Genomic DNA, 57,671 nt, shown 5'->3' with positions numbered 1-57,671 from the left:
ACGTCGTTTGCGTTGTTCAGGTCATCCAGTGTTTCAAACAGCGGTGCAACCGGCATCGCATAACCGATACCGGCTTCTTTCAGCAGCAGATGCACGGCCAGCACGTCGGAAGGGGTTTTCGCCATCGAAATAACATAGGCGGCGATAGAGCCTTGTGGCGCTTCAGCCGCAACGCGACAGGTCTCCAGCACTTCACGCGTCTCATCGCTGGGTTCCCAGCTGCGTGGCAGCAACGGGCGTTTGGAGTTCAGTTCTCGGATCAGGAAGGCCTGTTTGTCTGCTTCGGACCAGCTTTCATAATCGCCGAGGCCCAGGTAACGGGTCACTTCAGCAATCGCCTCCGTGTGGCGGGTGCTCTCCTGACGCAGATCTATGCGCACCAGCGGCACGCCGAAGCATTTCACGCGGCGCAGCGTATCGAGCAACTGACCGTTGGCAATAATGCCCATGCCGCACTGTTGCAGTGACTGATAGATGGCATACAACGGGTCCCACAGCTGATCGTTGGAGACCAGCAGATCGGCCGGACGCGGCAGACGCTCACCTTTCAGGCGGCGTTCCAGGAATGACTGGGTAGACATTAACTGGCTGCGCAGGCGTTTCAGGATTACGCGATAAGGTTCCAGCGCTTCCGGATCGCCGCTGAGCTCGCGGATCTCTTCGCTGCACTCGGACATCGACAGCTCGGAGATCAGCACGCCGATATCACGCAGGAACAGGTCTGTGGCTTTCCAGCGGCTTAGCTGCATCACATGGCGGGTAATAGAGGCTGTGACGTTCGGGTTACCGTCGCGGTCGCCACCCATCCATGAGGTGAACTGAACCGGCACGAAATCGACCGGCAGCTTAATGCCAAAGGCCTCTTCGACCTGCTCATTCAGCTCACGCAGGAAAGCGGGAACGCCTTCCCACAGGCTATTTTCTACAACGGCAAAGCCCCATTTGGCTTCGTCGACGGGGGTCGGACGATATTTGCGGATCTCATCGGTGTGCCACGCCTGTGCCACCAGCTGACGCAGACGGCGCATAATCTGGTTACGCTCGTAGTCGGAGACGTCGCTGTGGTCGAGCTGTTTCAGACAGCTGTTCACTTCAACCAGCTTGTGAATCAGCGTACGACGGGTGATTTCGGTCGGGTGCGCAGTCAGCACCAGCTCCAGCGACAGCGACTCAATGGCCGCCAGAATGTCGGTTTCGCTGATATCTTTCTGCTGCTTCAGGGTATCAAAGGTCTTTTTCAGCAGTTCAGGATGGTTTTCACCTTCGCCGCTCTGCGAGATGGTCTGATACTGCTCCGCTACGTTGGTGAGGTTCAGAAACTGACTGAATGCGCGTGCAACCGGCAGAAGCTCCTCGTTGGAGAGGTTCTGCAGCGTATTGAGCAGCTCTTTACGATGAGTATCATTGCCTGCACGGGATGACTTGGAGAGCTTACGGATGGTTTCCACCTGGTCGAGGATGTTCTCTCCCAGTGCATCCTTAATCGTATCCCCGAGCAGTTTGCCGAGCATACTGACATTACTTCGCATTGCGGAATATTGTTCGTTCATTGGACCCTGACACCCTTATCGTCTTTAAAAACTTCTACACCCGACCTTTCAGGCAGCAAAAAATCAGCAACATCGTGTTCCCGATAATCTACAGGGAACCGCCTCCGTTGCCGCCTGTCCGCATTCTGAAACGTTCTGGATAATCACCCGGTGGGCATAACATCGTCTTTTATCTAGCCACGTAATGTTGCGTTCGTCAAATGCGTTAAAGTGTGCTGAAGATGGCGCTAACTAACGGAAATTCACAGAATTTATCGGGAAGGAAGCGGGATAAGTTATTCTTATTGTTAAATCCCGCAGAATGAGGGGGCATTTTGCTGTTAATACAGTGAAATGCCCCATTTACTGTCAATCAGTGACAAAAATGCTGCACAACCTGACTGATAAGTGCCCGCGTCGGCTTAATAAATGCCGTATCGATAAATTCATCTGGCTGGTGTGCCTGATTAATCGAACCCGGACCCAGGACCAGCGTCGGGCAGAGCTGCTGAATAAACGGCGCTTCGGTGCAGTAGTTCACTATCTCCGTTGGCGTACCCAGCAATTTCTCTACCACGCTCACCAGCTCATGATTAGCCGGACACTCATAGCCTGGAATCGGTGGATGCAGTTCGGCCACCGTGACACGGCCCGGCCAGCGGGCACTCACTGGTGCCAGCGCCTCGTTCAGTAACCCATCCAGATCGCTCAGCGACAGGCCCGGCAGCGGTCGGATATCCATATGCAGTTCACAGCAGGCGCAGATACGGTTAGCGGCGTCGCCGCCATGAATATGCCCGAAATTCATGGTGGGATAGGGGATGGCAAAGCCGTCATGGTGATAACGCTCCTGCAGCGTGTTGCGCAGTTGCATCAGGTGAGTGATCGACTCATGCATCAGTTCAATGGCGTTGACGCCACGCGCCGGATCGCTGGAATGGCCCGATTTTCCTTCAATACGAATCACATTCGACAGATGGCCTTTGTGCGCACGCACCGGTTTCAGCGAGGTCGGTTCACCGATGATGGCGCAGTCGGGACGCAATTGCGTTGATTCCGAGAAGTATTTGGCACCCGCCATGGTGGTCTCTTCATCGGCCGTGGCGAGGATATAGAGCGGCTTACTCAGCGTGCTGACATCCACATCGCGCAGCGTATCGAGAATAAAGGCGAAGAAGCCTTTCATGTCTGCCGTGCCCAGACCATAGAGCTTGTTGTCGTGCTCGGTCAGGGTAAAGGGATCGCGCGTCCAGCGGCCATCGTCAAAGGGAACGGTATCCGTATGACCCGCTAACAGCAGGCCGCCCGCTCCACTGCCGGTTCGCGCCAGCATGTTAAATTTATTGCGGGTGCCGGGCACCGGCTGCACTTCAACGCTGAAGCCAAGGTCGCGGAACCAGCCGGCCAGCAAATTGATTAAAGTTTCATTACTTTGATCCAGAGCGGCATCGGTTGCACTGATCGACGGTGTGGCGATTAACTGGCTGTACAGTTCAATAAAAGGCGGTAATTTTGTCTTCACTGTTGGCGGTCCTTGGGTTAGGATGTATCCATATTCATGCAGTAATAGTGAATAAAAATACATTAATGTCCTCTGCAAGGGAACCTTAAATCACTGCAGATGACAGGGTGGGTAACGGGGCAAGGCCGCGACCCGGAACGTGCGACTGTAAAAAGGGTTACAGCCTGATGTTGAATACGCTGATCGTTGGTGCCAGTGGTTACGCTGGTGTTGAGCTTGCCACCTTCCTGAATCGCCATCCACATATCAACATAACCGCTTTGGCGGTTTCGGCGCAAAGCCCTGATGCCGGCAAGCGCCTGTCCGATCTCCATCCGCAGCTGAAAGGCGTGGTGGATTTACCGCTGCAGCCGCTGAGCAGCGCGGCGGAGTGGGCAGACAAAGTGGATGTCGTGTTCCTGGCGACGGCCCACGAAGTCAGCCACGATCTGGCCCCGGAATTTCTCAAGGCTGGCTGTGTGGTATTCGACCTGTCGGGTGCGTTCCGCGTGAACGACGCTGATTTTTACACCCGTTTCTACGGTTTCACGCATCAGCATGGCGACTGGCTCGATAAAGCCGTTTACGGCCTGGCGGAATATCAGCATGAGAAAATTCAGCAGGCGCAGCTGGTGGCGGTACCCGGTTGCTACCCGACCGCTGCTCAGCTGGCTCTGAAACCTCTGGTGGATGCAGGACTGTTAAACGATGCGCAGTGGCCGGTTATCAACGCCACCAGCGGCGTGAGCGGTGCCGGACGTAAAGCCAATGTCGGCACCAGCTTCTGTGAAGTGAGCCTGCAGCCTTACGGGCTGTTCAATCATCGTCACCACCCGGAAATTGTCGCGCACCTCGGTACGCCAGTAATCTTCACTCCGCACCTGGGAAGCTTCCCGCGCGGTATCCTGGCCACCATCACCTGCCGTCTGAAAGCGGGTGTTAGCCGCGAAGATATCGCTGCCGTCTTCCATCGTGCCTATGACGACAAGCCGCTGGTACGCCTCTACGATAAGGGCGTACCGGCGCTGAAAGCCGTTGTCGGCCTGCCTTACTGCGATATCGGTTTTGAAGTGCAGGACGAGCATCTGATTGTTGTAGCAGCCGAAGATAATCTGCTGAAAGGGGCGGCATCGCAGGCAGTACAGTGCCTGAACATCCGGTTCGGCTTCCCTGAAACGCAGTCACTGATTTAACGGATAACTAAACCATGACCAATCCATTGATTATTAAGCTGGGCGGTGTGCTGTTAGACAGCGAAGAAGCGCTGTCGCGCTTGTTTGAAGCATTGCTTAACTATCGTAGCGCTCATCAGCGTCCGCTGATCATCGTCCACGGCGGCGGCTGCCTGGTCGATGAACTGATGAAAAAGCTGGCGCTGCCGGTGATGAAGAAAAATGGCCTGCGCGTCACCCCGGCCGATCAGATCGACATCATTACCGGTGCGCTGGCGGGAACCGCGAATAAAACGCTGCTGGCCTGGGCAAAAAAATCGGGTATCAACGCAGTGGGTCTCTGCCTGGGCGATGCAGGCATCGTCAATGTCGCCCCGTTTGATGAAGAACTCGGCCATGTTGGCCACGCAACGCCGGGCGATCCGGCGCTGCTGAACACCCTGCTGGCGGCCGGTTACATGCCAGTAGTCAGCTCGATTGGTATTACTGACAGCGGCGACCTGATGAACGTCAACGCGGATCAGGCAGCGACCGCACTGGCCTCGACGCTGGGCGCTGATCTGGTTCTGTTGTCAGACGTCAGTGGTATTCTCGACGGCAAAGGTCAGCGCATCGAAGAGATGACCGCCGATAAAGCCGAGCAGCTGATTACCCAGGGCATTATTACCGACGGCATGATTGTGAAAGTACACGCTGCGCTGGATGCAGCACGTACGCTGGGCCGCCCGGTGGATATTGCCAGCTGGCGTCACGCTGAGCGGCTGCCTGACCTGTTTAACGGCGTGTCGATTGGCACCCGGATTCTCGCTTAACGACTCTGATTCAAGGATTACGAAATGCAAACGCAAAACATCAAAAAAATCGTTCTGGCTTACTCCGGTGGTCTTGATACGTCAGCCATCATTCCATGGCTGAAAGAGAACTACGGCGGCTGTGAAGTGGTCGCTTTCGTGGCAGACATCGGTCAGGAGCGTGGCGATCTGGAAGGTGTGGAGAAGAAAGCGCTGCAGTCTGGCGCATCTGAATGTCACGTGGTTGACCTGCGTGAAGAGTTCATCAGCGACTACGTTTATCCGGTGCTGCAGACCGGTGCGCTGTATGAAGGCACCTATCTGCTGGGCACCTCAATGGCGCGTCCTATCATCGCTAAAGCCCAGGTTGAGCTGGCGCTGAAAGTGGGCGCGGATGCGCTGTGTCATGGCGCAACCGGTAAAGGGAATGACCAGGTGCGTTTCGAAACTACCTACACCGCACTGGCACCGCAGCTGAAAGTGGTGGCACCGTGGCGTGAATGGAACCTGCGTTCACGTGAAGCACTGCTGGACTACCTGAAAGAGCGCAACATTCCGACCACTGCGTCGCTGGAAAAAATCTACAGCCGCGACGAAAACGCCTGGCACATCTCCACCGAAGGCGGCGTGCTGGAAAGCCCGGCCAACGCACCGAACAAAGATTGCTGGGTCTGGACTGTCGATCCGCTGGAAGCACCTGACCAGCTGGAAGAAGTGACCGTGACCGTTGAGAAAGGTCGGGTTGTGGCGGTTAACGGTGAAAAAATGAGTCCGTTCCAGTGTCTGGAAAAACTCAACGTACTGGGCGCAAAACATGGCGTTGGCCGTATCGATATTGTTGAAAACCGTCTGGTGGGCATTAAATCCCGTGGCTGCTACGAAACCCCGGGCGGCACCATTATGGTGAATGCGCTGCGTGCGGTTGAACAGCTGGTGCTGGATCGCGATAGCTTCAAATGGCGTGAGCAGCTGGGCCACGAGATGTCTTATGTGGTTTATGACGGCCGCTGGTTCGCCCCGCTGCGTAAGTCGATTCAGGCTGCTGCCGAATCGCTGGCGGAAGAGGTTAACGGTGAAGTGGTGCTGCAGCTTTACAAAGGTCAGGCGACAGCCACCCAGAAGCGTTCCGCGAACAGCCTTTACTCAGAAGAGTTTGCTACCTTCGGTGAAGATGAAGTCTACGATCACCGTCACGCGGGCGGCTTTATCCGTCTGTTCTCGCTCTCTTCGCGTATCCGCGCCCTGAACGAGCAGAAGAAGTAATTTTCAGGCGGGGTGCGCCTCGCCTCACCATTTTAATTCAGAGGCGGCATTTATGCCGCCTCTTGTTTAACGATTCAGAGGAGTTTTCACATGGCACTTTGGGGTGGACGGTTTACTCAGGCAGCGGATCAACGTTTTAAACAGTTCAATGACTCGCTGCGCTTCGATTACCGCCTGGCAGAGCAGGACATCATTGGCTCTGTTGCCTGGTCCAAAGCGCTGGTGACGGTAAATGTCCTGACTCAGGATGAGCAGCAGCAGCTGGAAGCGGCCCTGAATACGTTACTGGATGAAGTCCGTGAGGATCCTGAGCAGATCCTGCAGAGCGACGCCGAAGATATCCACAGCTGGGTTGAAGGCAAGCTGATCGACAAAGTCGGTGCGCTGGGCAAAAAACTGCACACCGGTCGTAGCCGTAACGATCAGGTCGCGACCGATCTGAAACTGTGGTGCAAAGTGCAGATTGAGGCGTTGCTGGGTGCAACCCGCGAACTGCAGCAGGCGCTGGTGGTGACTGCTGAAGCCAATCAGGATGCCGTGATGCCAGGCTACACCCACCTGCAACGCGCGCAGCCGGTGACGTTTGCGCACTGGTGTCTGGCCTACGTTGAAATGCTGGCGCGTGACGAGAGCCGACTGCAGGATACCCTGAAGCGGCTTGATGTCAGCCCGCTGGGCTGTGGCGCTCTGGCTGGTACCGCTTACGAGATTGATCGTCAGCAGCTGGCTGGCTGGCTGGGTTTTGCTTCTGCCACGCGTAACAGTCTGGATACCGTATCAGACCGCGATCACGTGCTGGAGCTGCTCTCTGATGCGGCCATTGGCATGGTGCATCTGTCGCGCTTTGCCGAAGATATGATCTTCTTCAATACCGGCGAAGCGGGCTTTATTGAGCTGTCAGATAAAGTCACCTCTGGCTCCTCACTGATGCCGCAGAAGAAAAACCCGGATGCGCTGGAGCTGATTCGCGGCAAGTGTGGTCGGGTGCAGGGCGCACTGACCGGCATGATGATGACGCTGAAAGGTCTGCCGCTGGCCTACAACAAAGATATGCAGGAAGACAAAGAGGGGCTGTTTGACGCGCTCGACACCTGGCTCGACTGTCTGCATATGTCCGTACTGGTGCTGGATGGCCTGCAGGTTAAACGTCCGCGCTGCCAGGAAGCCGCTGAACAGGGTTACGCAAACTCCACCGAACTGGCTGACTATCTGGTCGCTAAAGGCGTGCCGTTCCGTGAAGCACACCATATCGTCGGAGAAGTGGTGGTGGCTGCCATCGGGCAGGGCGTGGCGCTGGAAGCGCTGTCGCTTGCGCAGTTGCAGCAGTTCAGTACGGTGATTGGCGAGGATGTTTATCCGATTCTGGCGCTGCAATCCTGTCTGGATAAGCGTAATGCGCAGGGCGGTGTTTCGCCGCAGCAGGTTGCCCGTGCCATTGATGACGCAAAGCAACGTCTGGCGTAAATAGCAGGTAAAAAAAAGCGGGCATAGTATATGCCCGCCAACCTCTAGCTTCAGAATTACTACTTTTTTATAGGCACATCATCAAAGCGCCTGCTCTCCCGGCCGACGCTCAGATTCTTTACGCTGACAGCAGGTAGTGTTGCAACTCCTCACTGCCGCCAATATGACGACCGCCCATGAAGATCTGCGGCACCGTCGCCCGGCCTGAAACGGCACGCAGACTCACGGTTGTCGCATCCTGTCCCAGCACAATCTCTTCGTACTGAATACCATGATCCATCAGCATCTGTTTTGCCTGAGTGCAGAAGGTGCAGCCAGGTTTAGTAAAGATGGAGACCGACTCCTGGGCTTTACACTCCGGCGCCAGATAGCGCAGCATGGTGTCGGCATCGGAGACCTCAAACGGGTCGCCAGGTTTGTTCGGCTCAACGAACATTTTCTCGACCACGCCGTTACGCACCAGCATCGAGTAGCGCCATGACCGCGGACCAAAACCGAGATCGGCCTTCTCAACCAGCATCTCCATGCCACGCGTGAACTCGCCGTTGCCATCAGGAATAAAAGTAATATTGTCTGCGCGCTGTTCGGCTTTCCAGGCGTTCATCACAAAGGTGTCATTCACCGAGACGCACAGAATGCTGTCCACGCCCTGTTGGGCAAACAGACCCGCTAATTCGTGGTAACGCGGCAGATGGCTGGAGGAGCAGGTCGGTGTAAATGCACCCGGCAGTGAAAAAACGATTACCGTTTTATCTTTAAACAGCGCTTCTGTGGTGACATCGACCCAGCGATCGCCCTGACGCGTGTGAAAAGTGACTGACGGAATCGCTTTACCTTCCTGACTTGCAAACATTTTTTGCTCCTGACCTGCCGTGTTCCATTTGATGCGCGCATTATTCCCAACCACCCTTGATAGGGCCAATCGTTCATTGCTATTCTATCTATCGCCACGGGCTATCGTGGTCTGGAGGGTAATAATGAATATTCGTGATCTTGAATATCTGGTTTCGCTTGCTGAACACCGTCATTTCCGCCGTGCCGCGGATGCGTGTCATGTCAGTCAGCCAACATTAAGCGGGCAGATCCGTAAGCTGGAAGATGAGCTGGGTGTGATGCTGCTGGAGCGCACCAGCCGTAAAGTGCTGTTCACACAGGCAGGTCTGCTGCTGGTGGATCAGGCGCGAACGGTGCTGCGTGAAGTGAAAGTGCTGAAAGAGATGGCCAGTCAGCAAGGGGAAGCGATGTCAGGTCCGCTGCATATCGGCCTCATCCCGACCACCGCGCCTTACTTATTGCCACAGATTATCCCGACGCTGCACCAGACATTCCCGAAGCTGGAGATGTACCTGCACGAAGCGCAGACGCAGCAACTGCTGTCTCAGCTCGACAGCGGCAAGCTGGACTGCGCGATTATCGCGCTGGTCAAAGAGAGTCAGGCCTTTATCGAAGTGCCGCTGTTTGATGAGCCGATGAAGCTGGCCGTCTATGCCGATCATCCGTGGTGCGATCGCGATCGCGTACCGATGTCCGATCTGGCTGGGGAGAAGTTGCTGATGCTGGAAGACGGGCACTGTCTGCGTGACCAGGCGATGGGTTTCTGTTTTGAGGCGGGTGCGGATGAAGATACCCACTTCCGCGCGACCAGTCTTGAGACGCTGCGTAATATGGTGGCGGCTGGCAGCGGCATTACGCTGTTACCAGCGCTGGCAGTCCCGCCGGAACGCATCCGCGATGGCGTCTGCTATCTTCCCTGCTACAAACCGGTGCCACAGCGTACGATTGCGCTGGTCTATCGTCCGGGGTCACCTCTGCGCAGCCGTTATGAACAACTGGCAGAGGCGATTAAAACCCACATGGCCCACTATTTCGACGCTACGTTAAAACAGGCGGTTTAAGCCGTTTAACGCGGCAACGCGATAAGCTTCAGCCATGGTCGGATAGTTAAAGGTGGTATTCACGAAGTACTCAATCGTGTTGCCACCATTTTTCTGCTCCATGATCGCCTGACCGATGTGAATAATCTCGGCAGCACGCTCACCAAAGCAGTGGATCCCCAGAATCTCTTTCGTTTCGCGATGAAACAGAATCTTCAGGCTGCCCACGTTCATGCCGACGATCTGCGCGCGCGCCAGATGTTTGAACTGCGCACGACCCACTTCGTAAGGCACCTTCATCGCCGTCAGCTGCTGCTCGGTTTTACCCACGGAGCTGATTTCCGGAATGGTGTAGATGCCGGTCGGGATATCTTCAATCAGGTGCGCGGACGCTTCTCCTCTGATAATCGCCTGCGCGGCAATACGGCCCTGATCGTAAGCAGCAGAGGCCAGGCTTGGATAGCCAATCACGTCACCCACGGCATAGATGTGCGGCTGAGCCGTCTGATACATGCTGTTCACTTTCAGCAGGCCACGACCATCCGCTTCCAGACCGACATTTTCCAGCGACAGTGAATCGGTGTTACCGGTACGGCCGTTGGCGTAAAGCAGGCAGTCTGCTTTCACTTTCTTGCCGGACTTCAGATGCATGATCACGCCATCTTCCACGCCTTCGATCTTCTCAAACTCTTCGTTGTGACGAATGACTACGCCGCTGTTCCAGAAGTGGTAAGAGAGAGAGTCCGACATCTCCTGATCAAGGAATGCCAGCAGACGATCGCGGGTGTTAATCAGATCAACTTTGACGTTCAGGCCACGAAAAATAGATGCATATTCACAGCCAATTACGCCCGCACCATAAATAATGACATGGCCCGGTTCGTGGTGCAGGTTGAGGATAGAGTCAGAGTCATAAACGCGGGGATGGGTAAAGTCGACATCGTCAGGATGATAAGGTCGTGAACCGCAGGCAATAACAAACTTCTCTGCCGTCAGCGTCTCACGCGTGCCATCGGGTTGCTCAATCTCAATGGTATTGGCATCTACAAAATGCGCATCACCCTGATAAAGCTCACAGCGGTTACGCTCGTAGAAGCCCTGACGCATGGCTGTCTGCTGGCTGATCACATTTTCAGTGTGATTGAGAATGTCGGCGAAAGAGGAGCGAAGCAGTCGGGTATGGTCGCTGTAGAGCGGGTTCTGGTTGAATTCAATAATGCGACTGACGGCGTGGCGAAGGGCTTTAGAAGGGATGGTGCCCCAGTGCGTACAACCGCCGCCGATGTTGTGGTAGCGTTCGATCACGGCGATGCGCGCTCCCTGTTTTACCAGCCCCATCGCCGCCCCTTCACCGCCGGGCCCTGAGCCAATCACAATGGCATCGTAATCGTAAGACTTTTGCATACCGATACGTCCTATTATTTATACATTTTTACAACGAGATTCTAACATCTCGTCGCGCACTTCTGAATTCTATCAGCGATTTTCATCACATTTTGACAAAGAGTGAGGTTCACAGGCGGTGACAAAGATTGCCAATCTGTACGCTGAAAATTTTGTTATAGTGCCCACTCAATACCGCTAAAGGCAGAGAGCATGGGCGTCAGAGCGCAACAAAAAGAACGTACACGACGTACACTGATTGAAGCAGCTTTCAGTCAGCTCAGCGCCGAACGCAGTTTTACCAGTCTGAGTTTGCGGGAAGTCGCCCGTGAAGCGGGAATAGCACCTACCTCTTTTTATCGTCATTTTAAGGATGTTGATGAGCTTGGTCTGACGATGGTGGATGAAAGCGGACTGATGCTGCGACAGCTGATGCGTCAGGCGCGCCAGCGTATCGCCAAAGGTGGCAGCATCATTAAAACGTCGGTGGCGACCTTTATGGAGTTCATCGGCAACAACCCCAACGCTTTTCGCCTGTTACTGCGTGAACGTTCCGGTACCTCTGCCGCTTTTCGTGCCGCCGTGGCGCGTGAAATTCAGCACTTCATCGCTGAACTGGCCGATTATCTTGAGGTCGAAAATCGCATGCCGCGTAGTTTTACCGAAGCGCAGGCTGAAGCGATGGTGACCATTGTTTTCAGCGCCGGTGCAGAAGCACTGGATGTTGATGCTGAGCAGCGACGTAAGCTTGAGGATCGGCTGGTGCTGCAGCTGCGTATGATCGCCAAAGGCGCTTATTACTGGTATCGCCGTGAGCAGGAACGACTGGCGGTTACCCTGGAAAAACCCGAAGAGCAATAAGTAAGGATCCGTCCATGACCCACCCAGGTATGCGCGATAAAAGCACTCTGGCACTGGCTTTTATTACCGGCTTAGCGATTAACGGCTCGTTTTCTGTGCTGTTCAGCGCTTTTGTTCCCTTTTCGATTTTTCCGCTGATTGCGCTGGGTCTGGCGGCCTGGTGTCTGCATCAGCGTTATCTCAACACCAACATGCCGGACGGCATGCCAGGTCTGGCGGCGGCGTTTTTCCTGCTGGGGATTCTGGTGTATAGCGCGCTGGTGCGGGCGGAATACCCGGACATTGGCTCCAACTTTGTTCCTACCGTTCTGATGGTGGCGCTGGTGTTCTGGATTGCGACGCGATTTAAGCGCAAGCGTAATCAGTAGGAATATCATCAGGAATATAAAAAAACGGGAACCTCAGGGTTCCCGTTTTTGTTACGCTTTACGCGTCAGCAGAACGCCGCATTCCATATGGTGGGTATAGGGGAACTGATCAAACAGCGCCAGCCGCGTTACCTCATGCGTTTCTGACAGCGTCTGCAGATTGTCGCTCAGGGTTTGCGGATTGCAGGAGATGTAAAGGATACGCGGATAGGCCTGCACCATTTTCACCGTCTCTTCATCCAGTCCGCTGCGGGGCGGATCGACAAAAATCGTCTCGCATTCGTAGCTTGTCAGGTCAATCCCTTCCAGACGATTAAAGCTGCGTACGCCATTCATCGCCTGCGTAAACTCTTCCGCTGCCATGCGAATGATCTGCACGTTATCAATCTGGTTGACGGCAATGTTGTATTGCGCCGAGGCAACAGAGGGTTTGGCGATTTCAGTCGCCAGCACGCGGCGGAAATTACGCGCCAGCGCCAGCGAGAAGTTACCATTGCCGCAATAAAGCTCCAGCAGATCACCCTGGGAATCCTGCGTCACATCCAGCGCCCACTCCAGCATCTGAATATTCATCGCCGCGTTAGGCTGGGTAAAACTGTTCTCGACCTGACGATAGATAATCTCACGACCCGCCACGGGCAGACATTCGTCTACATAGTCGCGATCCAGACAGACTTTGGTTTTGGTCGCACGGCCAATCAGCTGCACATGCAGCCCTTCCGCGCGCAGCTGGTCACGCAGCGCCACGGCTGCCTGCTGCCACTCATCATCCAGTTTGCGGTGATAGAGCAGCGAAATCACAATCTGATTGCTCAGGGTCGACAGATAGTCGATCTGGAACAGTTTATGACGCAGGGTACGGTTATCACGGATCGCGGCGATCATCTTTGGCATTAGCTGATTGATCAGCTGGCTGGCCGCCGGGAACTGATCAACACGGATCCGCTCGCGTGTCTGCTGATCAAAAATGATGTGGTAGATATCATCGCCGTCGTGCCACAGGCGGAATTCGGCGCGCATCCGATAGTGGCTGACCGGTGAACGGAACACCTCCACGTCGGGCGCAGCAAACGGCGTCATCATCGTCTCTAAACGACTGACTTTTTCCGCCAGCTGTGCGTCATAGTCTTCAATGGGGAGATGTTCGGGTGTCATGAGCAATCCTGATTAATAGCTTACCAGCGGGCGATTGTAGGCATTCACTTGCTGATGTCCAGTCCTGCAGCGAGAAGATATTTAGCAGTCTGGACTTCCGTATCTCCACTCCGTAGACTGCAAGCACCGGCCTCAAGCCTGAGTTACCAGGGAATCCAGTGTGAATCTGGAGCTGACGCGCAGCGGTAAGGAATGTCGTGATGTGTGCAAGTGCAGACACTGTCCTGCGGGATGGGAAGTCATCATCACTTATGGTTCCCAGCCCGAAGACCTGCCGGTGTAACGTCGCTACTCGTTCAATCATCGCGTTCTATTGATTGTCGGCCCGCGGCATCCTGCTTCGTCTTATGGATGCGATTAAAAATGACTAAAAAAACTGCATCGCTGTTCGCGCTGAGCGCAACGGCGATTTCCCTCTGGACGCAAAACGGTTTTGCGCAGGGAAATGATGATACGCAAATCGTTACCGCCAACCGTTTTGCTGAACCCGTTTCAGGTGTGCTGGCACCGACCACCGTCGTCACGCGAGATGAGATTGATCGCTGGCAGGCCAAAAGTCTGACGGATGTGATGCGCCGCCTGCCGGGTGTCGATGTCGCACAGAATGGCGGATTGGGGCAGCAGAGTTCACTGTTTATCCGGGGAACCGAGTCCCGACATGTGCTGATCCTGATTGATGGTATCCGGCTTAATCAGGCGGGTATCAGCGGTTCGTCTGACCTCAGCCAGATCCCTCTGTCGCTGGTGCAGCGCATCGAATATGTTCGCGGCGCGCGGTCTGCGGTTTACGGTTCTGATGCGATTGGCGGCGTGGTGAATATCATCACAGGTCGATCGCAACCGGGCACCACGCTGACGGCTGGCATGGGGTCAAATGGTTATCAGACATACGATGGTTCCACCCAGCAGAAACTGAGTGATGCGACAAAGCTGACCCTGGCTGGCAACTACACCTATACCAAAGGGTATGACGTGGTGGCGGGCTATCCCAATGACTATGGTCCGGCGCAGCACGATCGCGACGGCTTCATGAGCAAAACGTTGTATGGCAACCTTGAGCATCAGTTCAGCGATGAGCTCAGTGGTTTTGTGCGCGGCTACGGATTTGATAACCGCACCGCCTACGACGGTTCATATACCTACGATAATAATTCCAATATTATCGGGCTGGCGGATACCCGCCAGCTCTACAGCCAGACCTGGGACACCGGGTTACGCTTCAATCGTGACTTCTACTCTACCCAGCTCATCGCCAGTTATGGCCATACCAAAGACATCAACTATGATCCACGCAATGGCCGCTACGGTGCCGCGTCCACCTTTGATGATGTCACCCAGTACAATCTGCAGTGGGGCAACACCGTGCAGGTGGGGCAGGGCGCCGTCAGCGCCGGTGTCGACTGGCAGAAAGAGACGACCGAGCCGGGCACGAACTATCTGTCAGAGAGCTATGAGCAGCGTAACACCGGCCTCTACCTGACCGGCCAGCAGCAGGTTGGCAGCGTCACCCTTGAAGGTGCGATACGCGGTGACGACAACAATCAGTTCGGCTGGCATAACACCTGGCAGACGGCGGCGTCATGGGAGTTCATCTCTGGTTACCGCGCATTCGCCTCTTATGGCACTGCTTTTAAAGCACCGAATCTGTCGCAGGTTTACAGTCCGTTTTATGGTAATCGCGACCTCGACCCGGAAAAAAGTAAGCAGTGGGAAGGCGGTTTTGAAGGCCTGAGCGGGCCGGTAAACTGGCGCGTGTCGGGCTATCGCAATGACATTGATAACCTGATTGAAGGCGATCCGCAGACCTTCCGCTACTACAACATTGAGCAGGCGCGTATTAAAGGCGTTGAAGCCACCGCCGGATTTGATACCGGGCCGCTGACGCATCAGCTCTCTTATGATTATGTTGATGCGCGGGATGGCAGCACCGATCAGCCCCTCATTCGCCGGGCTAAGCAGCAGGTGAAGTATCAGCTCGACTGGACGCTGTATGAGTTTGACTGGTCCGTCACCTACCATTATCTGGGCGACCGTTATGATACCGACTTTAACAGCACGCCCAGCCGACGCGCGAAGTTAGGGGGAGTGAGCCTGTGGGATCTCGCCGTCTCATATCCGGTCACTTCACAACTCACGGTTCGTGGTAGAATTGCCAACCTGTTCGATAAAGATTACGAGACAGTGTATGGCTATCAGACTCCAGGACGAGAGTATTACCTCAGCGGCAGCTACAACTTCTGATTTGCGCCCTACCGTGCTGGTGTTTGATTCCGGCGTCGGTGGACTTTCTGTCTATGACGAGGTCCGTCAGCTATTGCCGGACCTGCATTATCTCTATGCCTTCGATAACGCGGGCTTCCCATACGGTGAGAAAAGCGAAACCTTCATCGTGGAGCGGGTAGTCGCTATCGTTGAGGCTATTACGCAGCGCTATCCTCTCTCATTGGTCATCATCGCCTGTAATACGGCCAGCACGGTTTCATTACCCGCTTTACGTGAACGCTTTGCGTTTCCTGTGGTGGGGGTGGTGCCGGCAATTAAACCGGCCGCGCGCCTGACGCGTAATGGCGTGGTGGGATTACTGGCAACGCGGGCTACGGTGCGCCGTCCTTATACTCATGAGCTGGTGTCGCAGTTTGCCGGCTCCTGCAACATTGAGATGCTGGGATCGGCCGAGCTGGTGGAGCTGGCAGAAGCGAAGTTGCACGGTGAGGAAGTTGCACTGGACGAGGTGCGCCGCATTGTCCAGCCGTGGCTGCGGATGGCTGAGCCACCGGATACGGTCGTCTTAGGCTGTACGCATTTTCCTTTACTGCGCGAAGAGCTGCAGCAGGTGTTGCCTGAAGGAACGCGTCTGATTGATTCCGGTGCGGCAATCGCCCGACGTACCGTCTGGCTGCTGGAGCATGAATCGCCAGAAGTGCACTCCTCTCAGCAGAATGTCGCATTCTGTACGGCGCTGGATGGCGAAGCGGTACAATTATCACCCGTTTTGCAGCGTTATGGCTTCCCGTTGCTCGAAAAACTGGCGCTTTAGCGGCTTTTAGCTGAAAAAATCAGCACTCGGAATTTTATTTGAAATTAGCACTTGTCAGCCTCCGAGAACTCCCTATAATGCGCCTCCACTGACACGGCACAACGGCTTACGAAGCGCCGGGTTGAGTAGGTTCGAAATCATACGAACCAGTGAGTTAAGCGAAAATAAATGCTTGACTGACAATGCGGAAAGCGTAATATACGCAGCCCGCGCCGCTGTAAATCGCGGCATGCTCTTTAACAATTTATCAGACAATCTGTGTGGGCACTCGCAGGATTGATATCAGCGTCTCAGGACGCAAAAAATATCAAAGCCTCACGAGTGAACACATAATGAAATTCATTATGACGTTTTACAGATGAGCACCGCTTAACTTGTTTAAGCAAATCAAACTTAAATTGAAGAGTTTGATCATGGCTCAGATTGAACGCTGGCGGCAGGCCTAACACATGCAAGTCGGACGGTAGCACAGAGAGCTTGCTCTTGGGTGACGAGTGGCGGACGGGTGAGTAATGTCTGGGGATCTGCCCGATAGAGGGGGATAACTACTGGAAACGGTGGCTAATACCGCATAACGTCGCAAGACCAAAGAGGGGGACCTTCGGGCCTCTCACTATCGGATGAACCCAGATGGGATTAGCTAGTAGGCGGGGTAATGGCCCACCTAGGCGACGATCCCTAGCTGGTCTGAGAGGATGACCAGCCACACTGGAACTGAGACACGGTCCAGACTCCTACGGGAGGCAGCAGTGGGGAATATTGCACAATGGGCGCAAGCCTGATGCAGCCATGCCGCGTGTATGAAGAAGGCCTTCGGGTTGTAAAGTACTTTCAGCGGGGAGGAAGGCGGTGCGGTTAATAACCGCATCGATTGACGTTACCCGCAGAAGAAGCACCGGCTAACTCCGTGCCAGCAGCCGCGGTAATACGGAGGGTGCAAGCGTTAATCGGAATTACTGGGCGTAAAGCGCACGCAGGCGGTCTGTTAAGTCAGATGTGAAATCCCCGGGCTTAACCTGGGAACTGCATTTGAAACTGGCAGGCTTGAGTCTTGTAGAGGGGGGTAGAATTCCAGGTGTAGCGGTGAAATGCGTAGAGATCTGGAGGAATACCGGTGGCGAAGGCGGCCCCCTGGACAAAGACTGACGCTCAGGTGCGAAAGCGTGGGGAGCAAACAGGATTAGATACCCTGGTAGTCCACGCCGTAAACGATGTCGACTTGGAGGTTGTGCCCTTGAGGCGTGGCTTCCGGAGCTAACGCGTTAAGTCGACCGCCTGGGGAGTACGGCCGCAAGGTTAAAACTCAAATGAATTGACGGGGGCCCGCACAAGCGGTGGAGCATGTGGTTTAATTCGATGCAACGCGAAGAACCTTACCTACTCTTGACATCCACGGAATTCGGCAGAGATGCCTTAGTGCCTTCGGGAACCGTGAGACAGGTGCTGCATGGCTGTCGTCAGCTCGTGTTGTGAAATGTTGGGTTAAGTCCCGCAACGAGCGCAACCCTTATCCTTTGTTGCCAGCGATTCGGTCGGGAACTCAAAGGAGACTGCCGGTGATAAACCGGAGGAAGGTGGGGATGACGTCAAGTCATCATGGCCCTTACGAGTAGGGCTACACACGTGCTACAATGGCGCATACAAAGAGAAGCGACCTCGCGAGAGCAAGCGGACCTCACAAAGTGCGTCGTAGTCCGGATCGGAGTCTGCAACTCGACTCCGTGAAGTCGGAATCGCTAGTAATCGTGGATCAGAATGCCACGGTGAATACGTTCCCGGGCCTTGTACACACCGCCCGTCACACCATGGGAGTGGGTTGCAAAAGAAGTAGGTAGCTTAACCTTCGGGAGGGCGCTTACCACTTTGTGATTCATGACTGGGGTGAAGTCGTAACAAGGTAACCGTAGGGGAACCTGCGGTTGGATCACCTCCTTACCTGAAGATACCTTCCGGCGCAGTGTCCACACAGATTGTCTGATAAAAAGTAACGAGCAGAAAAAACCTCTACAGGCTTGTAGCTCAGGTGGTTAGAGCGCACCCCTGATAAGGGTGAGGTCGGTGGTTCAAGTCCACTCAGGCCTACCAAATTCGCACTCACGCTGCGTTATGTCTCCGGCTCGCATAGTTCACTATGCTTCGCGGAAACATGCCTTGCCTGAGCACGAATTGCATTTCTCACGAAGTGTACTCGGTTGAGTGGTAGTAGTGGTCTCTGCAGTAACTGTATGGGGCTATAGCTCAGCTGGGAGAGCGCCTGCCTTGCACGCAGGAGGTCAGCGGTTCGATCCCGCTTAGCTCCACCATACCGTTTTAACTGTTTTTTCTGAATACTTCAGAGCGTACCGGCAACGGTGTGCTGCGAAGTATTATGCTCTTTAACAATCCGGAACAAGCTGAAAATTGAAACGACGTGTCGTTTTCATTCTCCGTAATAAGAATGAAAAATACGATGCGTTCGAGTCTCTCAAATGCTTGCAGCTTACAGCGTTGAAAAACGCCTGTGGGTTGTGAGGTTAAGCGACTAAGCGTACACGGTGGATGCCCAGGCAGTCAGAGGCGATGAAGGACGTGCTAATCTGCGTAAAGCGACGGTAAGGTGATATGAACCGCTACAGCCGTCGATGTCCGAATGGGGAAACCCGGTGCACTCTGTGCATCATTGCAGCATGAATACATAGTGCTGCAAGGCGAACCGGGGGAACTGAAACATCTAAGTACCCCGAGGAAAAGAAATCAACCGAGATTCCCCCAGTAGCGGCGAGCGAACGGGGAGCAGCCCAGAGCCTGAATCAGCATGTGTGTTAGTGGAAGCGTCTGGAAAGTCGCAGGGTACAGGGTGATACTCCCGTACACAAAAGCACATATGCTGTGAGCTCGATGAGTAAGGCGGGACACGTGGTATCCTGTCTGAATATGGGGGGACCATCCTCCAAGGCTAAATACTCCTGACTGACCGATAGTGAACCAGTACCGTGAGGGAAAGGCGAAAAGAACCCCGGCGAGGGGAGTGAAACAGAACCTGAAACCGTGTACGTACAAGCAGTGGGAGCCTTCTTTATGGGGGTGACTGCGTACCTTTTGTATAATGGGTCAGCGACTTATATTCTGTAGCAAGGTTAACCGTATAGGGGAGCCGCAGGGAAACCGAGTCTTAACTGGGCGTTAAGTTGCAGGGTATAGACCCGAAACCCGGTGATCTAGCCATGGGCAGGTTGAAGGTTGGGTAACACTAACTGGAGGACCGAACCGACTAATGTTGAAAAATTAGCGGATGACCTGTGGCTGGGGGTGAAAGGCCAATCAAACCGGGAGATAGCTGGTTCTCCCCGAAAGCTATTTAGGTAGCGCCTCGTGAACTCATCTCCGGGGGTAGAGCACTGTTTCGGCTAGGGGGCCATCCCGGCTTACCAACCCGATGCAAACTGCGAATACCGGAGAATGTTATCACGGGAGACACACGGCGGGTGCTAACGTCCGTCGTGAAGAGGGAAACAACCCAGACCGCCAGCTAAGGTCCCAAAGTCATGGTTAAGTGGGAAACGATGTGGGAAGGCACAGACAGCCAGGATGTTGGCTTAGAAGCAGCCATCATTTAAAGAAAGCGTAATAGCTCACTGGTCGAGTCGGCCTGCGCGGAAGATGTAACGGGGCTAAACCATGCACCGAAGCTGCGGCAGCGACGCTTAGGCGTTGTTGGGTAGGGGAGCGTTCTGTAAGCCGTCGAAGGTGTGCTGTGAGGCATGCTGGAGGTATCAGAAGTGCGAATGCTGACATAAGTAACGATAAAGCGGGTGAAAAGCCCGCTCGCCGGAAGACCAAGGGTTCCTGTTCAACGTTAATCGGAGCAGGGTGAGTCGACCCCTAAGGCGAGGCCGAAAGGCGTAGTCGATGGGAAACAGGTTAATATTCCTGTACTCGGTGTTACTGCGAAGGGGGGACGGAGAAGGCTATATCAGCCGGGCGACGGTTGTCCCGGTTTAAGCGTGTAGGCGGAGGGTCCAGGTAAATCCGGTCCCTTATTAACGCTGAGGCGTGACGACGAGGCACTACGGTGCTGAAGTGATAAATGCCCAGCTTCCAGGAAAAGCCTCTAAGCATCAGGTAACACAGAATCGTACCCCAAACCGACACAGGTGGTCAGGTAGAGAATACCAAGGCGCTTGAGAGAACTCGGGTGAAGGAACTAGGCAAAATGGTGCCGTAACTTCGGGAGAAGGCACGCTGGCGCGTAGGTGGAGGGATTTACTCCCCGAGCCGAAGCCAGTCGAAGATACCAGCTGGCTGCAACTGTTTATTAAAAACACAGCACTGTGCAAACACGAAAGTGGACGTATACGGTGTGACGCCTGCCCGGTGCCGGAAGGTTAATTGATGGGGTTATCCGCAAGGAGAAGCTCTTGATCGAAGCCCCGGTAAACGGCGGCCGTAACTATAACGGTCCTAAGGTAGCGAAATTCCTTGTCGGGTAAGTTCCGACCTGCACGAATGGCGTAATGATGGCCAGGCTGTCTCCACCCGAGACTCAGTGAAATTGAACTCGCTGTGAAGATGCAGTGTACCCGCGGCAAGACGGAAAGACCCCGTGAACCTTTACTACAGCTTGACACTGAACATTGAGCCTTGATGTGTAGGATAGGTGGGAGGCTTTGAAGCGCGGACGCCAGTCTGCGTGGAGCCAACCTTGAAATACCACCCTTTAATGTTTGATGTTCTAACGTAGGCCCGTGATCCGGGCTGCGGACAGTGTCTGGTGGGTAGTTTGACTGGGGCGGTCTCCTCCTAAAGAGTAACGGAGGAGCACGAAGGTCAGCTAATCACGGTCGGACATCGTGAGGTTAGTGCAATGGCATAAGCTGGCTTGACTGCGAGAGTGACGGCTCGAGCAGGTGCGAAAGCAGGTCATAGTGATCCGGTGGTTCTGAATGGAAGGGCCATCGCTCAACGGATAAAAGGTACTCCGGGGATAACAGGCTGATACCGCCCAAGAGTTCATATCGACGGCGGTGTTTGGCACCTCGATGTCGGCTCATCACATCCTGGGGCTGAAGTAGGTCCCAAGGGTACGGCTGTTCGCCGTTTAAAGTGGTACGCGAGCTGGGTTTAGAACGTCGTGAGACAGTTCGGTCCCTATCTGCCGTGGGCGCTGGAGAATTGAGGGGGGTTGCTCCTAGTACGAGAGGACCGGAGTGAACGCACCACTGGTGTTCGGGTTGTCATGCCAATGGCATTGCCCGGTAGCTAAGTGCGGAAAAGATAAGTGCTGAAAGCATCTAAGCACGAAACTTGCCCCGAGATGAGTTCTCCCTGACTCCTTGAGAGTCCTGAAGGGACGTTGAAGACGACGACGTTGATAGGCCGGGTGTGTAAGCGCAGCGATGCGTTGAGCTAACCGGTACTAATGACCCGTGAGGCTTAACCTTACAACGCCAGAGGCGTTTTTGAGAGACAGATTTTCAGCTTATTCCGGATAAAATTAGCGGAAACGAAAGATTTTGCGGCGTGACGAGGCGCAGAGCGAAGACATCAGCGGGAGCATACTGAAGTATGTGACCGGTGTGGCTGAGCGATGGCAACGCGGTCATGGCGTGAAAGGTTCGTTTCGTGCACCAAGATTTGCCTGGCGGCTTTAGCGCGGTGGTCCCACCTGACCCCATGCCGAACTCAGAAGTGAAACGCCGTAGCGCCGATGGTAGTGTGGGGTCTCCCCATGCGAGAGTAGGGAACTGCCAGGCATCAAATTTGTTCCTTTTCCTCTGACAGGGAAAATAACGGGAACAGACGGTTATCAGCCGGTTGCTGATAAGCGTGAAAGAATCGGTGGAGCGGTAGTTCAGTTGGTTAGAATACCTGCCTGTCACGCAGGGGGTCGCGGGTTCGAGCCCCGTCCGTTCCGCCACCCTATTAGGGGCGTAGTTCAATTGGTAGAGCACCGGTCTCCAAAACCGGGTGTTGGGGGTTCGAGTCCCTCCGCCCCTGCCAGAAAACGATCCTTTGCTTCGGCAAAGGATTTTTTTTTGCCTTCAGAAAGGCAAAAAAGAAGAACCAGCTAAATCTAACTGGTCTCATCTCTTCCCTGCTTGCTTCTCTACCTGCCAATCTTTAGCTGTTTTGCCTCACCAGAATCGGGAATTTAAGCAACTGACGGATATGCGCCTGCTGATCGCTGTTCTGCAACCAGACAGCATAGAGCGGACGAACGGCGACGGGCGTATCCGGAATCACCATCAACTCACTGTAAACACTTTGCCAGAAGTCAGGCAGGAACGCGCACGCGCCGGTGGTATGCAGCAGTTCGCGGGTAACATGCGCCGACGTGGTGGTCAGTACTGGCACATCATCCGCCCCGGAAAGATAACTCTGATGCTGATGAAAATCTGCTCCCCATTCCAGTTTAATGTAATCATATTTTTCGCGTTTCTCGCTTTGCCGGGCGCAGAACAGTGCCAGCGAGATATGACCAATTTGCTGACTGGTTAACTCATCCATTTTAGGCGCTTCAGTGGTGATCAACAGATCCAGCTGGCGTTCATGGAGCTGCTTAACCAGCAGATGTCGTTGTGCCACGCGCGCTTCTAAATGCAGGCTTTCACGATTCTCATACAGCGTCTGTAGCCACGGCGTCAGATAGGCCTCCCATAGCGATGCACTGGCACCGATCGAAAGCTCATGGTGCTGCTGAGTGTGGGAAACCTCCTTCTTCGCCATCATCCAGGTGCTCATCAGGCTTTCAGCATAGGGAAGCAGGCGCTCTCCGGCCGCTGTCAGACGTATGTTATTGCGATGCCGTGTAAAAAGGTTAACGCCAAGCTGATTCTCTAACTGGCGGATGCGAAAACTGACAGCAGATTGCGTGAGGTAAAGTGCTTCTGCAGCACGCCCGAAATGGCGTGTTCTGCTCACTTCCAGGAAAGTTTTCAGTAATTCCGTATCCACAGCGTTCTCCCAAAAAATGTTTGTCGTATAGATTTAAATGTTTTGTTTTACACTCTGTCAAGCCTATCTAATACTCCGCGCCATTAACAGCACGGCATTAGAAAATCAGGAGCGTGTAACATGGCGGAAAGCTTCTCAACAGAGAATCGTTTCTTTGATAACAAACATTACCCGCGTGGTTTCTCACGCCACGGTGACTTTACTATTAAAGAAGCTCAGCTTCTTGAACGCCACGGTTTCGCCTTTAATGAGCTGGATTTATCAAAGCGTGAGCCTGTAACAGAAGAAGAACGTCTGTTTATTGAAGTATGTCGTGGCGTGCGTGAGCCGCAAACGGAAGCCGAACGTGTATGGTCTAAATATATGACCCGCATTAAGCGTCCTAAGCGTTTTCATACGCTGTCCGGCGGTAAACCGCAGATGGACACCGTCGAAGACTTTACCGACAGCGACGATTAACAGAGAAGGGGCGAAAGCCCCTTTTTACTGCAGGCTGTTATGCAGATGAATCATTAAACGATCAATCGTGCGATAACTGACAGCTTCCTGCAGATGATGCCGGCTGATCTCTGCATCTCCCGCCAGATCGGCCACGGTACGCGCCACCTTCAAAATCCGCTGCCATGCCCGTACAGATAAACCCAGTTTCTCTAGTACTGACTCCAGCCACTCCGCATCCTCCTTAGCCGGCTGACACCAGCGCATTATCTCCGCATTGTTTAAATGCGCATTAATTTTGCCTGCACGGGTCAGCTGAATCTCCCGCGCTGCGACCACCCGATGACGAACCTGTCCAGACGTTTCTGCTACAGGGCGTTGACCGCTAAGCATTCCACCAGGAAGTAGCGGCACCTCCAGCGAAAGATCAAAACGATCGAGAAAAGGGCCGGACAGCTTGCTGAGATAACGCAGCACCTGCTGAGGTGAGGTGCGGTTATGCTGTCCCTGATAATGTCCGGTTGGACTTGGGTTCATCGCAGCAATCAGCTGAAATCGTGCCGGATAGGTGACTTTTGCGCGGGCACGTGAAATAGCGATGACCCCCGACTCTAATGGCTCGCGCAAAGAGTCCAGCACCTTGCGATCAAATTCCGGCAACTCATCCAGAAATAGCACGCCGTTATGCGCCAGTGAGATCTCGCCGGGGCGTGGCAGCGATCCACCCCCAATCAATGCATAGAGAGATGCGCTATGGTGAGGCGACCTGAAAGGCCGGGTACGCCATTGTCGGTGCAGAGTACTGCTATTGTTCACCAGGCTGGCGATTGCCGCGCATTCCAGTGCTTCCTGATCGGTTAAAGAAGGCATAATGCCGGGCAGCCGGGTGGCTAGCATGGTTTTACCCGTACCTGGCGGGCCAATCAGCAACAGGTTATGCCCGCCAGCCGCCGTGATCTCCAGCGCTCTGCGTCCCTGTTCCTGACCAATAATATCTGCGAGATCGTCAGCAGGTGGATTGCCCTGATGCTCAGGAGACTGGGCTGTCGGTAACGTGAGTTCATTGCGCAGAAAAGTGCATACATCGCTGAGGTGAGAGGCGACCAGCGATGATCCCTGAAGGATGAGTCCGGCATCCGCCTCATTCTCAGCAGAGAGAACCAGCTGTCGTCCAGCCTGAATTGCCACCATGGCCGCCGGAATCGCGCCCTGTACACCGCACAGCGCGCCGTCGAGCGCCAGTTCACCCAGAAACTCATAGTGCGTCAGCTTGTCGGCAGGAAGCTGCTCAGAGGCGACCAGAATGGCGATCGCCATAGGTAAGTCATACCGTCCGCCCTCTTTGGGTAAGTCAGCTGGAGCCAGATTGATGGTGACGCGCTTTGCAGGGAAGGTGAAACCGCTGTTGATAATGGCGCTACGTACCCGCTCACGCGCTTCTTTGACCGTGGTTTCCGGCAGGCCTACCAGGGTTAAGGCAGGCAGGCCGTTACTGATATGTGCCTCAATGGTCACCAGCGGGGCTTCCACCCCCAGTGCTGCCCGGGTCAGAACTTTTGACAATGACATACTCGCTCCTTGTTGCCGTCAGTCTGGTGACTGCATCAAAGAAAAGCGAGCACAGCATCAGCACAGTTCGGGCCATCGCACACCCCATCGAAAGTTGTTTCATGGCGTTTTAAAACGCTGCGCGACAGTACGCAAATTCATCGAAATATTATTACGTCCCTGAAGTGATGAATAATTATCATTATGTAATTATTTCTTGTATTACAGATTGATAGGCCTTGATTCAGCGCCACAAGCTAAAATAAATCTGTAAAAAAAGTTGTGTCATGCCCCCTGACTATGATAACTCTGTAGGTATTACTTCGAACACGAAAAAGAATTGAACAACACATGAAAGCCCTTCTACAAGTGATTAGCCTGGTCGTGATTAGCGTGGTGGTGGTTATTAACCTACCGTGCGGGGCAACGCTTGGAGAAAGAAAGGCTTAAAAATCAAGCCTCGAATCCGAAAAAACCCCCGCACCGAAAGGTCCGGGGGTTTTTTTTTCGACCCGAGGAAATATCAGTAAATCCACAAGGAACAAACAATGAACAGTAGCATAAAATTCTGTTGTTCCGGTCAGGACACAGGAGAATAGCGATGACAGGTGCACAGTGGGTAGTTCAGGCTTTACGCGCGCAGGGTGTTGATACCGTATTTGGTTACCCGGGCGGCGCCATTATGCCGGTATACGACGCGCTTTATGATGGCGGCGTGGAACACCTACTGTGTCGTCACGAGCAGGGCGCTGTGATGGCGGCAATCGGCTATGCCCGTTCCACCGGCAAAACCGGCGTCTGTATCGCCACTTCTGGTCCTGGCGCGACTAACCTGATCACCGGTCTGGCAGATGCCATGATGGATTCAGTGCCGGTTGTGGCGGTAACGGGTCAGGTCACCTCGGCCTTTATCGGCACCGATGCCTTCCAGGAGATCGACGTACTCGGACTCTCACTGGCCTGCACCAAGCACAGCTTCCTGGTGGAATCGCTGGATGAGCTGCCGGCCATCATGGCGGAAGCTTTTGCGCTGGCGCAGTCAGGCCGTCCTGGCCCGGTACTGGTTGATATCCCGAAAGATATTCAGATTGCACAGGGTGAACCTACGCCGCATCTGGTTCCGGTTGAAGAAGGAAATGCGCTGCCGCATCAGGCGATTGACCAGGCACGTGCACTGATGGCGCAGGCCAGAAAGCCCATGCTCTACGTTGGCGGCGGTGTTGGTCTGGCGCAGGCGGTTCCGGCACTGCGCAAGCTGGCAGAAGAGACCGGCATCCCGGCAGTTGCTACTCTGAAGGGACTGGGCAGTGTGGACCCACACAGTGACGTCTATCTCGGTATGCTGGGGATGCATGGTACCAAAGCCGCTAACCTGGCCGTACAGGCGTGTGACCTGCTGATCGCAGTCGGTGCCCGTTTCGACGACCGCGTCACCGGCAAGCTGGATACTTTCGCACCGCACGCCAGCGTGATTCATCTCGATATCGACCCCGCTGAATTAAACAAATTACGTCGCGCTCATGTCTCTCTGCAGGGCGATCTTAACGAACTGCTGCCCGCCCTGAGTCAGCCTTTATCTATCAACGCCTGGCGTGATGAGGTGCAGGCACTGAAAGCCAGCCATACATGGCGCTACGACCATCCGGGCGACGCGATCTATGCGCCGCTGCTGCTGAAGCAGCTTTCCGATCGCAAACCGGCCAATGCCGTCGTCACCACTGATGTTGGTCAGCACCAGATGTGGACAGCGCAACATATGTATTTCAGCGCGCCGGAGAACTTCATCACCTCCAGCGGTTTAGGCACCATGGGCTTTGGTTTACCGGCTGCCATTGGCGCGCAGGTTGCACGTCCGGACGATACGGTGATCTGTGTCTCGGGCGATGGCTCCATCATGATGAACATCCAGGAGCTGGGCACCATCAAGCGCGGCAGGCTGCCGGTCAAAATCGTACTGATGGATAACCAGCGTCTGGGTATGGTGCGCCAGTGGCAGCAGCTGTTTTTCGATGGTCGCTACAGTGAAACTAACCTGTCCGACAATCCCGACTTCCTCACGCTGGCCAGCGCATTCAACATTCCTGGCCAGCGCATTACCCGTAAAGATCAGGTCGACGACGCCCTTGATGCTCTGCTGAACAGCGAAGGTCCTTACTTCCTGCATGTTGCAATTGATGAGCATGAAAACGTCTGGCCACTGGTACCGCCGGGTGCCAGCAATGCAAACATGATGGAGAAAACCGTATGAACCAGCATCAATTGTCTATCGAAGCCCGTTTCCGCCCTGAAATATTAGAGCGCATTTTACGCGTCGTGCGTCACCGCGGTTTTCAGGTCTGTTCTATGAACATGGCCTCAGTCGCCAACGCAGAAAACATTAATATTGAAATGACCGTTGCCAGCCAGCGCTCCGTCGATTTACTGTCTTCGCAGTTAAGTAAATTGATCGACGTTGCATGCGTTCAGATTCAACAACAGACAACACAACAAATCCGCGCGTAGCCGCGAGAGGGAATAACAATGAGCACGAAGAAAGCAGACTTTATTTGGTTCAATGGCGAGATGGTTAAGTGGGAAGAAGCGAAGGTCAGCGTCATGTCCCACGCCTTGCACTACGGTACGTCGGTATTTGAAGGCGTCCGCTGCTACGACTCTCACAAAGGACCGGTTGTGTTCCGTCATCGTGAACACATGCAACGTCTGCACGACTCCGCCAAAATCTACCGCTTCCCGATTAAAAGCAGCGTTGATGAGCTGATGGAAGCGTGCCGCGAAGTCATCCGCGTGAACAAACTGAAAAGTGCTTATATCCGTCCGCTGGCCTTTGTCGGCGACGTGGGCCTGGGCGTGAACCCGCCAGACGGCTTCACGACTGACGTGATCATTGCTGCGTTCCCGTGGGGTGCGTACCTGGGCGCTGAAGCGCTGGAGAACGGCATTGATGCCATGGTCTCTTCATGGAACCGTGTTGCGCCAAACACTCTGCCAACTGCTGCTAAAGCGGGTGGTAACTACCTCTCCTCACTGCTGGTGGGCAGCGAAGCCCGTCGTCACGGCTATCAGGAAGGCATTGCGCTGGATACTAATGGCCTGATCTCAGAAGGTGCAGGCGAAAACCTGTTTGAAGTTAAAGATGGCGTGCTCTATACCCCGCCATTTACCTCTTCGGCACTGCCGGGCATCACCCGCGATGCGATCATCACGCTGGCGCGTGATATGGGCATTGAAGTGCGTGAGCAGACTCTGTCGCGTGAATCTCTCTATCTGGCTGACGAAGTCTTTATGTCTGGCACCGCAGCAGAAATCACACCGGTGCGCAGCGTTGACCGCATTCAGGTGGGCGAAGGCAAATGTGGTCCGGTCACCAAACGTGTCCAGCAGGCCTTCTTTGGTCTGTTCACGGGCGAAACCGAAGACAAGTGGGGCTGGTTAGATCCGGTTAACCCATAATCAGATACAGCGCGGGCGTCATCTGACGTCCGCGAGCTAATTCTTACTGGAGTAAATAGAGCATGCCTAAGTACCGTTCCGCCACTACCACCCACGGCCGCAATATGGCGGGTGCCCGTGCCTTATGGCGCGCGACAGGAATGACCGACGACGATTTCGGCAAGCCGATTATCGCTGTGGTTAACTCATTCACCCAATTTGTCCCGGGCCACGTTCACCTTCGCGATCTGGGTAAACTCGTCGCTGAGCAGATTGAAGCGGCGGGCGGTGTGGCTAAAGAGTTCAACACCATCGCGGTGGATGACGGTATTGCCATGGGTCATGGCGGCATGCTGTATTCACTGCCTTCGCGTGAGCTGATTGCTGACTCGGTCGAGTACATGGTTAACGCGCACTGCGCCGACGCCATGGTCTGCATCTCCAACTGCGATAAAATCACCCCAGGCATGCTGATGGCGTCTCTGCGCCTCAATATCCCGGTGATCTTCGTTTCAGGCGGCCCGATGGAAGCGGGTAAAACCAAGCTTTCTGACCAGATCATCAAGCTGGACCTGGTTGATGCGATGATTCAGGGTGCCAACCCGAACGTCAGCGATGCCGACAGCGATCAGATCGAACGCTCTGCCTGTCCGACCTGCGGCTCCTGTTCCGGTATGTTCACCGCCAACTCGATGAACTGCCTGACCGAAGCACTCGGCCTGTCGCAGCCTGGTAATGGTTCACTGCTGGCCACGCACGCCGATCGCAAAGAGCTGTTCATTAATGCCGGTAAGCGCATCGTCAGCCTGACCAAGCGCTACTATGAGCAGGATGACGTCAACATGCTGCCACGTAACATCGCGAACAAGGCCGCTTTCGAGAACGCCATGATGCTGGATATCGCCATGGGCGGCTCCACCAACACTGTGCTGCACCTGCTGGCGGCGGCACAGGAAGGCGACATCGACTTCAACATCTCCGACATCGATCGCCTGTCACGTAAAGTGCCTCAGCTTTGTAAAGTCGCGCCAAGTACCCCGAAATACCACATGGAAGACGTGCATCGCGCAGGTGGCGTTTTCGCGATTCTGGGCGAGCTGGATCGCGCAGGTCTGTTCGACAGCAGCGCGCGCAACATCCTGCAGCAGACGATGCGTGAAACGCTGGATCAGTACGACATCATGCTGACCAAAGATCAGGCGGTAAAAGATATGTTCCGCGCGGGCCCGGCGGGCATCCGTACTACCCAGGCATTCTCGCAGAACTGCCGCTGGGACACGCTGGATGATGACCGTGCCGAAGGCTGTATCCGCACCCGCGAAAACGCTTACTCACAGGATGGCGGTCTGGCCGTGCTCTACGGCAATATTGCCGAAGATGGCTGTATTGTTAAAACGGCAGGCGTAGACAAAGAGATCCTGACCTTCACCGGTCCGGCCAAAGTCTATGAAAGCCAGGATGACGCAGTAGAAGCGATTCTCGGTGGCAAAGTAGTCGCAGGCGACGTGGTCGTCATCCGCTACGAAGGGCCAAAAGGTGGGCCGGGCATGCAGGAAATGCTCTATCCGACCACCTATCTGAAATCGATGGGCCTGGGCAAAAGCTGTGCACTGATTACCGACGGTCGTTTCTCCGGTGGTACATCAGGCCTCTCTATCGGCCACGCTTCGCCTGAAGCGGCCAACGGCGGCACTATTGCGCTGGTCAAAGATGGCGACACCATTGCAATCGATATCCCTAACCGCGGCATCAAACTCGCTGTGCCGGATAACGAACTGCACGCCCGCCGTGAAGAGCAGCAGGCACGTGGCGATGCGGCGTATACGCCGGTCAATCGTCAGCGTGAAGTCTCCTTTGCGCTGCGTGCTTACGCATTACTCGCGACCAGTGCTGACAAAGGCGCCGTCCGCGATAAGAGCAAGCTGGGAGGCTAACCATGGCCGAGTCTCAACCGCTACCCGACGCGCCATGCGGCGCGGAGTATCTGCGCGCAGTGCTGCGTTCACCGGTGTATGAAGTGGCACAGGTGACGCCGCTGCAGGTTATGGAAAAAATTTCATCGCGTCTTGGCAACACCATTCTGGTGAAGCGGGAGGATCGCCAGCCGGTACACAGTTTCAAGCTGCGCGGTGCCTACGCGATGATTGCCGGTCTGAACGAAGAGCAGAAAGCGCGCGGCGTGGTGACGGCATCAGCCGGTAACCACGCGCAGGGCGTGGCGCTCTCCGCGACGAAGCTGGGCATCAAGTCACTGATTGTGATGCCGCTGGCGACCGCAGACATCAAGGTTGATGCGGTGCGCGCATTTGGCGGTGAGGCTTTTCTGTTTGGGGCCAACTTTGACGAGGCGAAAGCCAAAGCGATAGAGCTCGCTGAACAGCGTGGCTACACCTTCGTGCCGCCGTTTGACCATCCGGCTGTGATTGCCGGACAGGGCACGCTGGCGATGGAGCTGTTGCAGCAGGATGCGCACCTCGACCGGGTCTTTGTCCCGGTAGGTGGCGGCGGTCTGGCCGCGGGCGTTGCGGTGCTGATCAAGCAGCTGATGCCGCAGATCAAAGTCATCGCGGTGGAGTCAGAAGATTCAGCCTGCCTGAAAGCGGCGCTGGACGCCGGTCATCCGGTCGATCTGCCACGCGTCGGGCTGTTTGCCGAAGGGGTGGCGGTTAAGCGGATTGGCAGCGAAACCTTCCGGCTCTGTCAGGCCTACATCGATGACATCATCACCGTCGACAGCGATGCGATTTGCGCTGCGATGAAAGACCTGTTCGAAGATGTTCGTGCCGTGGCGGAGCCGTCTGGCGCGCTGGCGCTGGCGGGCATGAAGAAGTATATCCAGCAGCACGAGATCAAAGGCGAGCGGCTGGCGCATGTCTTGTCCGGTGCCAACGTCAACTTCCACGGTCTGCGTTACGTCTCCGAGCGTTGCGAGCTGGGCGAACAGCGTGAAGCGCTGCTGGCCGTCACTATCCCGGAACAGCAGGGCAGCTTCCTGCGTTTCTGCCAGACGCTGGGCGGACGTTCGATCACCGAGTTCAACTACCGCTACGCGGACGCGGATAAAGCCTGCATCTTTGTTGGTGTACGTCTGACGCGTGGCGTGGAAGAGCGCAGCGAGATCATCAGCGAACTCACCTGCGGTGGTTATCAGGTGGTCGATCTGTCAGATGATGAGATGGCAAAACTGCACGTGCGTTATATGGTGGGCGGACGTCCCTCCAAGCCGCTGCGTGAACGGCTCTTCAGCTTTGAATTCCCGGAGGCACCAGGCGCGTTGCTGAAGTTCCTGCAAACGCTGGGCACCCACTGGAATATCTCGCTGTTTCACTATCGCAGCCATGGCACCGACTACGGTCGTGTGCTGGCGGCTTTTGAACTTGGCAGCGATGAGCCGCGTTTCGAGGAGCATCTCACCGACCTGGGTTACGACTTTCATGACGAAAGCCAGAACCCGGCGTTCCGCTTCTTCCTGTCAGGCCACTGATTACAGCTGGCTCCAGAAAGCACTGATCAGCGGCTCCCCGAGCCGCTTTTTTTGCACGCAGATCCCGAGTTCGAACGGCGCAACCGAGTCAATATTCTCCAGCAACAGCACGCGGTTCCGCACCGGATCCGGACTGTTCTCCAGCACCACATCCGGCAACAGCGCAATACCGCAACCCAGCGCCACCATCGAGACAATCGCTTCATGGCCCGATACCGTGGCGTAAATCACCGGATTCGGGATGCGCTGGCGGCGAAACCAGAGATCGATACGCCGCCGTGCCGGTCCCTGCACCGGCAGAATAAACGGAATTTTTGACCAGTCGGGCTGCGGCTGGGTGGCCTGGGTGCGGACGGCACAGGGCAGTGCGGGCGCAATCAGCACCAGCGGGATCAGCCCCAGTGGCATAAAATCAATGCTGGCGGGCAGGGTTTCAGGCCGTCCGGCAATCGCCAGATCGGCATCGCCGGAATGCACTTTTTCTACCGCATCCGCAGCATCGCCAGTATCCAGTTTGATTTCGACCTGCGGATGTTCCGCGCGAAAGCGATCGAGAATCGGCGGCAGATGACTGTAGGCCGCCGTCACAGAACAGAACAGTCGCAGTTCGCCGCTGAGTGACGGGCCGTTAAGATCCATCACATGGCGCAGCTGCTGATACTGCAACAGCGTCTGCTGGGCAAACTGGCGCAGGCGTTCTCCCGCTTCCGTTAACGTTACGGTGCGGTTATCACGCAGAAAGAGCGCATGGCCGACATCGTCTTCAAGCCGCTGGATCTGGCGTGACAGTGTGGAAGGGCTGACGTGCATCGCACGCGCCGTGCGCCCGAAGTGGCAGCTTTCTGCCAGATGAAGAAACAGTTTCAGATCCCGTAAATCCATGCGCGCGTCGCCTCTGTTTAGTGTTGCATTTATTGCAATGTGACGTTGTTAATATATCAATTTAAGCAACAGAATTCCTGTCATATGATGGGGTCATTCGCGGCGTTGTATGACACGCCGTTCCTGAACAAAAAAAGCAAACACAACCTTATCGGAGTACCCATGGCTAACTATTTCAACACATTGAACCTGCGCAACCAGCTGGCGCAATTAGGCAAATGTCGTTTCATGGCGCGTGATGAATTCGCGGATGGTGCCAGTTTCCTGAAAGGCAAAAAAGTCGTTATCGTTGGCTGTGGCGCGCAGGGCCTGAACCAGGGTCTGAACATGCGTGATTCAGGTCTGGATGTCGCCTATGCACTGCGTGCCGAAGCGATTGCTGAGAAACGTCCTTCATGGCGCAAAGCGACCGATAACGGTTTCAAAGTGGGTACTTACGAAGATCTGATCCCGCAGGCGGACCTGGTGGTTAACCTGACGCCAGACAAGCAGCACTCTGCTGTCGTTCAGGCTGTTCAGCCGCTGATGAAAGATGGCGCTGCGCTGGGTTACTCGCACGGTTTCAACATCGTTGAAGTGGGCGAAAGCATCCGTAAAGACATCACCGTAGTCATGGTGGCACCAAAGTGCCCGGGTACAGAAGTCCGTGAAGAGTACAAACGCGGCTTTGGTGTTCCGACGCTGATCGCGGTTCACCCGGAAAACGATCCAAAAGGCGAAGGCATGGCGATTGCTAAAGCCTGGGCAGCAGCGACCGGCGGCGATCGTGCTGGTGTGCTGGAATCCTCCTTCGTTGCAGAAGTGAAATCTGACCTGATGGGTGAGCAGACCATTCTGTGTGGCATGCTGCAGGCGGGTTCACTGCTCTGCTTCGATAAGCTGGTGGCTGAAGGTACGGACCCGGCTTACGCAGAAAAACTGATTCAGTTCGGCTGGGAAACCATCACCGAGTCACTGAAGTTTGGTGGCATCACCCTGATGATGGATCGTCTCTCTAACCCGGCGAAACTACGCGCTTATGCGCTGTCAGAGCAGCTGAAGACCATCATGGCGCCGCTGTTCCAGAAGCACATGGATGACATCATCTCCGGCGAATTCTCTTCCGGCATGATGGCCGACTGGGCCAACGATGATAAAAACCTGCTGACCTGGCGTGAAGAGACCGGCCAGACCGCATTCGAAACCGCCGCACAGTATGAAGGCAAAATCGAAGAGCAGGAGTACTACGACAAAGGCGTAGTGATGGTTGCAATGGTTAAAGCGGGCGTTGAGCTGGCGTTTGAAACCATGGTCGATGCCGGGATCATCGAAGAGTCTGCTTACTACGAGTCACTGCATGAGCTGCCGCTGATTGCGAACACCATCGCACGTAAGCGTCTGTATGAAATGAACGTAGTTATCTCTGATACCGCCGAATATGGTAACTACCTGTTCTCCTTCGCTGCGGTGCCGCTGCTGAAAGAGTTCATGACCACACTGCAGCCGGGCGATCTGGGTCAAGCGGTTGAGGGCACGCAGGTTGACAACGCGCAGCTGCGTGACGTCAACGAAGCGGTTCGCCAGCATCCAATTGAAACTGTTGGCCGCAAACTGCGTGGCTACATGACCGATATGAAGCGTATCGCTGTCGCGGGCTAATAACCGGCAACACAGTTTTCAGCAAAATAAACCCCGGCTCGCCGGGGTTTTTTGTTTGTGAACACTTGCCTGCACTGCCTGCTTCGCTGTGAGACCGAGCCTGCACAGGCAACACGGTCAGATCGGAAAGGCGCTTAAGCCAATCCCTGGCCGCTCGGCCCGCGCGATTACGCACCTCATCCCTGAGGTGCGCCCGTAAACGGGCCAACGCGTTGCGTTGTTCAAAAACGCTCCCGGCGTTTTTGTCCCGGGCGCGGGACGCTTTCCTCTTCTGACCGTGTTGCCAGTGCCCTCAGGCTTTTTAATTGCTGTAAGAATTACCCCGCCTCAGGTTTTATACATTTAAACGCGAGTGAGCACTTTCGAACAGATAACTAATCCACTTAAAGCGATGGGAGCATACGCCTGTAGCAAAGCATAGCGGGCCATGAACAAGAACGCCGGGAGCGTTTTTGAACAACGCAAAGCGTTGGCCAGGTACGGGCGCACCTCAGGGATGAGGTGTGTAATCGCCCGCGCTGAGCCTCGCCTTAGAGGGCGGTTTTGTGTCTTTACGAAAGGCGTATGCTCCCTGAGCCTGTCACCTGACCATAAGACGATGCTTTTTTTAGCCCTTCAGAGCAGTTGTACTCTGTGAGCCCGCTCCATAAAAAAACCCGGCGGCTGCCGGGTTTCACTGACCTTCATCCAACAGGATTAAACGTCATACAATGTCTGGTGACGCGTCTCTTTACAGGCCAGCAACGCTATCAGCGTCAGCACCGCCATCGACGCCAGATACAGCCCCACCGCCTGCAGACCATAATTGGCATTCAGCCAGGTCGCGATGTACGGCGCAACCGAGGCTCCCAGAATCGAGGAAAGATTATAGGAGAACGAGGCACCGGTATAACGCACTTCGGTCGGGAACAGCTCCGGCAGCAGCGCGCCCATCGGGCCAAACGTCAGCCCCATAATGCTCAGACCCAGCAGTAGAAATGCCATCACCAGCGCCTGCGAGCCTGAACCGAGCATTGCCGGGAACAGGAACGAAAACGCGATAATCATCAGCGTAATGGTAATCATCGTCTTGCGACGACCAAAACGGTCGGCCAGCAAACCGGCAATCGGCACCATCACACCAAAGCCAATCACCGCCAGCATCAGCATCCACAACATACTGTTACGCGGAATGCCCAGACCCGCTGGTGCTGGCGTGGTGCCATAGCTCATCGAATAGACGGTCATGATATAGAACAGCGTATAGGTCGCCAGCATGATAAAGGTGCCGAGAATGGTGGCGGTCAGATGCTTGCCCAGCAGCGCCGCAATCGGCACGCGAACCTGCTTCTTCTCTTTCTGCACTTTGGCAAACACCGGACTCTCATGCAGCGACACGCGCACATACAGACCAATCAGTACCAGCACGGCAGAGAGAATAAACGGCACACGCCAGCCCCATTGCATAAACTGTTCATCGGTCAGCAGCCAGGAGAGCAGCAGGAAAGTCCCGTTCGCGAAGAAAAAGCCAATCGGCGCACCCAACTGAGGGAAAGAGCCATAAAGCGCACGCTTCTTCGCCGGGGCGTTTTCCGTCGCCAGCAGCGCCGCGCCGCCCCATTCACCGCCCAGCCCCAGCCCCTGACCAAAACGCGCCAGCGCCAGCAATAGCGGCGCCAGCACACCGATGGTTTCATAGCTCGGCAACAGGCCGATCACCACGGTAGAGATCCCCATGGTCAGCAGCGAGGCAACCAGCGTGGTTTTACGCCCGACGCGATCGCCAAAGTGACCAAACACCGCAGAGCCAATCGGACGCGCGATAAAGGCGATAGCAAAAGTGGCCAGCGACTGTAGCGTCGCGACCGTGGCATCACCCTGCGGGAAGAAGATGTGCGGGAAAACAATGACCGCAGCAGTGGCATAAATATAGAAGTCGAAGAACTCGATGGCCGTGCCGACCAGCGAGGCAATCACCACTTTACTGCGTGAGTTAACCGGTGTGGGATCCTGCTGTTTGTCGAGTGTGTCTGTGAGGGAGGCTTGCATAACTGTTTCTTATTTGTAAATACAGACAAAGAATCTTACGCATCTGCCAGAGCGCATTCAATGATGAAAACCCGCGCCGCGTCTGGCTTCAGAGGGCAAAAAGAGGATAATTTCTGTGGTATGACGAATGCCGGGCGATACCGGGGTAAACCGGACGATATCTGGCGGGATACTCTAAGAAAGGGCTAAATAAAAGTGACCCCTCAGCTATTCATCCTGTTATCTGGTGAAAAAATAGCCGAAGGGTGACATTTTCCGCTGTTGTTAACGGATTACGATGCTTTGCGGCGGGATGCGCTGCCCGCTTCCGGCATCTGAGGGTCGTCTTTATATTTGGCCGTGGCGATCCACGCTGCACAGAACAGCGTCAGACGGGCGAAGAAATAGAAGAACGCCATCAGGCCGAGTACAGAACCAAAGGCTGCACCGGAAGGTGAGGTTGCCAGCTTCGGCAGCGTCAGCGTCATCACAAACTTAATCACCTCAAAGCCGATTGCTGCCAGCAGGGTGCCGCGGAACAGTGCTTTCTTGCGCGGCTTATGACGCGGCAGAATCCAGAAAATCCACAGGAACAACAGATAGTTCGCCAGAACGGAAATTGACGTGGCGATAATGGTCAGGGCAGGCCGTAACCACTCAATGCCATCCAGCCCCAGCGCACTCACAATGGTCGCCTGCGCAGAACCGGCCACCGAGGTCAGCGACAGCGTAATCACCAGCGCTAGCATCAGACCCGTCAGCGACAGGAAGTCGCGAATATAACGTTTCCAGATCTTCTCTTTGTCATCCGGTTTGCGTTCCCACACGTCGCGCGACTGGGCGCGGATCGCTTCACGCAGATTACCCATCCAGTTAAGACCGGAGTAGAGCGCCAGCAGTAAACCGGTGATACCCACGGTGGCGCGCTGCTGAATGGCGGTATTCACCGTATTCTTCAGCGTGTTTGCCAGCGTCGGGTCACTGATGCTGCTGACGATTTTGTTGATGATATCGGTCAGCAGATCCTGATTCGATGCCAGCACAAAACCCACGGCGGCAAACGACACCATCAGAATGGGGATCAGCGATAAAAATGAAAAATAAGTAATGGCTGCGCCAAACTGGCTGCCGAGTCGGTCATTAAAGCGGTCGAGAGCGCGAATAAAATGCGCTACCGCCGGAATAGATTGGAACCAGGTGGCGAAGCGCGACACGCGAACAATCGACTCATCCACGGTGTGATTGCCGGTTTTAATATCGATAAGCGGCTTTTCTGGCTGCATATCCTGCGGGTTTTCCTGCTTGTCTGTCATAGACCTTCACTGTCCTGTTTATCATTAAAATCAAAGTATAGCCGCTCAGGTGACGTACTCCTGTAACACCTGACTCAGCCACTCCATAAATACCCTTACGCGGCGTGCCACATTGCGCCGGTGCGGATAGAGCAGATGGATCGGCATCGGCCTGGCGGGAAAGCGATGCAGCACTTCCACCAGCTCGCCCCTTTCCAGTAATGTCTGAATTCCGGCGGCGGGCACCTGAATAATCCCCAGCCCTGCCAGACAGGCGGCGCGGTAGGTTTCCGTGCTGTTCACCGTCACCACGCCACCGGTATGAACGTAATGGCACTGTCTGCCATCAAAATATTCAAAGCCGGGTGAGGCCTGGCCGAGCTGCTGGCTGTAATGCACCATCGCATGCTGCGACAGCTCTTCCAGCCGGATTGGCATGCCGAACCGCGAAAGGTAGCCAGGGCTGGCGCAGTTGATCAAGGTATGGGTACCAATTTTTCGCGCAATCAGACCCGAATCCTTCAGCTCACCGACCCGGATGACGCAGTCAAATCCTTCCCGGATCACATCCACCTGTCGGTCGCTGCTGCTCAGCTCAATTTCCACGCCCGGGTAGTGCTGCAAAAATTCTGGCAACCTTGGCAGGATAAAGCCGGTGGCCATTGCCACTGACATGTCGACCCGGAGTTTACCGCTGAGCGAAGCGGGCTCGTGCTGAAACAGGCTGTCCATATCGTCAATCATCGACAACAGATCCAGGCAGCGGTCGTAATAGACCAGGCCATCCTGGGTTAGTTGCACCCGGCGCGTGGTGCGATGCAGCAAACGTGTTGCCATTTGATTCTCCAGCGCCTGAATCTGTCGCGATACGCTGCCTTTGGGTACGCCTAAACTCTCTGCCGCGCGGGTAAAACTGCCCATTTCGGCCACCCGCACAAACACCTGCATTGCGTGAATTTTGTCCATGTTGTTCACCGATTGTTGTTTTTATTGAAACAGTGATGCGCGTTTAACCCTGTTTATAGATCAATAATTCGCGAATATCCTTAAACCGTGTTCAATTTTTCAACAGGTGTGTGAGATGAATCAGAAAGTGGCGTTAATTACCGGTGCAAACCGCGGTTTAGGCCGCAATGGGGCCTTAAAACTGGCTGCCAGAGGCACAGATATTATTCTGACTTACCGCAGCCATGCCGATGAGGCGCAGTCGGTTGTAAAGGAAATTGAAGCGCTAGGACAGCGCGCCGTGGCGCTGGCGCTGGATGTCGGCGAAACCGGGCAGTTTGATCGCTTTGTCGGTGAGGTGAAAGAGGTGCTGCAACAGCAGTGGCAGCGTGAGCGCTTTGACTATTTAGTGAACAACGCCGGTCACGGACACTACAAGCCGTTTACCGACACCACCGAGGCGGAATTTGATGCACTGATGAAAGTGCATTTCAAAGGGCCTTACTTCCTGACCCAGAAGCTGCTGCCGCTGATTAACGACGGGGGTCGCATCCTGAATATCTCCAGCGGTCTGACCCGGCTGGTCTATCCTGGCTCCGCAACCTATGCGTCGATGAAAGGGGCGATGGAAGTCCTGACGCGTTATCAGGCGAAAGAGCTGGGTGAACGCCGCATTCGCGTCAATATTCTGGCACCTGGCGCGATAGAGACAGACTTTGGCGGAGGACGGGTGCGCGATACCCGCGAGATTAACGACCAGATTGCCGGGCTGACGGCGCTGGGTCGGGTCGGACTGCCGGATGATATCGGCGACGCTATCAGCGCGATTCTCAGTGACGAAACCGGCTGGATCACCGCGCAGCGCATTGAAGCGTCCGGCGGGCAGGGAATTTAACCCCGGGCGGCGTCGTGGAAAACACGACGCCGCTGATTTTACAGCGTAATGGTGCCGTCGATAACGGTCACAGTATTGCCGCCAATCCAGATGGTCTCACCGGCAAAGGTCACGTTCACCCGACCCGCACGCTGCAGAGCTGTGCCCTGACGAACGCGATACGGGGTGGTTTGTCCCGCTGCGGCGAAGTAACGCGCCAGACAGGCGTTAGCGCTGCCGGTCACCGGATCTTCGGTCAGGCTGCCATTCTCCACCAGCAGACCGCGCACTTCATACTGTTCAGGCTCGCCAGTGGGCAGGCGGCCAAAGGGCATGATGCCCGAGACACCCGCATGCTGAATCAGACACTGCAATTCACTGACATCGGGCTGCAGCGCCAGTACCGCTTCGGCGCTGATCATCGGTATGAGCAGCCAGCGGATCCCCATGTCCACTACCGTCGGGCTTTGTGTCAGATCGAACGCATCGCTGTTTAAGGCGTTACTCATCCGCGCATCCTGCCAGGGCATCAGCGTGGCAGCCGGCGCGGCAAATGCCAGGCCTGCGTCATCTATCTTCACCGTCACGTTACCGACGCCGCACTCCTGCACGATTTCACCCGGCGTACGGACTGGCCAGCCCGCCTCCAGCAGCGCATGGGCGGTGCCCAGCGTCGGATGACCGGCAAACGGCAGTTCCCCTTCAACGGTAAAAATACGCACCCGATAGTCCGCCTCTCTATGCTGAGGCGGCAGGACAAAGGTGGTTTCCGACAGGTTTGTCCAGCGGGCAATCGCCGCCAGCTGGCTGTCGCTTAACCCCTGAGCATCCATGATCACCGCCAGCGGATTGCCGTTAAAGGCTGATGAGGTAAACACATCGACTTGCTTAAACGCGACCTTCATTGTGACTCCTTGCTCTGGGTTCAGTGTGGCCTTTTCTCTGCCGGATGATTGCTTATAACAGCTAACAGCGTTATCAATAAGTTAAAGATTTTACTGGAGACTGTGAATGCTGACGATCCTGGGACGCGCCTCCTCAATCAACGTGCGCAAAGTATTATGGCTGTGTGACGAGCTGGACCTTGATTACCAGCGCGAAGAGTGGGGCGACGGCTTCCGTTCAACGCACCTGCCCGAATTCATGGCACTCAACCCGAATGCGATGGTGCCGGTGCTGAAAGATGATGACTTTGTGATGTGGGAATCCAACGCCATTCTGCGCTATCTGGCGAACGCCTATGGCGGTGAATGGCTTTATCCTCTGCATCCGCAGACGCGTGCGCCTGTCGATCAGTGGATGGACTGGCAATCCACTGAACTCAACACTTCATGGCGCTACGCCTTTATGTCGCTGGTGCGAAACTCACTGGCCCATCAGGACCCGCGACTGCTGGCTGCGGCCAGCAAAGGCTGGGCGCACACCATGAGCATTCTCAATCAGCAACTGGAAAAAACCGGCCGCTACGTCGCCGGACGCAATTTTACTCTGGCAGACATTCCGATTGGCCTGGCAGTGAACCGCTGGTTTGAAACCCCGCTCGATCATCCCGACTATCCGGCGGTGCGCACCTATTATGAGCGTCTGACTGAACGTCGCGGCTATACCGTCTGGGGCCGCAACGGTACACCCTGAGCTTCGCCGCACGGCACGCCCGCCAGTTCACAGGCGATTTCGCCCGCGCGCTGAATCGCGCGGGTGTAGCGCGCATCAAACGGATAGCAGCAGGAGAGACGCAGCGCATGGTTGTAGCGCTCACTCAGCGAATAGAGTGCGCCAGGCGTGACACAAATCTGCTCCTGCAGCAGCCGATCAAACATCTCGGTGGTATTCACGCCGCCCGGTAACTCGACCCAGAAAACAAATCCACCGCGCGGCAGCGTGGCGCGGGTTCCCACCGGGAAGTAGCGTGCGATCAGACCGCGCGCCTCATCCAGATTGGCCGCATAGCGACGACGCAGCGTGCGCAGATGATGGTCGTAACCGCCGGACGCAAGAAACTCCGCCAGCGTTTCGGAGAGCAGGGCGGATTCGGCCATCGACGATAATGCTTTCAGCCGGGCAATCGCGTCATGAAAACGGCCTGCGGCGGTCCAGCCAAGTCGGAAATCGGGTGCCACGGTTTTGGTAAAGCTGGTGCAGTAAATCACCCAGCCATCGCGATCAAAGGCTTTTACGGCGGGCGATAGCGGCCAGTCGAACTGCAACTCGTCATACAGCCCGTCTTCAATCAGCGGAACGTGGTAAGTATTCACTAACTTTGCCAGCCGCTTCTTATTCTCCAGCGACATGCCGCAGCCCAGCGGGTTCTGCACGCTGGGCATTGCAATCACTGCCTTAATACGCTGCTCCTGCAGCAGCATCTCCAGCGCATCCAGCGACAGGCCATGTTGCGGATCGGTAGGGATTTCCAGCGCCTTCAGGCCCAGCGACGCTAAAAGGGGGAAGAGGAAGAAGTAAGTCGGCGACTCCAGCCCGACACAGTCGCCGGGCTGCGTCACCGCCCGCAGCGCCAGCTGTAATGCCTCCATGCAGCCGTGGGTCAGGGTGATCTCATCGGCGGTGAGCGTTTGCCCGGCGTGCAGCGCCCGTCGCGCAATCTCCTCCCGTAAGCGCTCACTACCGGGCGGGAGTGCATAGCGTCCGATGATGTTGGGATGACGGCGCAGCAGTGAGGCGGTAATCCGGGCGATGCGCGCCGCCGGAAACAGCTCGCTGTCCTGCGGGCAGGCCAACGAGATATTGGTGTAGTCGGGATGGTTCTGCGCTGCAAACACCTTATCAATCAGGTCGAGCTTGCCGCTGCTGGGGTCGCGCACCCGGGCTTTATGCTGACCGTGACGGGTGACGGCGGGCAATACGCCACGCACGTAATAGCCCGACTGCGGACGCGCCTCAATCAGCCCGCGATCTTCCAGCATCTGCCAGGCATTCAATACCGTATTGACGCTGACCTGGTGTGACTGGGCGACGCGGCGGATCGCCGGCAGGCGTTTACCGGGTTTCAGCGTGCCCTGATGGATGGCCTCAGCGAAGCTGTCTGCGAGCTGCTGATAGAGTGGCTGATCGGAAGTGGGAGCAAGGGACATAGAAGCCTCCGGCGTAGATGGGTACAATTACTGTTAACGGGAACTGTAACCATAACAATAGTAATTTTGTGTCACTGTTACCATCTCTTTCTCCGCCGTAGCATAGAACTCTGTCCACTTTCAGGAGAGCCACTATGCTCGATCCCTCTTTCTTCAGTTACGTCACCGTGATGTCCATTACGCCAGGCCCGAACAATCTGTTGCTGGCGACCTCCGGGGTCAATTTTGGCATGCGGCGCACCCTGCCGATGGTGTTTGGCATTCTGGTAGGCTGTGCGCTACAGACGGTGATTGCCGGGATGGCGCTGGAAGTGTTGCTGCACTGGATGGCGGCGATTCGCCTGCCGCTGACGCTGGCAGGCTGTACCTATCTGATGTGGTTATCCTGGAAAATTTTTCGCGCCGGTGCACCGGAAGCGCGAACCCGACCACAGCCGATGACGCTGGTGGGCGGTGCCTGCTTCCAGGCGATCAACCCCAAAGCCTGGCTGATGGCCACCAACGTCGCGCTGCTCTACACCGGCAGCAGCGGCGTGCTGACGGTGATGATCGGCTTTATGCTGCTCAATCTGCCCTGCATCCTGATCTGGGCTGCGCTGGGCGATCGCCTGCGCAGCCATCTGCAGATTGCCTGGAAGCGTCAGCTGTTTAACAGCCTGATGGCGCTGTCATTGGTGGCGACCACCGTCTGGATGCTGACCGACGCGCTGCTGGCCGCTTAATCCGGCGCACCGGGTGCGGTAGCCGACGGCCATTTCCAGTTCTGCACCTCCGGCAAATCTTCGCCATGTTCACGGACATAGCGGTGATGTTCCGCCAGACGCTGCTGTAAATCCTCCAGCAGCTCGGGATGGGCGTCGGCCAGGCCAGGCACCCGAAGAATCACCTCCTGCGCCAGATGATAGCGGTCAAGTTCGTTCAGCACCGTCATATCAAATGGCGTGGTGGTGGTTCCTTCTTCATTGAAGCCGCGCACATGGAAGTTGCGATGATTGGTACGCGCATAGGTCAGCCGATGTATCAGCGCCGGATAGCCGTGGAAGGCAAAAATCACCGGTTTATCCTGGGTAAACAGGGCGTCGAATTCCGCATCAGACTTGCCATGCGGATGCTTATCCTGCGGCTGCAGCGCCAGTAAATCGACCACGTTCACCACCCGGATGCGCAGTTCGGGCAGCATCTCGCGCAGCAGATCCACCGCCGCCATTGTCTCCATGGTCGGCACATCACCGGCACAGGCCATCACCACATCCGGCTGTTCATTCTCCGGCGTCGTGCCTGCCCAGCGCCATTCGCCCATCCCCGCTTCGCAATGCACCACGGCGCTTGCCATATCCAGCCACTGCGGCGCTGGCTGTTTGCCCGCGACAATCACATTGATCCGGTTCCAGGTGCGCAGGCAGTGATCGCCAACCCACAGCAGCGTATTGGCATCGGGCGGCAGATAGATACGCACGATATCCGCTTTCTTGTTGGCGACGTGATCCATAAAGCCCGGATCCTGATGGCTGTAGCCGTTGTGGTCCTGTCGCCAGACGTGGGAAGAGAGCAGGTAGTTAAGCGATGAAATCGGCTTACGCCAGCCCAGCTTACGCGACACTTTCAGCCACTTGGCATGCTGGTTAAACATCGAATCAACAATGTGGATAAAGGCTTCATAGCAGTTGAACAGCCCGTGACGACCGGTCAGCAGATAACCTTCCAGCCAGCCCTGACACTGATGCTCACTGAGGATTTCCATCACCCGGCCATCCCGCGCCAGCTGTTCATCGTACGGCTCGGTTCGTTCCAGCCAGGTGCGGCTGGTCACGTCGAACACTGGCGTCAGGCGGTTAGAGGCGGTTTCATCCGGGCCAAACAGGCGGAAATTATCGCGGTTGCGCTGGAACAGCACGCTGAGATAACGGCCCAGATGCTCCGTGGCCTGCGCCATCTCTGTGCCTGGCTCGCTGACATCGCAGGCAAATTCCGCCAGCGCAGGCGTATCCAGCTCGCGGCGCAGCAGGCCGCCATTGGCATAAGGTGAAGCGCCCATGCGTTTATCGCCTTCCGGTGCCAGCGCCTGCAGTTCCGGTTTTAAGCGACCCTGTTCATCAAACAGGTCATCGGGCTGGTAGCTGCGCATCCACGTCTCAAGGATCTGGCGATGACCGTCATCTTCACGGCAGGCGGCGACCGGTACCTGATGCGCCCGCCAGAAATCTTCCACCTTCTTACCGTCGACCGTTTTGGGGCCGGTCCAGCCTTTGGGGCTGCGCAGGATGATCATCGGCCAGCGCGGCACATCGGTGCTGGCGTTGCCGCTGCGGGCTTCATGCTGATAAGTGGCGATTTTAGTGAAGGCGCTATCCAGCGCCTCCGCCATCAGCGGATGCATTTTTTCCGGCTCATGTCCGCTGACAAATATTGGCTCATAGCCGTAGCCGCTGAACAGTTGGTGGAGATCGTCGTCGCTGCTGCGACCCAGCAGCGTAGGGTTGGCAATCTTGTAACCGTTAAGATGCAGAATCGGCAGCACCGCGCCGTCACGTTCAGGATTGAGGAATTTGATGCCGTGCCAGCTGGAGGCCAGCGGGCCGGTCTCGGCTTCACCGTCGCCAATCACGCACGGCACCACCAGATCGGGATTATCGAAAGCGGCACCAAAGGCATGGGAGAGAGAATAGCCCAGCTCACCGCCTTCATTAATCGAGCCGGGGGTTTCCGGTGCTGCGTGGCTGGGAATGCCGCCCGGAAACGAGAACTGCTTAAACAGGCGCTGCATGCCCGCTGCATCCTGGGAGATGTGCGGATAAATTTCGCTGTAGCTGCCCTCCAGCCAGGTATTCGCCACCATGCCGGGGCCGCCGTGTCCTGGCCCGCAGATGTAGATCATATTCAGGTTCTGTTTGCGTATAACACGGTTGAGATGGGCATAGATAAAATTCAGCCCTGGCGTGGTGCCCCAGTGGCCCAGCAGACGCGGTTTGATGTGCTCCGGTTTGAGCGGTTCGCGTAACAGTGGGTTATCCATCAGGTAAATCTGTCCGACGGAGAGGTAATTTGCCGCCCGCCAGTAGCGGTCGAGCAGAGTAAATTCCGGTGACGCAGGGGAGTAAGACATGCGGGTTCCTCCTGATCGTTCAGCTAAAAGATGCCTTAACCCTAATAGAGAATCCGCAGTACGACCAGGCAACCAGCCAATAAAAAAGGCCCCGCAGTGCGGAGCCTCTTTATCAATGGCGCTGAATTACTTGCCGACGACGAATGCGGTTTCCCGTCCTTCATCGTTGGCCGCCATCGGGGTGACCGGTGAGTAATCGAGATGCAGAATGCGGCTGGTTTCAGCTAACACTTTCTCTGTCAGCGCCACGTCACCGTTCAGTTTGCGACCCCAGGAAGGGATCACCGCACGGATTTTGTTCTGCCATTCTGGCGAAGCCATCTGCTCAGGGCAGATTTTGTGCAGCAGCTCCAGCATGATCGGTGCCGCCGTAGAGGCACCTGGCGAGGCACCCAGCAGCGCTGAAATCGTGCCATCCTGTGAGGCAACCACTTCGGTGCCCAGACGCAATACCGCGCCTTCTTTCTCATCTTTCTTGATGATCTGCACACGCTGACCGGCAGTGACTAAACGCCAGTCCTCCTGCTTCGCCTGCGGCACATAGGCGCGCAGGGCGTCCATCCGGTCGCGATCGCTTTGCAGCACCTGATCCATCAGGTATTTCACCAGGTCAAAACTTTTTAGCCCCACTTTCACCATCGGCAGCATATTGCTGCTGTTCAGCGAGGTGAACATATCCATCAGCGAACCCTGCTTCAGGAACTTGGTTGAGAAGGTGGCGAACGGGCCAAACAGCAATACTTGCTTGCCATCCAGCACGCGGGTGTCGACGTGCGGCACAGACATCGGCGGTGCGCCGACGCTGGCTTTACCGTAGACCTTCGCCATGTGCTGCGCGACGACCTGCGGATTTTCAGTGACCAGGAACGAACCGCCCACCGGGAAACCGGCGTAGCCGTTGGCTTCCGGGATACCGGCTTTCTGCAACAGCGGTAACGCCGCGCCGCCCGCACCAATAAAGATTTTGCCTGCCGTCAGTGTGCGACGCGTGCCGCTGTTCAGACACTGCAGGGTGACCTGCCAGCGACCATCGGCGAGCTGCTTCAGCTCACGCACTTCCTGGCGCAGACGCAGCTGGAAATTCGCTTTCTTCTCTAATGCGGCGATCAGCTGACGGGTGATTTCACCGAAGTTCACATCGGTGCCCATCTCTGTCCAGGTCGCGGCCACTTTCTGGCTGCGGTCACGGCCATTCATTACCAGCGGGATCCAGCGGGCAATCTGCTGCGGATCTTCAGAGTAAGCCATGCCACGGAACAGGGTGCTCTTCTGCAGCGCACTGAAGCGCTTGCGCAGGAATTCGACATTGTCGTCGCCCCAGACAAAGCTCATGTGTGGCGTGCTGTGAATAAAGCTTTCAGGGTTGCGCAGGTTGCCTTTCTGGACCTGATAAGCCCAGAACTGGCGGGAAATCTGGAACGATTCGTTAATCGTTACCGCTTTGGAGATGTCGATGCTGCCATCCGCCTGCTGAGGCGTATAGTTCAGCTCCGCCAGCGCCGCATGACCGGTGCCCGCGTTATTCCAGCCGTTGGACGACTCTTCGGCCACGCTATCGAGCCGCTCCACCATTTCGATGGACCAGTCCGGCTCTAAGTCCTGCAGCCATGCACCGAGGGTAGCGCTCATCACACCTGCGCCAATCAGCAGCACGTCAACGTCTTTGCGCTCCTGCGCGGTAGTAGTGGTGTCCTTTGCCATGGCACTCATCGCGAGCGCAAGGTTTACAGCTGAATTGCACATGAGGCGACATCTCCTCTTCTGTTGACCTGAAGCCCAACAGTTTCGCAGGCGAAATAGTCACGCTTCTTTCGAGCGCGTTGCGCTATTTCTCAAAGGTTAAGTCTCAGGTATAGGGTTAAAGCGGTGATAACGCGTTAACTGCACGTTATGCTTTGTCATCCGAATATAACATTCTCGCATCTGAATTAAACATTTGTTTATTTTTTAAATGCAGAAATGATTCAGCATAAGAATTAATCATCACGGGCAGTGGCGTATTAGCGGTTTTTTAGAGTGAAGTCAGTAGGTTAACTGAAAATGGTTGTTGCGTAAAAGCCCTATGCTGGTGCAACGCAGAAATGGGTGCAAACGGTGCGGAATTATTTAATTAGCTGAAATTTAGCGATTTATTATGCAATAAGGAATAACAGGAATCAGGTGAAGAAAGCCTGAATAGCTGCTCGTGTAAAAATAATGTTACATTTTTGTGAGTCCGAAAATGCGTGCACGCCAGTGCACGCATCGGATTCACTTATGACTGATTCGCACTGGCAGGCAGCTTTTTCAGACTTATCGCCATGCGGTTATAGGTGTTCATCAGGCCAATGGCGATGTTCAGATCGACAATCTCTTTCTCGCTAAACTGCGCTTTTAATGTGTCATAGCAGGCATCCGGCGCGCCCTGCTGAGCAATCAGCGTCAGGCATTCAGCCCAGTGCAGGGCTGCTTTCTCTTTATCGCTGAACAGCGTGCCAGATTCTTGCCAGACCTGAGTCAATACGATCTTATCCCAGCCCATGCCCGATTTATTCAGCGCTTTAGTATGTAAATCAATGCAGTAAGCGCAGCCGTTAATCTGCGATATGCGCAGGAACAGCAGTTCCAGTAAAGTGAGCGGCAGATCGGTTTGCGCCAGATAACTGTACACGCCGCCCAGTGCTTTCATGCCTGCTGGTGCCGCACTGTGAAAATCGATACGTTCGCTCATCTTATTGCCTCATTCAGGGTTAATGAGGCGATTTTCGGCCTTTCAATGGAGCAGATAAAGTGCCAAAAAATGAGAGTCTGACTGGTCCATCGCCGCTTTCGACGCTGACGCTCCAGCGCGGCACGTCACGTGGCCTCAGCGAACAGCTACGCCAGCTGATTGAGCAGGCGATTGGGGAAGGGCGCTTGCCGCCCGGTGCGCGTCTGCCTTCCTGTCGCGATCTGGCGGCACAGCTCGGCGTGGCGCGCGGCACCGTTCGCGCCAGCTATGACATGCTGGTCGATGGTCAGTTTCTGCAGGCCAGAGGCGCGGCAGGCACCTTCGTCAGCGCACTACCGCCGTTAAAACCGGCTATCGCCAGTGCTGAACGCCAGCTGCTGGCGAGCACAGAAGAGGCTGAAGCGCCTCCGCTGACCTTTCAGATGGGCATTCCGGCCAGTGATGCATTCCCGGTTAAAGTCTGGCTGCGCATTCTGCAGCGTCAGGCGCGCATGCAGGTCAGCAGACCGGCCTGTTATCCCGATCCACGCGGCAGCTTAGCGCTGCGCCAGGCGCTGGTGGCCTATCTGGCAGTGGCGCGTGGCCTGCGCTGTCAGGCGGACCAGATCATTATTACCAGCGGCTATGCGGGTGCGATGGGCCTGATTGGCCTGGCGATGGATTTTCAGGGCAAAACGGCCTGGCTGGAAGATCCCGGATTCTGGGTGGCGCGTCGCGCGGTTGACGCGCTGCGCGTTACGCCGGTTGCCGTGCCGGTGGATGCTGAAGGGTTACAGGTGGAGGCGGGGATGGCCCGCGCGCCGGATGCCGCTTTCGCGCTGGTCACGCCGGGACAGCAGGCGCCGCTTGGCATAACGATGAGCCTGGCGCGCCGCCATGCATTGCTGAGCTGGGCCAGCCGCGAGCAGCGCTGGATTATCGAAGATGACTATCTCGGCGAGCTTCAGCCCGGCAATCGCGCGGCACCGGCACTGGCTGCGCTCGACAGCGAAGGGCGGGTATTGCACATCGGCACCTTCAGCAAGACGCTGACGCCGCAACTGCGGCTTGGTTTTATGGTGGTTCCGCCCGCGCTGACGGCGCGCTTCGGGGAGGTCTGCGCGTTACTTTCGCCTGCGTCCTCAGGGTTGCTGCACAACGCGGTGGCGGAGTTTCTGCGGGAAGGTCACTTTATGCGGCATCTGCGGCGCATGAAGCGCGTCTATCAGGAGCGGCTGGAGCAGATGATCGCGGCGCTCCATCCTTACTTTCCCGACCTGCAACGCGCCGGGCTGGCGGTGATTGTCCGCTTACCCGCCGATACGCCGGATGAGGTGATTGCGCTGCAGGCAGCAGAGTGGGGCATGGCACCGTCGCCGCTGTCGATCTGGTATCAGCAGCCCGATCAGCGTGCTGCGGGCCTGATACTGGGTGCGGCACATCTGCCGCGTGAAGGTTATGCGCGCAGTGCCGAACGGCTAAAAGCGCTGGTCGATGCGCAGGCGGTCAGCCCCTGAACCAGCGACGCCAGACAAAACGGATAACAAAAAACTCCAGTGCGCCCAGCAGCAAAAACCAGACGCAAAACACCACCGTGTAGAGCTGATTCAGGTCCTGCAAATGGAACATCTGCAACAGATGCTGCGCTACCGTCACGCTAAAGGCGGGCGCGGGCAGCAGCAGCGCCGAGAGAAAGCCCAGCAGCAAAATGCCACCCGGCACGATCAACGTTTCAAAAGGGTTATTCATAACCGGTATCCCATATTTATCAGCCCGGCATTTTCCGGCAATCGGCGGCAGGGTTCAATGGTGGCGTGCGCCAAAGCGCCATCCCGCAGCCCGAACCGGCCAGGTCAGCCTGAAGAAAATGCTTTGCCACCATCGACTTAGCGCCATTCATAGCGAATGATAAGAGTTATAGCCTTTGCTATACTTAAATCCCTGATTTTACTGTCTTTTTATCTTCAGGTTTGCGTGGTAGACTGCGCCCACTTTTTCATAACTGAACACTTTGTGTGGTGAATTCAGCGTGAATTGCCGCTTTTTCGCCCCAGGTGAATAAATCATGACCTTTATTGCCACTTTAATTCTTGCGCTGGGTATGTCGATGGACGCGTTTGCTGCTGCGCTGGGCAAAGGTGCCACCTTACATCGTCCTGGTTTTAAAGAAGCGCTGCGTACCGGTCTGATCTTCGGCTCTATTGAAGCCCTGACTCCACTGATTGGCTGGGCGCTTGGCCTGGCCGCCAGCCGTTATATCATGGCGTGGGATCACTGGGTTGCCTTCAGCCTGCTGGCGTTTCTGGGTGGCCGTATGATGATGGAAGGTTTCCGTAAGACGGCCGTCACCGAACCCTGCGAAGCCCCGCAAAGCCACGGCTTTATGGTACTGGCAACCACCGCCGTCGCGACCAGCCTGGATGCGCTGGCTGTCGGTGTCGGTCTGGCTTTCCTGCAGGTGAATATTATTACCACCGCGCTGACTATTGGTGCTGCTACCACGGTAATGGCGACGACAGGCGTACTGGTCGGGCGCTTTATCGGTCCGGTGCTGGGCAAGTGGGCGGAAGTGCTGGGCGGCGTCGTCTTGATCGCCGTTGGCTCCACCATTCTGATGCAACATCTTGGCTACATGGGCTAGGGCTTTTGCCTGAAAAAGCCCCATTTTTGTGATCTGGTTCAAATTTATTTGCTGTTAAAACGCGCAGGGGCTATACTTTTTCAGTATATCTTCAACTAAATTTGAAACAGGTATTCTATGAAACGCATCATTAAACACGTGTTCCGCGCTTACGTTGAGACGTTCAAACACGTACCGCCGGGTGCCATGTACTAAGCACCCCGCAAGAAACCCTCGATAATCGCGGTCAGGGATCGACCTGTGATTATCACCTTTTCTGCTTTTTCTGCTTTTTCTGCCTTTGCTTCTGCTGACTTAAACCCGCGTTTTTGCACTTCGGTTGCATCCTGTTTGTTGCTACTCCTCTCCTTCTGATTTTCCCGTTATGCGTCACTTTGAGCCAGAAAAGACGTTGCTGCAGTGATCTAATCTGCCCGGGAGATTTCCGGATGCCAGACAAAATGACGGCATACCTTAAACAGGAAACACGCACTTTTAATGGGTCACGGGATTGCCTGTGCCGAAACAAAGATTCACGGTTAACCCTGATGATTCTTCCTGAATATTTCAGTAAACCATTCGATAAAGACCCGGACCTTAGGCGGAAGATAGCGTCGGTCAGGGTAGAGTATAGAAACCGGTTTCGTCATAGTCGCATAACCCGATAATACTTCCTTCAGCTGGCCTGTTTCGAGGCAGGGCTTTAATGCCGTATATAATGCGTGAAGCATGCCGAGGCCCGCCACGCCACAGGAAAGAAGGACGTCAGAATTGTTAACTCGTATGCTGCTTCCCGGATGCCGTGAAACAATTTCGCCATTTATGACAAATTTCCATTCCTGGATGTCCCGACTGTGTTCATTAAAAAAATAAATGGCTTTGTGATCTTTAAGGTCATCAGGCGTTAAAGGAGTGCCATATTTATCCAGATAAGAGGGTGCTGCACAGGTGACCATCTGCAGGCTGCCCATTCTGCGCGAAATAAAATTCGAATCAGCAAGCTCACCGAGACGAATAACACAGTCCACACCTTCTGTAATTAAATGGGTCAGGCGATCTGAAGCGGTTAAGACTATTTCAATTTCAGGATATAAAGCCTGAAACTCGCTTAATTGTGGGATCAGGATACTGTGCGCCAGCGCCAGTGGAACATCAATGCGCAGCTGGCCACGAGGTCGCTGATTTGAAGAGTAAGAAGCCATGATATCGCTGGCATCACTCAGCAGCGTTTTAGCCCGCTGATAAATTTCCTCCCCTTCAACGGTCACACTCAGACTGCGCGTGGTGCGGTGCAATAGCTTAACGCCAAGCTTGTCTTCCAGTTGTTGTACGGACTTACTGACCGCAGGGCGATGCAGCTGTAAGGCGTCAGCGGCCCGGGTGAAACTACGGAATTCAACGACGTGAACAAAAATATCCATCAATTCCAGCATGTTCGAGCGCATCATTTAACTCCGCAAAAAATATTTTTGCCGAAATAGTGTATTGCGGATTATATCTCATTCCGATTGTTTCTCCTGCAGTAACACTGAAGTCCTTTTACGTGGCTTTTTACGCCTGCCTGCTTTTTTTATCATCACCCTATTGGATGCATACACATGGGAAATGACAAAATGAAAGCATGGTTACTGAAAGATTTTGGACTTGAAAACTTAAAGCTTGAAGAGGTGGAAACGCCTGTACCCGGTCCGGGTGAACTTCTGGTTAAAGTTGGCGCGGTGTCTCTGAACTTCAGGGATAAGGCAATAGTAGAGGGCTTTTATGAGCCTCATCTGGTTCCAAAGCCACTGATTCCTGTCTCTGATGCCACAGGTACCGTTGTTGCCACGGGGCAGGGTGTGTCCCGTTTTAGCACGGGTGATCGCGTTAACTCGCATCTCTATTCACGCTGGTTAGAGGGTGAACCTGCGGCCGATGAGCCAGCATGGTGTATTGGAATGCCGTTACCCGGCGGGCTGGCTGAATACATGATTATTCATGAGGACAGCGCAGTTAAAGCGCCTGACAGCATGACCGATGAAGAAGCCTCTACACTTCCCATCGCTGCACTTACGGCATGGTACTCGCTAATGGATATCGGCAATCTGCAGCCCGGTCAGACCGTGCTCGTACAGGGAACCGGTGGCGTATCGGTCTTCGCTGCTCAGATAGCGCATGCCTATGGTGCACGTGTCATTGCCACCTCCAGTAACGATGCAAACCTTGAGCGCATTAAATCACTGGGAGCAGATGAAGGGATTAACTATAAAAAATACCCTGAGTGGGAAAGAAAAGTGCTTGAAATGACTGATGGTAAAGGCGCTGACGTAACGATAGATGTCGCCGGGGGCAATGGCATCAATCAGTCAATTGCTGCGACAAAAGTTGCCGGTACGATTGCTCAGGTAGGATTTCTTACCGGCCAGACAGCACAACTTGATTTGATGCCGTTAATTTTCCGTCAGACAAAAATCCGGGGCATTGCGGTTGCACCACGCTCCTCGTTTGATCGGATGAATCCGTTCCTCAATAAACATAATATTAAACCCGTCATTGAACAGGTTTACAGCTTTAATGAGGCGGTTGAAGCCTTCCGGCATCTCTCCCGTGGTGCATTTGGCAAAATCGTCATCAGAATTAGCGACTGATAACGACTTTTCATTCCTCAATTCTGGCAGTTTTTACTGACTGCCAGATACTTTTGGATCCCAATCTCACCGCGTTAAACCCCTTCTCAAAGCGTACTTATATCCTTTCTGCACATCGTCAAAAGGGCCGCTTTCTGTATCACCACGACCGGCAGCGGTGAGTTACTTTTGCGGGTGGATAAGCAGAAAATGCATCAATTTTCGCCCGGCAAAAACGCTCCTGTCTTAAATCGCATCGGCCACAAATTCAATAAATGTCCGTACTTTCGAATTGAGTGCCGAACGTTCGGTGACACAGGCATAGATATTCATCGGCAGGGACTCAATGGTGCTCTCGCCACTGTGACCTGACCAGGACAAAGGCCTTAGCAGACCGCTGTCTATCAGTGGCTGAGCTACAAAGCTTGCCAGACGGGCAATACCGCCGCCGTTTACGGCTATTCTGGCGATGATATCAATATCATCGCTGATAAAACTGGGGTTGAGTTTTGCATTAACAGGCTGTCCGTTGACCATAAACGTCCATGGCAGAAACCGTCTGTCGGTGGGATAGCGGAAAACCAGGCAGGCGTGCTGGCTAAGTTCTCCAGGCGTCTGAGGCGTACCAGCGCGATCAAGGTAAGCGGGAGCCGCACAGAATATAAAGGGTAACGATGCGATTTTTCTGGCGATCAGTTGATCATTCAGCTGTGCTTCGATGCGGATACTGACATCGACGCCTTCCAGGCGATGATCGACGTTGCGATCGGTACTGATCAGTTCAATATCTATATCGGGGAAAGACGCTTTGAAAGCGGGCATAAGGGGAGCCAGAACGTACCGACCAAACGCGGCTGTCGTAGCGATACAAAGTGGGCCCTGCGGTTTGATTTCATTCGCAGCAGCCTGAGAGGCGAGTTCGATATCATGTGGGATGTGACGGACTTTCTCGAAATAGCGTTTACCGTTTTCCGTTAAGATCATGCTGCGGGTGGTGCGCGATAGCAGTCGCACGCCCAGATGCGCTTCAAGACGGGAAAGACTCTGGCTGACTGCTGCCGGACTCATACCTTTAGCGCGTGCCGCCGCTGCAATACTGCCGTTTTCCACCACGCGGATAAAAGTGCTAATCAGCCCTAAAATGTCCATCGTATCCTCAACCGTTAATTCGTCACTTTTACTTAATAATGATTAAAGCATAACCGCTCTACAACCCCCCGCATAAGCTTGTTAAGTTAGCCGCAGTCTTATCTACTTTTGTTAAACAGGATATTCAGATGACTGATGCTGCAACAAAAAAAACCTTACGAACCCGCTTGCCGGTGCGCACGACACCTTACATATTTGCACTTTATATGGCGATCATCATGGCGTTCCTGCTGAGTCTGGTCATCACGTTAGCCGAATTCGGAATGGGGCCTCATTACATGACAAATGTGATGAATGCTTACCGGGTCGCCATGCCAGCGGCTTTCTTTTGCATACTGGTTGTCCGTCCTGTTGTTATCCGGCTCGTAGGATTGACCGTTCACGGTCACTGAGACAGTCAGCATGCCCAAAATGGGCGGACAGGTAGGGTTTAGCCCGCTTCTCGCTCATCGCGGCAGGCTGCTTCTGCACCAGAATGGAGGCGGGTGGCAAACCTCCAGCATTTCAGATGCGGGGTGAGGGCGGGCAGGTCGTCCGGATACTGACCGGTATCAGGATGAAAGATACCGAAAGCCGGGCGTACGATATGCAGCAGGTAAAGCTCACAGATGAAGAGGGCGATGACAGCGCTTCACTGGCCGTGCGGAAATTTTTAGGCAATGTGACCTTACTGGCTCTGTTTATTGTTAAGCATCAACGTTAAATCGGCACCGTCATTATGACGGGGCTGGCCTGCTCCTCTTCGCACACAGCGGAGCCTGAAGCACTTCCTGAGCAGTCAAAATAAAACAGCCATTCAGCCATCTGAGCGTTTAAATGGTTAAAATAAATAAACATATACATTGCTAAATTATTATCGCTATGTCTTAATGCGTCATCGGTTTGGAACACAGACCTTATGAAAGCAGTTTTAGTAAAGTAGTCCTCAGTTCAAGTGTTATCCACAGATATCCTTCTTCGAGAGCCTCCTCCTAAGTGCCCAATAAGTAAATCTCTAACTACAGGCCATCTTCGCCGCTCTTAGTGGCTAATCGATTAAGGAAATATCTATGTCTAACAAAATGACTGGTTTAGTAAAATGGTTTAATTCAGATAAAGGTTTTGGCTTTATCACTCCCGATGATGGCAGCAAAGATGTATTCGTACATTTCTCTGCTATCCAGGGTGATAACTACAAAACGCTTGATGAAGGTCAGAAAGTCTCCTTCACCATTGAAAATGGCGCCAAAGGCCCTGCAGCTGGCAACGTCACAGCGCAGTAAGCCGCGCTCATTATCAGCGACGCTTACAATAGCGATGAAGACATAAGTCTGAGCAGATAAGATCTGCTGATAATAAAAGAAACCCGCCCAGTGCGGGTTTTTTATTGCCTGAAATTCGCATCATCTCTGGTCCGTTGACCTGCTCCGCGTTTATCAGGCTACCCCGATGTTAATCCTCTCTTCATAAACCCTGCTCGTTATGAAATGTTACGTTAAGCCATCGGGCAAAAGCCATAACGCGCTTTTTGAAATCAGCGATGCTCCCCTGAGGCGTATTACTGATTGCCAGCAAGTAATCCATTTCTTTTGCTAACGCTGGATATCGGGCATTGAATGTAAAGCGATACTCCTCGAGTGTTTCAGGCCACTCTTTGTCATGTTCACTGCGAAGAATATTGGTTGCTCTGATTGCCTTTCGTGCAGCAGCACGCTGTAGCTGCAACTTTTTATTTTCGTCAGCAGATAACTGCATTTGAGTTATTAATTTTTCCAGCACCGGCAGGAAGTCACCATTCACTGCTACCGCGATTTCTTTTGAAGGTTTTAATGCCTGGAATCGTTGACTCAGGTCCTCTCCGTAAACGCAGACACAGTGATGTTTGAGCCAGTATCCCCAGCTAAGCAGATTATCCGGATGCACTACCTGTTGTAACAGACCACAATCAAAATCGACTTTACTGACAACAGGATTATTTTTTTCAATTTTACATTGTATTTCAGTAATTTGAACTTTAGCCACTTCGCCGGGGTCAACGCTAAATATGACTGTTATATCCAGATCGGACTTCCCGATTTTTGCCCGGCCTTCAGCCACACTGCCATACAAATAAAGGCTATGTATAAGCTCAGGAAAACTTTGGATTAGCTTTGCCACGACCTGTGCAACAATATTCCGGAACTCTGGCTGCAATTTATTGGTTTCTGGCAGGGCAATAAAGCCGTTGTGATCGATTGCCACCCTGTCTCCCTTTTAATGGCGTCATTCACCGGGTTAATAAGTCCTGGGAATCTGAGATTCTCATGGCGGATTAATTATATCTCTCATGTCTGCTTCTCGCTCACAGCGTACACACATCATTCACTGCCGTCACTGCCGTCACTGCCGTCACTGCCGTCACTGCCTTCCCGCTTACACCAGACAGATCTCACGCCAGAGTTTATCACCCGCAACGCCAGCATCTTCTTAGGCGAAACCCCATACTTTTTCACACCATCACGCGGATAACCCGCCTGCTGCCTGATCCCGACCTACACTGAATTATTCTCCCCAAACCAGGAGCAGCGG

General features: G+C 54.8%; 47 protein-coding genes, 4 tRNA genes, 3 rRNA genes and 1 riboswitch (1 of these 55 only partly in view). Of the genes, 34 read left to right on the top strand and 20 right to left on the bottom strand.

Annotation, left to right across the window (positions count from 1 at the left end; all coding sequences use genetic code 11):
• Both ppc and argE read right to left on the bottom strand, forming a co-directional pair.
• Positions 1 to 1,550, bottom strand: the 5' portion of a protein-coding gene (ppc, locus tag AC6I8C_RS18145; RefSeq protein ID WP_013359459.1) for a phosphoenolpyruvate carboxylase. 1,102 nt of this gene lie to the left of the window's left edge; only the first 1,550 of its 2,652 coding nucleotides appear in the window; it begins with the start codon at positions 1,548 to 1,550; the stop codon falls past the left edge of the window.
• A gap of 352 nt (positions 1,551 to 1,902) precedes the next feature.
• Positions 1,903 to 3,051: an acetylornithine deacetylase gene (argE, locus tag AC6I8C_RS18140; protein ID WP_061061096.1), complete on the bottom strand. Its 1,149-nt coding sequence runs from the start codon at positions 3,049 to 3,051 to the stop codon at positions 1,903 to 1,905.
• 167 nt (positions 3,052 to 3,218) lie between these two features.
• Between argE and argC the strand changes: the two genes are divergently transcribed.
• The 4 genes from argC (at position 3,219) to argH (ending at position 7,720) form a co-directional block, all read left to right on the top strand.
• Positions 3,219 to 4,223: an N-acetyl-gamma-glutamyl-phosphate reductase gene (gene argC, locus AC6I8C_RS18135; RefSeq protein ID WP_013359457.1), complete on the top strand. Its 1,005-nt coding sequence runs from the start codon at positions 3,219 to 3,221 to the stop codon at positions 4,221 to 4,223.
• A gap of 14 nt (positions 4,224 to 4,237) precedes the next feature.
• A complete protein-coding gene (gene argB / locus AC6I8C_RS18130; protein ID WP_013359456.1) occupies positions 4,238 to 5,014 on the top strand; it encodes an acetylglutamate kinase in 777 nt (258 codons plus the stop codon).
• A gap of 24 nt (positions 5,015 to 5,038) precedes the next feature.
• The gene (locus AC6I8C_RS18125) at positions 5,039 to 6,256 is read left to right on the top strand and encodes an argininosuccinate synthase (protein WP_497823225.1); all 1,218 of its coding nucleotides are present in this window, start codon (positions 5,039 to 5,041) and stop codon (positions 6,254 to 6,256) included.
• Between the two features lie 90 nt (positions 6,257 to 6,346).
• Complete coding sequence (argH, locus tag AC6I8C_RS18120) at positions 6,347 to 7,720, top strand: argininosuccinate lyase (protein ID WP_497823224.1); 1,374 nt, start codon at positions 6,347 to 6,349, stop codon at positions 7,718 to 7,720.
• 118 nt (positions 7,721 to 7,838) lie between these two features.
• Here the strand turns inward: argH and AC6I8C_RS18115 are convergent, their stop codons facing one another.
• Positions 7,839 to 8,573: a glutathione peroxidase gene (locus AC6I8C_RS18115; RefSeq protein ID WP_497823223.1), complete on the bottom strand. Its 735-nt coding sequence runs from the start codon at positions 8,571 to 8,573 to the stop codon at positions 7,839 to 7,841.
• A 124-nt stretch (positions 8,574 to 8,697) separates the two neighbouring features.
• Between AC6I8C_RS18115 and oxyR the strand changes: the two genes are divergently transcribed.
• Positions 8,698 to 9,615 (top strand): DNA-binding transcriptional regulator OxyR, encoded by a 918-nt coding sequence (oxyR, locus tag AC6I8C_RS18110; RefSeq protein WP_497823222.1) that lies wholly within the window; start codon positions 8,698 to 8,700, stop codon positions 9,613 to 9,615.
• Here oxyR and sthA read toward each other — a convergent pair.
• Positions 9,598 to 10,998: a Si-specific NAD(P)(+) transhydrogenase gene (sthA, locus tag AC6I8C_RS18105; RefSeq protein ID WP_497823221.1), complete on the bottom strand. Its 1,401-nt coding sequence runs from the start codon at positions 10,996 to 10,998 to the stop codon at positions 9,598 to 9,600. The two genes, oxyR and sthA, sit on opposite strands and share 18 nt — an antisense overlap.
• Positions 10,999 to 11,190: 192 nt before the next feature.
• Here sthA and fabR point away from each other — a divergent pair, with 192 nt between their 5' ends.
• Complete coding sequence (fabR, locus tag AC6I8C_RS18100) at positions 11,191 to 11,838, top strand: HTH-type transcriptional repressor FabR (RefSeq protein WP_013359449.1); 648 nt, start codon at positions 11,191 to 11,193, stop codon at positions 11,836 to 11,838.
• Between the two features lie 14 nt (positions 11,839 to 11,852).
• Positions 11,853 to 12,206, top strand: coding sequence for a YijD family membrane protein (locus AC6I8C_RS18095; RefSeq protein ID WP_312121367.1), 354 nt, complete (start codon positions 11,853 to 11,855; stop codon positions 12,204 to 12,206).
• Between the two features lie 51 nt (positions 12,207 to 12,257).
• On the opposite strand, the gene trmA is transcribed toward AC6I8C_RS18095, so the two are convergent.
• Positions 12,258 to 13,361, bottom strand: coding sequence for a tRNA (uridine(54)-C5)-methyltransferase TrmA (gene trmA, locus AC6I8C_RS18090; RefSeq protein WP_497823220.1), 1,104 nt, complete (start codon positions 13,359 to 13,361; stop codon positions 12,258 to 12,260).
• Positions 13,362 to 13,471: 110 nt separating this feature from the next.
• A riboswitch (cobalamin riboswitch) is annotated at positions 13,472 to 13,654 on the top strand.
• A 70-nt stretch (positions 13,655 to 13,724) separates the two neighbouring features.
• Here trmA and btuB point away from each other — a divergent pair.
• The 9 genes from btuB to AC6I8C_RS18045 all read left to right on the top strand — a co-directional run bounded on the left by btuB (position 13,725) and on the right by AC6I8C_RS18045 (position 22,377).
• On the top strand, positions 13,725 to 15,602 hold the full coding sequence (gene btuB, locus AC6I8C_RS18085) for a TonB-dependent vitamin B12 receptor BtuB (protein ID WP_497823219.1): 1,878 nt from the start codon (positions 13,725 to 13,727) through the stop codon (positions 15,600 to 15,602).
• The gene (gene murI, locus AC6I8C_RS18080; protein WP_497823218.1) at positions 15,547 to 16,398 is read left to right on the top strand and encodes a glutamate racemase; all 852 of its coding nucleotides are present in this window, start codon (positions 15,547 to 15,549) and stop codon (positions 16,396 to 16,398) included. Before btuB ends, murI begins: the two co-directional genes overlap by 56 nt.
• Before the next feature lie 395 nt (positions 16,399 to 16,793).
• Positions 16,794 to 18,333: ribosomal RNA gene (locus AC6I8C_RS18075) — 16S ribosomal RNA — on the top strand.
• 73 nt (positions 18,334 to 18,406) lie between these two features.
• Positions 18,407 to 18,483: transfer RNA gene (locus tag AC6I8C_RS18070), tRNA-Ile, on the top strand.
• 142 nt (positions 18,484 to 18,625) lie between these two features.
• Positions 18,626 to 18,701 (top strand) — tRNA-Ala (locus AC6I8C_RS18065).
• A gap of 208 nt (positions 18,702 to 18,909) precedes the next feature.
• Positions 18,910 to 21,818, top strand: a 23S ribosomal RNA gene (locus AC6I8C_RS18060).
• A gap of 196 nt (positions 21,819 to 22,014) precedes the next feature.
• A 5S ribosomal RNA gene (gene rrf / locus AC6I8C_RS18055) occupies positions 22,015 to 22,130 on the top strand.
• Together the 16S, 23S and 5S rRNA genes with 4 tRNA genes alongside form the textbook arrangement of a ribosomal RNA operon.
• Positions 22,131 to 22,217: 87 nt before the next feature.
• Positions 22,218 to 22,294, top strand: a tRNA-Asp gene (locus AC6I8C_RS18050).
• 7 nt (positions 22,295 to 22,301) lie between these two features.
• Positions 22,302 to 22,377, top strand: a tRNA-Trp gene (locus tag AC6I8C_RS18045).
• Positions 22,378 to 22,497: 120 nt separating this feature from the next.
• On the opposite strand, the gene hdfR is transcribed toward AC6I8C_RS18045, so the two are convergent.
• Entirely contained in the window at positions 22,498 to 23,331 is an 834-nt protein-coding gene (gene hdfR / locus AC6I8C_RS18040; protein ID WP_010253571.1) for an HTH-type transcriptional regulator HdfR, read from the bottom strand.
• Between the two features lie 120 nt (positions 23,332 to 23,451).
• Between hdfR and AC6I8C_RS18035 the strand changes: the two genes are divergently transcribed.
• Entirely contained in the window at positions 23,452 to 23,790 is a 339-nt protein-coding gene (locus AC6I8C_RS18035; protein ID WP_008926362.1) for a MaoP family protein, read from the top strand.
• 24 nt (positions 23,791 to 23,814) lie between these two features.
• Here AC6I8C_RS18035 and AC6I8C_RS18030 read toward each other — a convergent pair whose 3' ends face one another.
• Positions 23,815 to 25,338, bottom strand: coding sequence for a YifB family Mg chelatase-like AAA ATPase (locus tag AC6I8C_RS18030; protein ID WP_497823217.1), 1,524 nt, complete (start codon positions 25,336 to 25,338; stop codon positions 23,815 to 23,817).
• A gap of 330 nt (positions 25,339 to 25,668) precedes the next feature.
• On the opposite strand from AC6I8C_RS18030, the gene ilvL reads away from it, so the two are divergent.
• From ilvL to ilvA, 6 genes are all read left to right on the top strand, one after another.
• Positions 25,669 to 25,767 carry an ilv operon leader peptide gene (gene ilvL, locus AC6I8C_RS18025; RefSeq protein ID WP_072101316.1) on the top strand — a complete coding sequence of 33 codons (99 nt, stop codon included), beginning with the start codon at positions 25,669 to 25,671 and terminating at the stop codon, positions 25,765 to 25,767.
• 151 nt (positions 25,768 to 25,918) lie between these two features.
• Positions 25,919 to 27,565 (top strand): acetolactate synthase 2 catalytic subunit, encoded by a 1,647-nt coding sequence (ilvG, locus tag AC6I8C_RS18020; RefSeq protein ID WP_497823216.1) that lies wholly within the window; start codon positions 25,919 to 25,921, stop codon positions 27,563 to 27,565.
• On the top strand, positions 27,562 to 27,819 hold the full coding sequence (gene ilvM, locus AC6I8C_RS18015) for an acetolactate synthase 2 small subunit (RefSeq protein ID WP_008926359.1): 258 nt from the start codon (positions 27,562 to 27,564) through the stop codon (positions 27,817 to 27,819). Before ilvG ends, ilvM begins: the two co-directional genes overlap by 4 nt.
• An 18-nt stretch (positions 27,820 to 27,837) precedes the next feature.
• Positions 27,838 to 28,767, top strand: a complete 930-nt coding sequence (locus AC6I8C_RS18010) for a branched-chain amino acid transaminase (protein WP_013359441.1) — start codon at positions 27,838 to 27,840, stop codon at positions 28,765 to 28,767.
• Positions 28,768 to 28,829: 62 nt separating this feature from the next.
• Positions 28,830 to 30,680 (top strand): dihydroxy-acid dehydratase, encoded by a 1,851-nt coding sequence (ilvD, locus tag AC6I8C_RS18005; protein ID WP_497823215.1) that lies wholly within the window; start codon positions 28,830 to 28,832, stop codon positions 30,678 to 30,680.
• Between the two features lie 2 nt (positions 30,681 to 30,682).
• A complete protein-coding gene (gene ilvA, locus AC6I8C_RS18000; RefSeq protein ID WP_497823214.1) occupies positions 30,683 to 32,230 on the top strand; it encodes a threonine ammonia-lyase, biosynthetic in 1,548 nt (515 codons plus the stop codon).
• Here the strand turns inward: ilvA and ilvY are convergent, their stop codons facing one another.
• Positions 32,231 to 33,112, bottom strand: coding sequence for an HTH-type transcriptional activator IlvY (gene ilvY / locus AC6I8C_RS17995; protein ID WP_033734419.1), 882 nt, complete (start codon positions 33,110 to 33,112; stop codon positions 32,231 to 32,233).
• Between the two features lie 162 nt (positions 33,113 to 33,274).
• Here ilvY and ilvC point away from each other — a divergent pair, with 162 nt between their 5' ends.
• Entirely contained in the window at positions 33,275 to 34,750 is a 1,476-nt protein-coding gene (gene ilvC / locus AC6I8C_RS17990; protein WP_497823213.1) for a ketol-acid reductoisomerase, read from the top strand.
• A gap of 696 nt (positions 34,751 to 35,446) precedes the next feature.
• On the opposite strand, the gene AC6I8C_RS17985 is transcribed toward ilvC, so the two are convergent.
• The 3 genes from AC6I8C_RS17985 to AC6I8C_RS17975 form a co-directional block, all read right to left on the bottom strand.
• Positions 35,447 to 36,778 carry an MFS transporter gene (locus AC6I8C_RS17985; protein ID WP_497823212.1) on the bottom strand — a complete coding sequence of 444 codons (1,332 nt, stop codon included), beginning with the start codon at positions 36,776 to 36,778 and terminating at the stop codon, positions 35,447 to 35,449.
• Between the two features lie 272 nt (positions 36,779 to 37,050).
• Positions 37,051 to 38,070 carry an inner membrane protein YhjD gene (gene yhjD / locus AC6I8C_RS17980; protein ID WP_497823211.1) on the bottom strand — a complete coding sequence of 340 codons (1,020 nt, stop codon included), beginning with the start codon at positions 38,068 to 38,070 and terminating at the stop codon, positions 37,051 to 37,053.
• A 45-nt stretch (positions 38,071 to 38,115) separates the two neighbouring features.
• A complete protein-coding gene (locus AC6I8C_RS17975; protein WP_279771831.1) occupies positions 38,116 to 39,015 on the bottom strand; it encodes a LysR family transcriptional regulator in 900 nt (299 codons plus the stop codon).
• A gap of 115 nt (positions 39,016 to 39,130) precedes the next feature.
• On the opposite strand from AC6I8C_RS17975, the gene AC6I8C_RS17970 reads away from it, so the two are divergent.
• Entirely contained in the window at positions 39,131 to 39,889 is a 759-nt protein-coding gene (locus AC6I8C_RS17970) for an SDR family NAD(P)-dependent oxidoreductase (protein ID WP_497823210.1), read from the top strand.
• A 38-nt stretch (positions 39,890 to 39,927) separates the two neighbouring features.
• Here AC6I8C_RS17970 and AC6I8C_RS17965 read toward each other — a convergent pair whose 3' ends face one another.
• Positions 39,928 to 40,773: a PhzF family phenazine biosynthesis protein gene (locus AC6I8C_RS17965; RefSeq protein ID WP_497823209.1), complete on the bottom strand. Its 846-nt coding sequence runs from the start codon at positions 40,771 to 40,773 to the stop codon at positions 39,928 to 39,930.
• Between the two features lie 106 nt (positions 40,774 to 40,879).
• On the opposite strand from AC6I8C_RS17965, the gene AC6I8C_RS17960 reads away from it, so the two are divergent.
• Positions 40,880 to 41,503 (top strand): glutathione S-transferase family protein, encoded by a 624-nt coding sequence (locus tag AC6I8C_RS17960; RefSeq protein ID WP_497823208.1) that lies wholly within the window; start codon positions 40,880 to 40,882, stop codon positions 41,501 to 41,503.
• On the opposite strand, the gene AC6I8C_RS17955 is transcribed toward AC6I8C_RS17960, so the two are convergent.
• Entirely contained in the window at positions 41,470 to 42,957 is a 1,488-nt protein-coding gene (locus AC6I8C_RS17955) for an aminotransferase-like domain-containing protein (protein ID WP_497823207.1), read from the bottom strand. The genes AC6I8C_RS17960 and AC6I8C_RS17955 overlap by 34 nt on opposite strands.
• A 134-nt stretch (positions 42,958 to 43,091) precedes the next feature.
• Between AC6I8C_RS17955 and AC6I8C_RS17950 the strand changes: the two genes are divergently transcribed.
• Positions 43,092 to 43,679 (top strand): LysE family translocator, encoded by a 588-nt coding sequence (locus tag AC6I8C_RS17950; protein ID WP_013359430.1) that lies wholly within the window; start codon positions 43,092 to 43,094, stop codon positions 43,677 to 43,679.
• Here the strand turns inward: AC6I8C_RS17950 and AC6I8C_RS17945 are convergent.
• From AC6I8C_RS17945 to AC6I8C_RS17935, 3 genes are all read right to left on the bottom strand, one after another.
• Positions 43,676 to 46,060, bottom strand: coding sequence for a phosphoketolase family protein (locus tag AC6I8C_RS17945; protein ID WP_497823206.1), 2,385 nt, complete (start codon positions 46,058 to 46,060; stop codon positions 43,676 to 43,678). The two genes, AC6I8C_RS17950 and AC6I8C_RS17945, sit on opposite strands and share 4 nt — an antisense overlap.
• A gap of 126 nt (positions 46,061 to 46,186) precedes the next feature.
• Complete coding sequence (gene mqo / locus AC6I8C_RS17940) at positions 46,187 to 47,803, bottom strand: malate dehydrogenase (quinone) (protein WP_497823205.1); 1,617 nt, start codon at positions 47,801 to 47,803, stop codon at positions 46,187 to 46,189.
• A 511-nt stretch (positions 47,804 to 48,314) separates the two neighbouring features.
• Positions 48,315 to 48,770, bottom strand: a complete 456-nt coding sequence (locus AC6I8C_RS17935) for a carboxymuconolactone decarboxylase family protein (protein WP_110331044.1) — start codon at positions 48,768 to 48,770, stop codon at positions 48,315 to 48,317.
• 59 nt (positions 48,771 to 48,829) lie between these two features.
• Here AC6I8C_RS17935 and pdxR point away from each other — a divergent pair, with 59 nt between their 5' ends.
• Positions 48,830 to 50,266: a MocR-like pyridoxine biosynthesis transcription factor PdxR gene (pdxR, locus tag AC6I8C_RS17930; RefSeq protein WP_497823204.1), complete on the top strand. Its 1,437-nt coding sequence runs from the start codon at positions 48,830 to 48,832 to the stop codon at positions 50,264 to 50,266.
• Here the strand turns inward: pdxR and AC6I8C_RS17925 are convergent.
• Positions 50,256 to 50,498 carry a DUF1158 domain-containing protein gene (locus AC6I8C_RS17925; RefSeq protein ID WP_010253517.1) on the bottom strand — a complete coding sequence of 81 codons (243 nt, stop codon included), beginning with the start codon at positions 50,496 to 50,498 and terminating at the stop codon, positions 50,256 to 50,258. The two genes, pdxR and AC6I8C_RS17925, sit on opposite strands and share 11 nt — an antisense overlap.
• Before the next feature lie 316 nt (positions 50,499 to 50,814).
• Here AC6I8C_RS17925 and mntP point away from each other — a divergent pair, with 316 nt between their 5' ends.
• Both mntP and azuC read left to right on the top strand, forming a co-directional pair.
• Entirely contained in the window at positions 50,815 to 51,390 is a 576-nt protein-coding gene (gene mntP / locus AC6I8C_RS17920; protein ID WP_497823203.1) for a manganese efflux pump MntP, read from the top strand.
• 117 nt (positions 51,391 to 51,507) lie between these two features.
• The gene (azuC, locus tag AC6I8C_RS17915; RefSeq protein WP_123809971.1) at positions 51,508 to 51,585 is read left to right on the top strand and encodes a stress response protein AzuC; all 78 of its coding nucleotides are present in this window, start codon (positions 51,508 to 51,510) and stop codon (positions 51,583 to 51,585) included.
• A gap of 323 nt (positions 51,586 to 51,908) precedes the next feature.
• Here azuC and AC6I8C_RS17910 read toward each other — a convergent pair whose 3' ends face one another.
• Positions 51,909 to 52,814, bottom strand: a complete 906-nt coding sequence (locus tag AC6I8C_RS17910; protein ID WP_497823364.1) for a LysR family transcriptional regulator — start codon at positions 52,812 to 52,814, stop codon at positions 51,909 to 51,911.
• Between the two features lie 168 nt (positions 52,815 to 52,982).
• Between AC6I8C_RS17910 and AC6I8C_RS17905 the strand changes: the two genes are divergently transcribed.
• On the top strand, positions 52,983 to 53,996 hold the full coding sequence (locus AC6I8C_RS17905) for a zinc-dependent alcohol dehydrogenase family protein (RefSeq protein ID WP_022623962.1): 1,014 nt from the start codon (positions 52,983 to 52,985) through the stop codon (positions 53,994 to 53,996).
• Between the two features lie 225 nt (positions 53,997 to 54,221).
• Here the strand turns inward: AC6I8C_RS17905 and AC6I8C_RS17900 are convergent, their stop codons facing one another.
• The gene (locus tag AC6I8C_RS17900) at positions 54,222 to 55,124 is read right to left on the bottom strand and encodes a LysR family transcriptional regulator (protein WP_497823202.1); all 903 of its coding nucleotides are present in this window, start codon (positions 55,122 to 55,124) and stop codon (positions 54,222 to 54,224) included.
• 128 nt (positions 55,125 to 55,252) lie between these two features.
• Between AC6I8C_RS17900 and AC6I8C_RS17895 the strand changes: the two genes are divergently transcribed.
• From AC6I8C_RS17895 to cspE, 3 genes are all read left to right on the top strand, one after another.
• The gene (locus AC6I8C_RS17895; protein ID WP_497823201.1) at positions 55,253 to 55,516 is read left to right on the top strand and encodes a DUF2798 domain-containing protein; all 264 of its coding nucleotides are present in this window, start codon (positions 55,253 to 55,255) and stop codon (positions 55,514 to 55,516) included.
• 164 nt (positions 55,517 to 55,680) lie between these two features.
• The gene (locus tag AC6I8C_RS17890; RefSeq protein WP_497823200.1) at positions 55,681 to 55,827 is read left to right on the top strand and encodes a hypothetical protein; all 147 of its coding nucleotides are present in this window, start codon (positions 55,681 to 55,683) and stop codon (positions 55,825 to 55,827) included.
• Positions 55,828 to 56,173: 346 nt separating this feature from the next.
• On the top strand, positions 56,174 to 56,386 hold the full coding sequence (gene cspE, locus AC6I8C_RS17885) for a transcription antiterminator/RNA stability regulator CspE (RefSeq protein ID WP_010671477.1): 213 nt from the start codon (positions 56,174 to 56,176) through the stop codon (positions 56,384 to 56,386).
• A gap of 181 nt (positions 56,387 to 56,567) precedes the next feature.
• On the opposite strand, the gene AC6I8C_RS17880 is transcribed toward cspE, so the two are convergent.
• Positions 56,568 to 57,344, bottom strand: coding sequence for a nucleotidyltransferase domain-containing protein (locus AC6I8C_RS17880; RefSeq protein ID WP_497823199.1), 777 nt, complete (start codon positions 57,342 to 57,344; stop codon positions 56,568 to 56,570).
• Between the last annotated feature and the right edge of the window lie 327 nt (positions 57,345 to 57,671).

The sequence above is a fragment of the Pantoea sp. X-Soil-YNGN-844 genome (genome assembly GCF_059730595.1).
Note: the sequence above shows the minus strand (reverse complement) of the source record. Positions and strands in the feature narration are given on the sequence as shown.

Excerpts from the sequence above, each read along its gene's own strand:
- argC (WP_013359457.1), top strand. The coding sequence starts at position 3,219 with ATGTTGAATACGCTGATCGTTGGTGCCAGTGGTTACGCTGGTGTTGAG.
- argB (WP_013359456.1), top strand. The coding sequence starts at position 4,238 with ATGACCAATCCATTGATTATTAAGCTGGGCGGTGTGCTGTTAGACAGC.
- AC6I8C_RS18125 (WP_497823225.1), top strand. The coding sequence starts at position 5,039 with ATGCAAACGCAAAACATCAAAAAAATCGTTCTGGCTTACTCCGGTGGT.
- argH (WP_497823224.1), top strand. The coding sequence starts at position 6,347 with ATGGCACTTTGGGGTGGACGGTTTACTCAGGCAGCGGATCAACGTTTT.
- AC6I8C_RS18115 (WP_497823223.1), bottom strand. The coding sequence starts at position 8,573 with ATGTTTGCAAGTCAGGAAGGTAAAGCGATTCCGTCAGTCACTTTTCAC.
- oxyR (WP_497823222.1), top strand. The coding sequence starts at position 8,698 with ATGAATATTCGTGATCTTGAATATCTGGTTTCGCTTGCTGAACACCGT.
- sthA (WP_497823221.1), bottom strand. The coding sequence starts at position 10,998 with ATGCAAAAGTCTTACGATTACGATGCCATTGTGATTGGCTCAGGGCCC.
- fabR (WP_013359449.1), top strand. The coding sequence starts at position 11,191 with ATGGGCGTCAGAGCGCAACAAAAAGAACGTACACGACGTACACTGATT.
- AC6I8C_RS18095 (WP_312121367.1), top strand. The coding sequence starts at position 11,853 with ATGACCCACCCAGGTATGCGCGATAAAAGCACTCTGGCACTGGCTTTT.
- trmA (WP_497823220.1), bottom strand. The coding sequence starts at position 13,361 with ATGACACCCGAACATCTCCCCATTGAAGACTATGACGCACAGCTGGCG.
- btuB (WP_497823219.1), top strand. The coding sequence starts at position 13,725 with ATGACTAAAAAAACTGCATCGCTGTTCGCGCTGAGCGCAACGGCGATT.
- murI (WP_497823218.1), top strand. The coding sequence starts at position 15,547 with ATGGCTATCAGACTCCAGGACGAGAGTATTACCTCAGCGGCAGCTACA.
- AC6I8C_RS18035 (WP_008926362.1), top strand. The coding sequence starts at position 23,452 with ATGGCGGAAAGCTTCTCAACAGAGAATCGTTTCTTTGATAACAAACAT.
- AC6I8C_RS18030 (WP_497823217.1), bottom strand. The coding sequence starts at position 25,338 with ATGTCATTGTCAAAAGTTCTGACCCGGGCAGCACTGGGGGTGGAAGCC.
- ilvL (WP_072101316.1), top strand. The coding sequence starts at position 25,669 with ATGAAAGCCCTTCTACAAGTGATTAGCCTGGTCGTGATTAGCGTGGTG.
- ilvG (WP_497823216.1), top strand. The coding sequence starts at position 25,919 with ATGACAGGTGCACAGTGGGTAGTTCAGGCTTTACGCGCGCAGGGTGTT.
- ilvM (WP_008926359.1), top strand. The coding sequence starts at position 27,562 with ATGAACCAGCATCAATTGTCTATCGAAGCCCGTTTCCGCCCTGAAATA.
- AC6I8C_RS18010 (WP_013359441.1), top strand. The coding sequence starts at position 27,838 with ATGAGCACGAAGAAAGCAGACTTTATTTGGTTCAATGGCGAGATGGTT.
- ilvD (WP_497823215.1), top strand. The coding sequence starts at position 28,830 with ATGCCTAAGTACCGTTCCGCCACTACCACCCACGGCCGCAATATGGCG.
- ilvA (WP_497823214.1), top strand. The coding sequence starts at position 30,683 with ATGGCCGAGTCTCAACCGCTACCCGACGCGCCATGCGGCGCGGAGTAT.
- ilvY (WP_033734419.1), bottom strand. The coding sequence starts at position 33,112 with ATGGATTTACGGGATCTGAAACTGTTTCTTCATCTGGCAGAAAGCTGC.
- ilvC (WP_497823213.1), top strand. The coding sequence starts at position 33,275 with ATGGCTAACTATTTCAACACATTGAACCTGCGCAACCAGCTGGCGCAA.
- AC6I8C_RS17985 (WP_497823212.1), bottom strand. The coding sequence starts at position 36,778 with ATGCAAGCCTCCCTCACAGACACACTCGACAAACAGCAGGATCCCACA.
- yhjD (WP_497823211.1), bottom strand. The coding sequence starts at position 38,070 with ATGACAGACAAGCAGGAAAACCCGCAGGATATGCAGCCAGAAAAGCCG.
- AC6I8C_RS17975 (WP_279771831.1), bottom strand. The coding sequence starts at position 39,015 with ATGGACAAAATTCACGCAATGCAGGTGTTTGTGCGGGTGGCCGAAATG.
- AC6I8C_RS17970 (WP_497823210.1), top strand. The coding sequence starts at position 39,131 with ATGAATCAGAAAGTGGCGTTAATTACCGGTGCAAACCGCGGTTTAGGC.
- AC6I8C_RS17965 (WP_497823209.1), bottom strand. The coding sequence starts at position 40,773 with ATGAAGGTCGCGTTTAAGCAAGTCGATGTGTTTACCTCATCAGCCTTT.
- AC6I8C_RS17960 (WP_497823208.1), top strand. The coding sequence starts at position 40,880 with ATGCTGACGATCCTGGGACGCGCCTCCTCAATCAACGTGCGCAAAGTA.
- AC6I8C_RS17955 (WP_497823207.1), bottom strand. The coding sequence starts at position 42,957 with ATGTCCCTTGCTCCCACTTCCGATCAGCCACTCTATCAGCAGCTCGCA.
- AC6I8C_RS17950 (WP_013359430.1), top strand. The coding sequence starts at position 43,092 with ATGCTCGATCCCTCTTTCTTCAGTTACGTCACCGTGATGTCCATTACG.
- AC6I8C_RS17945 (WP_497823206.1), bottom strand. The coding sequence starts at position 46,060 with ATGTCTTACTCCCCTGCGTCACCGGAATTTACTCTGCTCGACCGCTAC.
- mqo (WP_497823205.1), bottom strand. The coding sequence starts at position 47,803 with ATGTGCAATTCAGCTGTAAACCTTGCGCTCGCGATGAGTGCCATGGCA.
- AC6I8C_RS17935 (WP_110331044.1), bottom strand. The coding sequence starts at position 48,770 with ATGAGCGAACGTATCGATTTTCACAGTGCGGCACCAGCAGGCATGAAA.
- AC6I8C_RS17925 (WP_010253517.1), bottom strand. The coding sequence starts at position 50,498 with ATGAATAACCCTTTTGAAACGTTGATCGTGCCGGGTGGCATTTTGCTG.
- mntP (WP_497823203.1), top strand. The coding sequence starts at position 50,815 with ATGACCTTTATTGCCACTTTAATTCTTGCGCTGGGTATGTCGATGGAC.
- azuC (WP_123809971.1), top strand. The coding sequence starts at position 51,508 with ATGAAACGCATCATTAAACACGTGTTCCGCGCTTACGTTGAGACGTTC.
- AC6I8C_RS17910 (WP_497823364.1), bottom strand. The coding sequence starts at position 52,814 with ATGCGCTCGAACATGCTGGAATTGATGGATATTTTTGTTCACGTCGTT.
- AC6I8C_RS17905 (WP_022623962.1), top strand. The coding sequence starts at position 52,983 with ATGAAAGCATGGTTACTGAAAGATTTTGGACTTGAAAACTTAAAGCTT.
- AC6I8C_RS17900 (WP_497823202.1), bottom strand. The coding sequence starts at position 55,124 with ATGGACATTTTAGGGCTGATTAGCACTTTTATCCGCGTGGTGGAAAAC.
- AC6I8C_RS17895 (WP_497823201.1), top strand. The coding sequence starts at position 55,253 with ATGACTGATGCTGCAACAAAAAAAACCTTACGAACCCGCTTGCCGGTG.
- AC6I8C_RS17890 (WP_497823200.1), top strand. The coding sequence starts at position 55,681 with ATGAAAGATACCGAAAGCCGGGCGTACGATATGCAGCAGGTAAAGCTC.
- cspE (WP_010671477.1), top strand. The coding sequence starts at position 56,174 with ATGTCTAACAAAATGACTGGTTTAGTAAAATGGTTTAATTCAGATAAA.